At 52.0% G+C, this 57,671-nt stretch carries 60 protein-coding genes, 1 other RNA gene and 1 other annotated feature (1 of these 62 running past the window's edge); of the genes, 57 read left to right on the forward strand and 4 right to left on the reverse strand.

Going from position 1 to position 57,671, the window contains the following annotated elements; genetic code table 11:
* The 17 genes from NFS35_RS21905 to NFS35_RS21985 all read left to right on the forward strand — a co-directional run.
* Positions 1–1,859, forward strand: a 1,859-nt coding sequence (locus NFS35_RS21905; protein ID WP_251209194.1) for an ATP-binding protein, incomplete at its 5' end; no start/stop codon positions are given.
* Positions 1,859–2,533: a DNA/RNA non-specific endonuclease gene (locus NFS35_RS21910; RefSeq protein WP_251209195.1), complete on the forward strand. Its 675-nt coding sequence runs from the start codon at positions 1,859–1,861 to the stop codon at positions 2,531–2,533. The genes NFS35_RS21905 and NFS35_RS21910, both read left to right, overlap by 1 nt.
* A gap of 3 nt (positions 2,534–2,536) precedes the next feature.
* On the forward strand, positions 2,537–2,914 hold the full coding sequence (locus NFS35_RS21915) for an immunity protein YezG family protein (RefSeq protein ID WP_251209196.1): 378 nt from the start codon (positions 2,537–2,539) through the stop codon (positions 2,912–2,914).
* 159 nt (positions 2,915–3,073) lie between these two features.
* Positions 3,074–3,784, forward strand: coding sequence for a DUF4230 domain-containing protein (locus tag NFS35_RS21920; RefSeq protein ID WP_251209197.1), 711 nt, complete (start codon positions 3,074–3,076; stop codon positions 3,782–3,784).
* A 330-nt stretch (positions 3,785–4,114) separates the two neighbouring features.
* A complete protein-coding gene (locus tag NFS35_RS21925; protein ID WP_251209198.1) occupies positions 4,115–5,107 on the forward strand; it encodes a hypothetical protein in 993 nt (330 codons plus the stop codon).
* Between the two features lie 270 nt (positions 5,108–5,377).
* Complete coding sequence (locus NFS35_RS21930; protein WP_251209199.1) at positions 5,378–6,808, forward strand: acyl-CoA carboxylase subunit beta; 1,431 nt, start codon at positions 5,378–5,380, stop codon at positions 6,806–6,808.
* A 16-nt stretch (positions 6,809–6,824) separates the two neighbouring features.
* Positions 6,825–7,613 carry an OadG family protein gene (locus tag NFS35_RS21935; protein WP_251209200.1) on the forward strand — a complete coding sequence of 263 codons (789 nt, stop codon included), beginning with the start codon at positions 6,825–6,827 and terminating at the stop codon, positions 7,611–7,613.
* Between the two features lie 50 nt (positions 7,614–7,663).
* Complete coding sequence (locus NFS35_RS21940; protein WP_251209201.1) at positions 7,664–8,041, forward strand: acetyl-CoA carboxylase biotin carboxyl carrier protein subunit; 378 nt, start codon at positions 7,664–7,666, stop codon at positions 8,039–8,041.
* A gap of 90 nt (positions 8,042–8,131) precedes the next feature.
* Positions 8,132–9,283, forward strand: a complete 1,152-nt coding sequence (locus NFS35_RS21945; protein ID WP_251209202.1) for a sodium ion-translocating decarboxylase subunit beta — start codon at positions 8,132–8,134, stop codon at positions 9,281–9,283.
* 51 nt (positions 9,284–9,334) lie between these two features.
* Positions 9,335–10,762, forward strand: coding sequence for an oxaloacetate decarboxylase subunit alpha (locus tag NFS35_RS21950; RefSeq protein WP_251209203.1), 1,428 nt, complete (start codon positions 9,335–9,337; stop codon positions 10,760–10,762).
* Between the two features lie 151 nt (positions 10,763–10,913).
* The gene (locus NFS35_RS21955) at positions 10,914–11,345 is read left to right on the forward strand and encodes a GNAT family N-acetyltransferase (RefSeq protein WP_251209204.1); all 432 of its coding nucleotides are present in this window, start codon (positions 10,914–10,916) and stop codon (positions 11,343–11,345) included.
* Positions 11,346–11,473: 128 nt separating this feature from the next.
* Complete coding sequence (locus NFS35_RS21960) at positions 11,474–11,614, forward strand: hypothetical protein (protein ID WP_251209205.1); 141 nt, start codon at positions 11,474–11,476, stop codon at positions 11,612–11,614.
* Between the two features lie 193 nt (positions 11,615–11,807).
* Positions 11,808–13,235 (forward strand): BaiN/RdsA family NAD(P)/FAD-dependent oxidoreductase, encoded by a 1,428-nt coding sequence (locus tag NFS35_RS21965; protein WP_251209257.1) that lies wholly within the window; start codon positions 11,808–11,810, stop codon positions 13,233–13,235.
* Between the two features lie 26 nt (positions 13,236–13,261).
* Complete coding sequence (gene cmk / locus NFS35_RS21970; RefSeq protein ID WP_251209206.1) at positions 13,262–13,933, forward strand: (d)CMP kinase; 672 nt, start codon at positions 13,262–13,264, stop codon at positions 13,931–13,933.
* A 17-nt stretch (positions 13,934–13,950) separates the two neighbouring features.
* On the forward strand, positions 13,951–14,799 hold the full coding sequence (ispH, locus tag NFS35_RS21975; RefSeq protein WP_251209207.1) for a 4-hydroxy-3-methylbut-2-enyl diphosphate reductase: 849 nt from the start codon (positions 13,951–13,953) through the stop codon (positions 14,797–14,799).
* The gene (gene rpsA, locus NFS35_RS21980) at positions 14,780–15,922 is read left to right on the forward strand and encodes a 30S ribosomal protein S1 (protein ID WP_251209208.1); all 1,143 of its coding nucleotides are present in this window, start codon (positions 14,780–14,782) and stop codon (positions 15,920–15,922) included. The genes ispH and rpsA overlap by 20 nt, the downstream gene beginning before the upstream one ends.
* A gap of 19 nt (positions 15,923–15,941) precedes the next feature.
* Positions 15,942–16,718 (forward strand): CheR family methyltransferase, encoded by a 777-nt coding sequence (locus NFS35_RS21985; protein ID WP_251209209.1) that lies wholly within the window; start codon positions 15,942–15,944, stop codon positions 16,716–16,718.
* 93 nt (positions 16,719–16,811) lie between these two features.
* Here NFS35_RS21985 and NFS35_RS21990 read toward each other — a convergent pair whose 3' ends face one another.
* Positions 16,812–17,915, reverse strand: a complete 1,104-nt coding sequence (locus NFS35_RS21990; RefSeq protein WP_251209210.1) for a ribonuclease H-like domain-containing protein — start codon at positions 17,913–17,915, stop codon at positions 16,812–16,814.
* 315 nt (positions 17,916–18,230) lie between these two features.
* On the opposite strand from NFS35_RS21990, the gene rsxC reads away from it, so the two are divergent.
* The 21 genes from rsxC to queA all read left to right on the forward strand — a co-directional run bounded on the left by rsxC (position 18,231) and on the right by queA (position 43,948).
* A complete protein-coding gene (gene rsxC, locus NFS35_RS21995) occupies positions 18,231–19,547 on the forward strand; it encodes an electron transport complex subunit RsxC (protein WP_251209211.1) in 1,317 nt (438 codons plus the stop codon).
* 49 nt (positions 19,548–19,596) lie between these two features.
* A complete protein-coding gene (locus tag NFS35_RS22000) occupies positions 19,597–20,538 on the forward strand; it encodes an RnfABCDGE type electron transport complex subunit D (protein WP_251209212.1) in 942 nt (313 codons plus the stop codon).
* Complete coding sequence (locus NFS35_RS22005) at positions 20,528–21,151, forward strand: RnfABCDGE type electron transport complex subunit G (RefSeq protein WP_251209213.1); 624 nt, start codon at positions 20,528–20,530, stop codon at positions 21,149–21,151. Before NFS35_RS22000 ends, NFS35_RS22005 begins: the two co-directional genes overlap by 11 nt.
* A complete protein-coding gene (gene rsxE, locus NFS35_RS22010) occupies positions 21,144–21,878 on the forward strand; it encodes an electron transport complex subunit RsxE (protein ID WP_251209214.1) in 735 nt (244 codons plus the stop codon). Before NFS35_RS22005 ends, rsxE begins: the two co-directional genes overlap by 8 nt.
* Before the next feature lie 6 nt (positions 21,879–21,884).
* Positions 21,885–22,469: an electron transport complex protein RnfA gene (locus NFS35_RS22015; RefSeq protein WP_251209258.1), complete on the forward strand. Its 585-nt coding sequence runs from the start codon at positions 21,885–21,887 to the stop codon at positions 22,467–22,469.
* Between the two features lie 157 nt (positions 22,470–22,626).
* On the forward strand, positions 22,627–23,427 hold the full coding sequence (locus NFS35_RS22020; protein WP_251209215.1) for an RnfABCDGE type electron transport complex subunit B: 801 nt from the start codon (positions 22,627–22,629) through the stop codon (positions 23,425–23,427).
* Positions 23,428–23,475: 48 nt separating this feature from the next.
* Positions 23,476–24,582: a glycoside hydrolase family 25 protein gene (locus tag NFS35_RS22025; RefSeq protein ID WP_251209259.1), complete on the forward strand. Its 1,107-nt coding sequence runs from the start codon at positions 23,476–23,478 to the stop codon at positions 24,580–24,582.
* A gap of 164 nt (positions 24,583–24,746) precedes the next feature.
* Positions 24,747–25,421, forward strand: coding sequence for a cell wall hydrolase (locus tag NFS35_RS22030; protein ID WP_251209216.1), 675 nt, complete (start codon positions 24,747–24,749; stop codon positions 25,419–25,421).
* A 164-nt stretch (positions 25,422–25,585) separates the two neighbouring features.
* Positions 25,586–27,094 carry a threonine synthase gene (thrC, locus tag NFS35_RS22035; RefSeq protein WP_251209217.1) on the forward strand — a complete coding sequence of 503 codons (1,509 nt, stop codon included), beginning with the start codon at positions 25,586–25,588 and terminating at the stop codon, positions 27,092–27,094.
* Positions 27,095–27,203: 109 nt separating this feature from the next.
* A complete protein-coding gene (locus tag NFS35_RS22040) occupies positions 27,204–27,977 on the forward strand; it encodes a LysM peptidoglycan-binding domain-containing protein (protein WP_251209218.1) in 774 nt (257 codons plus the stop codon).
* Between the two features lie 27 nt (positions 27,978–28,004).
* Positions 28,005–28,670 carry a deoxyribose-phosphate aldolase gene (gene deoC, locus NFS35_RS22045; protein ID WP_251209219.1) on the forward strand — a complete coding sequence of 222 codons (666 nt, stop codon included), beginning with the start codon at positions 28,005–28,007 and terminating at the stop codon, positions 28,668–28,670.
* A 42-nt stretch (positions 28,671–28,712) separates the two neighbouring features.
* Positions 28,713–30,533: an aminopeptidase P family protein gene (locus NFS35_RS22050; protein ID WP_251209220.1), complete on the forward strand. Its 1,821-nt coding sequence runs from the start codon at positions 28,713–28,715 to the stop codon at positions 30,531–30,533.
* A 213-nt stretch (positions 30,534–30,746) separates the two neighbouring features.
* On the forward strand, positions 30,747–32,444 hold the full coding sequence (locus NFS35_RS22055; RefSeq protein WP_251209221.1) for a phosphoenolpyruvate carboxykinase (ATP): 1,698 nt from the start codon (positions 30,747–30,749) through the stop codon (positions 32,442–32,444).
* A 232-nt stretch (positions 32,445–32,676) separates the two neighbouring features.
* Positions 32,677–32,880, forward strand: a non-coding RNA gene (ssrS, locus tag NFS35_RS22060) — 6S RNA.
* A gap of 91 nt (positions 32,881–32,971) precedes the next feature.
* Complete coding sequence (locus NFS35_RS22065; protein ID WP_251209222.1) at positions 32,972–34,930, forward strand: SpoIID/LytB domain-containing protein; 1,959 nt, start codon at positions 32,972–32,974, stop codon at positions 34,928–34,930.
* Between the two features lie 9 nt (positions 34,931–34,939).
* Positions 34,940–35,776, forward strand: a complete 837-nt coding sequence (locus tag NFS35_RS22070; protein ID WP_251209223.1) for a YihY/virulence factor BrkB family protein — start codon at positions 34,940–34,942, stop codon at positions 35,774–35,776.
* A gap of 48 nt (positions 35,777–35,824) precedes the next feature.
* The gene (locus NFS35_RS22075; protein WP_330640409.1) at positions 35,825–37,195 is read left to right on the forward strand and encodes a hemerythrin domain-containing protein; all 1,371 of its coding nucleotides are present in this window, start codon (positions 35,825–35,827) and stop codon (positions 37,193–37,195) included.
* A gap of 230 nt (positions 37,196–37,425) precedes the next feature.
* Positions 37,426–37,697, forward strand: a binding site (T-box leader).
* A 123-nt stretch (positions 37,698–37,820) separates the two neighbouring features.
* Positions 37,821–38,849 carry a phenylalanine--tRNA ligase subunit alpha gene (pheS, locus tag NFS35_RS22080; protein ID WP_251209224.1) on the forward strand — a complete coding sequence of 343 codons (1,029 nt, stop codon included), beginning with the start codon at positions 37,821–37,823 and terminating at the stop codon, positions 38,847–38,849.
* An 83-nt stretch (positions 38,850–38,932) separates the two neighbouring features.
* Positions 38,933–41,362 carry a phenylalanine--tRNA ligase subunit beta gene (gene pheT / locus NFS35_RS22085; protein ID WP_251209225.1) on the forward strand — a complete coding sequence of 810 codons (2,430 nt, stop codon included), beginning with the start codon at positions 38,933–38,935 and terminating at the stop codon, positions 41,360–41,362.
* Between the two features lie 127 nt (positions 41,363–41,489).
* Positions 41,490–42,911 (forward strand): aminopeptidase, encoded by a 1,422-nt coding sequence (locus NFS35_RS22090; protein ID WP_251209226.1) that lies wholly within the window; start codon positions 41,490–41,492, stop codon positions 42,909–42,911.
* An 11-nt stretch (positions 42,912–42,922) separates the two neighbouring features.
* On the forward strand, positions 42,923–43,948 hold the full coding sequence (gene queA / locus NFS35_RS22095; protein ID WP_251209261.1) for a tRNA preQ1(34) S-adenosylmethionine ribosyltransferase-isomerase QueA: 1,026 nt from the start codon (positions 42,923–42,925) through the stop codon (positions 43,946–43,948).
* 115 nt (positions 43,949–44,063) lie between these two features.
* Here the strand turns inward: queA and NFS35_RS22100 are convergent, their stop codons facing one another.
* The 3 genes from NFS35_RS22100 to NFS35_RS22110 are packed head-to-tail and all read right to left on the reverse strand — an operon-like array spanning position 44,064 to position 46,749.
* Positions 44,064–45,800, reverse strand: coding sequence for a recombinase family protein (locus NFS35_RS22100; RefSeq protein ID WP_251209227.1), 1,737 nt, complete (start codon positions 45,798–45,800; stop codon positions 44,064–44,066).
* A gap of 37 nt (positions 45,801–45,837) precedes the next feature.
* Positions 45,838–46,380, reverse strand: a complete 543-nt coding sequence (locus tag NFS35_RS22105; protein ID WP_251209228.1) for a hypothetical protein — start codon at positions 46,378–46,380, stop codon at positions 45,838–45,840.
* 42 nt (positions 46,381–46,422) lie between these two features.
* A complete protein-coding gene (locus NFS35_RS22110) occupies positions 46,423–46,749 on the reverse strand; it encodes a hypothetical protein (protein WP_251209229.1) in 327 nt (108 codons plus the stop codon).
* Positions 46,750–47,024: 275 nt separating this feature from the next.
* Here NFS35_RS22110 and NFS35_RS22115 point away from each other — a divergent pair, with 275 nt between their 5' ends.
* The 19 genes from NFS35_RS22115 to NFS35_RS22205 all read left to right on the forward strand — a co-directional run.
* Positions 47,025–47,426 (forward strand): helix-turn-helix domain-containing protein, encoded by a 402-nt coding sequence (locus tag NFS35_RS22115; RefSeq protein ID WP_251209230.1) that lies wholly within the window; start codon positions 47,025–47,027, stop codon positions 47,424–47,426.
* A gap of 43 nt (positions 47,427–47,469) precedes the next feature.
* Positions 47,470–47,946, forward strand: coding sequence for a helix-turn-helix domain-containing protein (locus NFS35_RS22120; protein WP_251209231.1), 477 nt, complete (start codon positions 47,470–47,472; stop codon positions 47,944–47,946).
* Positions 47,947–48,093: 147 nt separating this feature from the next.
* Positions 48,094–48,720 carry a cell wall hydrolase gene (locus NFS35_RS22125; RefSeq protein WP_251209232.1) on the forward strand — a complete coding sequence of 209 codons (627 nt, stop codon included), beginning with the start codon at positions 48,094–48,096 and terminating at the stop codon, positions 48,718–48,720.
* Positions 48,721–48,939: 219 nt separating this feature from the next.
* Positions 48,940–49,179 (forward strand): hypothetical protein, encoded by a 240-nt coding sequence (locus tag NFS35_RS22130; protein WP_251209233.1) that lies wholly within the window; start codon positions 48,940–48,942, stop codon positions 49,177–49,179.
* A 224-nt stretch (positions 49,180–49,403) separates the two neighbouring features.
* A complete protein-coding gene (locus NFS35_RS22135; protein ID WP_251209234.1) occupies positions 49,404–50,438 on the forward strand; it encodes a recombinase RecT in 1,035 nt (344 codons plus the stop codon).
* 7 nt (positions 50,439–50,445) lie between these two features.
* Positions 50,446–51,255 carry a PD-(D/E)XK nuclease-like domain-containing protein gene (locus NFS35_RS22140; protein WP_334303564.1) on the forward strand — a complete coding sequence of 270 codons (810 nt, stop codon included), beginning with the start codon at positions 50,446–50,448 and terminating at the stop codon, positions 51,253–51,255.
* Between the two features lie 33 nt (positions 51,256–51,288).
* Positions 51,289–52,104: a hypothetical protein gene (locus tag NFS35_RS22145; protein WP_251209236.1), complete on the forward strand. Its 816-nt coding sequence runs from the start codon at positions 51,289–51,291 to the stop codon at positions 52,102–52,104.
* A gap of 12 nt (positions 52,105–52,116) precedes the next feature.
* A complete protein-coding gene (locus NFS35_RS22150; protein WP_251209237.1) occupies positions 52,117–53,001 on the forward strand; it encodes an ATP-binding protein in 885 nt (294 codons plus the stop codon).
* A gap of 1 nt (position 53,002) precedes the next feature.
* A complete protein-coding gene (locus NFS35_RS22155) occupies positions 53,003–53,185 on the forward strand; it encodes a hypothetical protein (RefSeq protein WP_251209238.1) in 183 nt (60 codons plus the stop codon).
* Positions 53,186–53,205: 20 nt separating this feature from the next.
* A complete protein-coding gene (locus tag NFS35_RS22160; RefSeq protein WP_330640411.1) occupies positions 53,206–53,628 on the forward strand; it encodes a RusA family crossover junction endodeoxyribonuclease in 423 nt (140 codons plus the stop codon).
* A 3-nt stretch (positions 53,629–53,631) separates the two neighbouring features.
* Entirely contained in the window at positions 53,632–53,781 is a 150-nt protein-coding gene (locus tag NFS35_RS22165; RefSeq protein WP_251209240.1) for a hypothetical protein, read from the forward strand.
* Positions 53,782–54,007: 226 nt separating this feature from the next.
* Positions 54,008–55,126, forward strand: coding sequence for a DUF1351 domain-containing protein (locus NFS35_RS22170; RefSeq protein ID WP_251209241.1), 1,119 nt, complete (start codon positions 54,008–54,010; stop codon positions 55,124–55,126).
* A complete protein-coding gene (locus NFS35_RS22175; RefSeq protein ID WP_251209242.1) occupies positions 55,127–55,858 on the forward strand; it encodes a hypothetical protein in 732 nt (243 codons plus the stop codon).
* A 2-nt stretch (positions 55,859–55,860) separates the two neighbouring features.
* Positions 55,861–56,073 (forward strand): hypothetical protein, encoded by a 213-nt coding sequence (locus NFS35_RS22180; protein ID WP_251209243.1) that lies wholly within the window; start codon positions 55,861–55,863, stop codon positions 56,071–56,073.
* 4 nt (positions 56,074–56,077) lie between these two features.
* Entirely contained in the window at positions 56,078–56,284 is a 207-nt protein-coding gene (locus NFS35_RS22185; protein WP_251209244.1) for a hypothetical protein, read from the forward strand.
* Between the two features lie 17 nt (positions 56,285–56,301).
* On the forward strand, positions 56,302–56,469 hold the full coding sequence (locus NFS35_RS22190) for a hypothetical protein (protein WP_251209245.1): 168 nt from the start codon (positions 56,302–56,304) through the stop codon (positions 56,467–56,469).
* A gap of 355 nt (positions 56,470–56,824) precedes the next feature.
* Positions 56,825–57,133 carry a hypothetical protein gene (locus tag NFS35_RS22195; RefSeq protein ID WP_251209246.1) on the forward strand — a complete coding sequence of 103 codons (309 nt, stop codon included), beginning with the start codon at positions 56,825–56,827 and terminating at the stop codon, positions 57,131–57,133.
* 1 nt (position 57,134) lies between these two features.
* Positions 57,135–57,395: a hypothetical protein gene (locus tag NFS35_RS22200; RefSeq protein WP_251209247.1), complete on the forward strand. Its 261-nt coding sequence runs from the start codon at positions 57,135–57,137 to the stop codon at positions 57,393–57,395.
* A gap of 109 nt (positions 57,396–57,504) precedes the next feature.
* Positions 57,505–57,671 carry the 5' end (the start) of a hypothetical protein gene (locus NFS35_RS22205; protein WP_251209248.1) on the forward strand. 409 nt of this gene lie beyond the right edge of the window, so the window shows 167 of its 576 coding nt (coding positions 1–167); its start codon is at positions 57,505–57,507; its stop codon lies beyond the right edge, outside the window.

The raw sequence follows: 57,671 nt of genomic DNA on the forward strand, positions 1-57,671 counted from the left end.
CTTATTTTACTCTGAGGTATCTTTTTATCAACCACCTTTCTTGGAATTCCCTATGTTTGTATTATACAGGAAGCTCCATTGTTACGGCAACAACGAGCCTGTCGGGGAAAGAATTGGCATATTCCTTGAACTTCCCGCAAAAGTCTATAGCCGGGCTGCCGATTTTGGAATGTGCAGAGTTCGGAAGAAACGTTATTTCTTATGATTATATGGAAGAAAGGGGACAAGAGATTCGGCTTGGAAATATTTTCCATATGAATCATATGGAAAATAACAAGGTCATGTTAGGGCAAAAATCGCTTGCATCACATACATTTGTTACAGGAAGTACAGGTTCCGGAAAAAGTAATACCATTTATCAAATTTTAAGAAATGCCAGAAAAAATGGTGCTAAATTTCTGGTTATCGAACCTGCAAAGGGCGAATATAAGAATGTGTTCGGCAACATTAAGGGCATATCCGTATATGGAACTAATCTGGCGGTATCCCGCTTGCTGAGGATTAACCCCTTTAGTTTTCCAAAAGAAGTGCATATCCTGGAGCATCTTGACCGCCTGATTGAGATATTCAATGTGTGCTGGCCTATGTATGCGGCAATGCCGGCAGTGCTGAAGCATGCTGTGGAAAAATCATACATAGACTGTGGATGGGATTTGTTGCGTTCCTCAAATAAATATGGGAATGATTTCTATCCTGCATTTTCGGACGTGGCAGATAACATAAAGGATATTATCGATTCCAGCGAATATGACAATGAGAATAAGGGCGCTTACAAAGGATCCCTGCTCACAAGGCTACAGTCCCTTACTAATGGAATCAATGGGTTGATTTTTTCTCAGAATGAAATTCCGGATGTAGAATTATTTGATGAAAATGCGATAATAGATTTGAGCAGAGTCGGATCATCAGAAACAAAGGCTCTCATTATGGGAATGCTGGTACTTAAGCTGCAGGAATACCGTATGTCGAAAGCGAATGAAATGAATTCAGAATTGAAACATATTACAGTATTGGAAGAAGCGCATAATATCTTAAGGAGAACATCCACTGAGCAGTCAGCAGGAGGAGCAAATCTTCAGGGAAAGAGTGTGGAGATGCTTGCCAATGCGATAGCGGAAATGCGTACATATGGAGAAGGATTCATCATTGCGGATCAGGCACCGGGGCTTATGGACATGTCTGTAATCCGGAATACAAATACAAAAATAATTATGCGTCTGCCAGATCAATCGGACAGGGAACTGGTAGGAAAAGCGGCCAACCTGAATGATGACCAGATTACAGAGCTGGCAAAACTTCCATGTGGAGTTGCGGCGGTATATCAAAATGAATGGGTTCAGCCGGTGCTGTGCAAGGTGGACAGGTATGACGGATTATATAATTCATATTCGTATATTCCCCAAAACGACGATTATGGGGAAACAGAACTAAAAGGAGTAGAAGAATCCTTGCTGAGATGCATTATGGACAAAGAGCTTCTTGGAAAAGGCAATCACAGAGAGATTTGCAGACTGGAAAGCATGGTGATAAAATCAAGGCTAGATACATCTGTGAAACGTGATTTTATGGAATATATATTGGAAGAGAAAGAAGATGGGATAGAGGCATTAAGGATATTGATATATGATTTTTTGGCCGCAGAAGAAGCTATTAAGGCATCGCGGTATGCCCAAGATTTCTCTGAGTGGGTACAGTCAGTAGTACATAAGCTAAAGCCGTCCATTCAGGGTTATTCGAAGAAGCAAATTGATTTGGCAATGGCTCTGATCCTGTATGAACAGTCTCTCAGAGATAATGCATATGACGGCTTGTTTTGCCATTTTACAGAAATTTATAAGGAGAGAGGTGGTGTTTTTTAATGAATGAATTCAAAATAACAGATGTACCGGAAATCAAGAGTCCTGATTCAGAGATTTTTAGCATGAAAAAACCAGAAAGCAGTATGTCCGTGAAAGATGCGAGAGAATTTTGGGATAATAGGTTTAAGGGAGGGGAGGAGTCGGATGTAGGAGACAAAGGGAATTTAGAACAAGAAGTCGTGGATGGCAAAGTGCAATACTATGACGATAATGGTAATTTGTATCGAATAGATAAGGACTTGCTTCCCAATTGTGAATACGTGGTCAACAATTATGAATATAAGACTGATGAAATGGGACGGATTATATCTGCAGGAGGAAAGCTTCGCTTGAAAGAAGAGCAGAAATATGAACCTATAAAGGACTCGATACAAGATATAGGAAAGGGCAGTGAGCGTATGACAGATGACCGAGGCCATTTAATCGGAAGTCGCTTTGATGGAGGAGATGGACTTGAAAATGCAGTGCCCCAAGATGCGAAAATAAATAGGGGTGACTACAATGCGTTTGAAGGTACGCTTGCAAAAGCAGTTGAGGAGGGAAAAGATGTAAAAATAAAAGTAATACCTATTTATGAAGGGGATAGCAGAAGACCAACAACTATAGGTGTCACATATAGTATAAACGGTGAATTGAATATTCGGATTTTTCCGAATTCACGTGGAAAGGAGTAGTCTATGAACGAAAATATGTTTCAGAATATATTTGATAAGCTGCAAGAGGTTCTTCCACAAAAATGGGATAAGATAGTTTTTTATGCCAGCTATTTTCAAGGAAGTTATAATATGAAATACTTTATTGATTTAGGAGATGGGGAATATAAAGATTGCTTCAGCCTGGGAAATATACCTAACATGCAGTTAATGAAACTATTTATGGATATCAATAAAATTATATCACCAATCAGGGATTACTTGGAAGAGGCGTCAAAATGGAATGTAATAACAATGATTATTGAGGCAGATGGAAATTTCAAAACTCATTTTGACTACAGTGCCAAGAATGATAATTTTATATCATATGAGAAAGAATGGAAAAAATATTATTTAGGATGATTGGTCTGGATGCTGTACCATGGCAGACGGTGAATCGGGTCGGAAAACGGTTAGAGCTTATAAGTGATTGATAGTTATATAAGATAGTTGAAATATGCTTTTGGCATACCTGATTTTGAAATCTTTTATGCTTTGCGAAATAAGAAGGAGGAATCCCAAATGACATCATTCATTCAAGTGAAAGCGAAAAAGCTTACAGTACTAATAGTCACTGTTGCTGTTATTATCATCATTGTGGGAATATTTTATAAAGGATACTTAAGCGCCACAGAAAAATATGAAGCAACAATCCAAAGACTGGAGGAAGAGGTTGAGAGGCTTTCAGAACCGGTGGCTGTGTATGAGGAGGCCTCCAAGGAAATAGATATCCGTGTCATAAATGCGGAAATCCAGGATATCGGCGAACTTGCCACGATAGAATATCTATATACGGATGCTGGGAAGTTTGAAGACCCTGCGGAGCTGTTCGGAAAAGAGATTCCCTTTTCTTTCACCACGAAATCATTCATCGTAAAATGGGATGGTACTATCAAGGCCGGGGTGGATATCAGCAAAGTGACGGCAGAGGTAAATAAGGAAAAGAAAGAAATAGTCGTACATATCCCGGAGGCGGAAATCCTTTCCCATGAGATAGAAGATGACAGCATAGAGACCCTCGATGAAAAAGACGGCCTGTTCAATAAAATCAAAGTGGAGGATATCAGGGAGTTCGACATCAACAGCAAGGCTGCCATGGAGCAAAGAGCGATTGAAAATGGTCTTTTGGACAAGGCCTTTGAAAACGCGAAATCGATTATATATAAATTGCTGGATACAGATATGGTCGAGGAACTGGAATATAGCATTACATTCGAGACGATTAATGAATAAGCTAAAGAGGGGCATTATCTGGATTTATAGGGTAATGCCCCGTTCTTAATGTTAACGAATGTTAACGAATCCTTTTTTCAGCTTGACAAAATCCCATTCCCATATTATCCTAAATCTATGGACAACAAGTCCAAAGTCTCAATTTCAGGAATTTCTAAGGTTTAATAGCGTTTCTGCTGTTTTTCACTGGAAAGTACTACTTAAGATTCATCAAAAAATGGAAAAGGCAGGAGCGGTATCGCCTCAGGCGGCTCCTGCCGAAAGAAAGCAGGCTCTATGGAATGCATCATCCGAAATAAGCATCCATGGAAAGTCAAAAAGGAGGAGTCTATGGGGATAGAAAATGATGCGATATTGTCATATCTGGAAAACAACGGACGCTTCGCCGATTTGTTCAACCAGTGTTTCTTTGGAGGAAAGCAGTGGGTGAAGCCACAAGAATTGAAAGAGGGTTCAGAGGTTTACACGCCGTCCCCGAAGAGTAATCGCAGGCCAAGAATCCGCGACATCAAAAGACGATTAGAGTCGGGAGCCTGCCTGAAAGTCCTGGCGGTGGAGGCGCAAAGCGATGTAAGCTACATCATGCCCTGGCGCATCATGGAATACGATTGCAGGGAATACGAGAAGCAGATTCGGAAGATTCAGAGCGCCAACCAGAGTGCGGAGGAATCCGGCAGGAAAGGAATCTACGCCAGCACGGGGGAGCGCCTGTGGCGATACAGGCGGGAAGACCGCATCGCACCGATCTATACCATATGCCTCTATCATGGCCAGGAGAAATGGGATGGGCCCAAAGGACTGAAGGACATGGTGGATTTTGCCGCGGGCTGTTCCGAGGCTGAGAAGAGGGACTGGGAGAGCCGCTTCATAGATTACCCCATGCGCCTCATATGCGCCAACGAGCCCATGGACTGTTCCGGATTCCGGACATCTTTGGGCGCAGTGTTCGCCCTGCTTCCTTTCCGGAGCGACAGAGCGGGCCTGAAGCAGATGCTTGATAAAAATCCGTCATACGGCCGACTGGATGAAGAGACGGCAGAGACAATCGGCATCCTGATGGGAGTGGAAGGCTTTATGGAGCATAAAGAAGAATATAAGAAAGGGGAGACATATAATTTGTGCCAGGCAATTCGGGAAATGATAGAAGATGGTAGGATGGAAGGGCTGAAAGAGGGTATGAAAGAGGAAAAAACCAACGGCCTCCGCATTTTCATCCGGTCCAACCGTGATGACGGTGTGGCGGATGAGACGATTGCTGAAAAGCTGCAGAAATATTATTCCCTCAACAAAGAGGAGGCGTGGGAGGCGCTGTCCCATAACTGATGGGAGAAGTCCATGAAACAGCTGTGAAGGCCATATGAGATAAAATTGAATTACGACAACCTGTTCAAGGCTGCGCTTCGGCAAGGATGGCCGGAGACAATATCCAAAACTTTCACAAAAAATTAACAAAAAAATGCAATTCGTCCTATGCGAGTTGCGTTTTTTATGTTATACTGTTTAGGACAATAATCATGGGGGTATTTGCGGTTTTCCGATATACCCCGGTTAAGTCGTTAGTATTTATCTAATTATAAATGGAGGACTGAGAGCATGAGTACTACTTCAAAAGCGAGCCAAAGAATAACAGCTTTGCTCGATGACAACAGTTTCGTTGAAATCGGCGCACTTGTGACGGCAAGAGCCACTGATTTCAATATGAAACCCAACGAGACTCCTTCTGACGGTTGTATTACCGGCTATGGAGTGATCGGCGGGAAGCCTGTGTATGTGTACAGCCAGGATGCTTCCGTGATGAACGGGACTATCGGCGAGATGCATGCCAAGAAGATTGCGGGTCTCTATGATCTGGCGATGAAGACCGGCTCCCCTGTAATCGGACTGATTGATTCCGCAGGGCTGAGGCTGCAGGAGGCAACGGATGCGCTGAACGCTTTCGGCGCGATTTATATGAAGCAGACGTATGTATCTGGCATCATCCCCCAGATTACTGCCATTCTGGGAACCTGCGGAGGAGGGCTTGCCCTGTTCCCCACCCTGACTGACTTCACTTTCATGGAGGAGAAGAACGCGAAGCTTTTCGTCAATGCGCCCAATGCGCTGGACGGAAATGTGATAAGCAAATGCGATTCCTCCACAGCTGCGTTCCAGTCTGAGGAAAGCGGCATTGTGGATGTGGTGGCCGATGAAGCTACAGTCCTTTCCAAAATCAGGGATTTGATCGGTTTCCTGCCTTCCAACAGCAATGAGGGCAGCGATATCGTGGAGTGCACGGATGATCTGAACCGTGTGAACGAGGAGCTGGCAGGCTGCGCGGGAGACACTTCCATAGCGCTTTCCATCCTGGCTGACAGCAATGATTTCTTCGAGGTAAAGGCAGGCTATGCCAAGGATATGGTGGTAGGCTTCATAAAGCTGGACGGTGTGACCGTAGGCGCAGTGGCCAACCGCAGCGAGATATGCGACGAGGAAGGAAAGGTGGCTGAGAAGCTGGATGCTGTCCTGTCCAGGGAGGGATGCGAGAAAGCTGCTGATTTCGTGAACTTCTGCGACGCATTCGAGATTCCCGTGCTGACGCTGACGAATGTAAAGGGCTACAAGGCGACTATGTGCTCCGAAAAAGGAATCGCAAAGGCAGCCGCAAAGTTGACCTATGCTTTCGCGAACGCCACCGTTCCCAAGGTGAATGTGATCGTGGGCAAGGCTCTCGGCACTGCTGCCATCGCCATGAACTCCAAGGCTCTCGGCGCGGATATTACTTTTGCGTGGCCGGACGCTCAGGTTGGCGCCATGGAAGGAAAGCTTGCGGCGAAGATTATGTATGACGGTCAGGGCGCGGATGTGATTAATGAGAAAGCCTCTGAGTACGATGCGCTTAACTGCAGCGCCGGAAGCGCCGCCAGAAGAGGGTATGTCGACAGCATTGTAGAGCCCGCTGACACCAGAAAATACGTTATCGGCGCTTTTGAGATGCTCTTCACCAAGAGCGAGGACCGTCCCGCAAAAAAGCACGGAACTGTATAGAAAGGGTGATATAAAGATGAAGAAATTTATAGCCATACTGTGTATGATTACCTGTCTCTTCGGACTGACGGCCTGCGGAAGCGAAGCGGCGCTGTCAGAGTACGAACAGCGCAAGGTGGAGAACGCACAGCAGCTTGCGGACGAGATGGTCCTCTATCTCTTCGCCCAGTATATGGACGACGCGGCAGCGGAGTCTTTCGATGGATATACTGCAGGCGAAGTGGAGTATATACTGGAGAATCAGTATAATATCCGGGTGGATGGGAACGCATTCTTGACGGCAATCGATTCATTCCATTCCGCAAAGGCTTCCATAGGGACCATTACCGGAACCAATGGAAGCACGGCGACGATTGACGGCAGTCAGATCACCGTGGAGGTAGAGGTTACCGGCGAGCAGAAGAATGCCACGGCGGAAATCATTTTCTCCAATGACATGTTCCTGAAGCTGGAAGCCGCTGCCCTGAACCCCAAAGCATCCACAAGCGATTTGATGGGCAATGCGGCGCTGAATACGCTGATTGGTATGGGCACCGTGTTCGCGGTACTGATTCTGATCAGTCTGATTATCTCCGCGTTCAAGGTGATTCCGAAGATTCAGGCGAACATGGCAAAGAAGAAATCCGCTCCGGCGGAGGGCTCCGGCGTTGACAATGCGGTGACACAGATTGCGGAGCAGGAGGCAATCGTGGAAGAAGAGACGGACGACTGTGAGCTGGTGGCCGTCATAGCGGCAGCGATTGCAGCCAGCGAGGGCGCTGTCACCACAGACGGATTCGTAGTGCGCTCCATCAGGAGAAGATAGGTTAGGAAAAATAATAAATAAAAGCATTCTATTTTAGGAGGAAATAAAAAATGAAGAATTATACAATTACCGTGAACGGAAATGTATATGATGTAGTAGTAGAGGAAAACACGTCCGGCGCTCCCGTAGCGGCAAAGGCTCCCGCTGCTCCCAAGGCAGCACCGAAAGCTGCTCCTGCAGCCGCTCCCAAGGCAGCTCCCGCAGGCGGCGCAGGCAGCATCAAGATAGAGGCAGGTGCGGCAGGCAAGGTATTCAAGCTGGAGAAGAAAGTGGGCGATGCGGTAAAGAAAGGTGACGCAGTCGTCATTATCGAAGCGATGAAGATGGAAATCCCTGTTGTGGCTCCTGAAGACGGAACCGTTGCAAGCGTTGACGTGGCGGTAGGCGATGCCGTAGAGGCAGGCGCTGTACTGGCTACCATGAACTGACGCGGCGCAAGCGTTCATTCAAGGCAGTGATATACGGTAGAAAGCACTTTAACGGACTTTTTACCGTCAACAACAACAGGAGGTCAACAAATGGATTATATAGCTTCAACGCTAAACAATCTCGTTCATCAGACGGCATTCTTCAATCTGACCTGGGGAAACTATCTGATGATTGCGGTTGCATGCTTTTTCCTTTATCTGGCTATCCGGCATGAGTTCGAACCCTTGCTCCTGGTTCCGATAGCCTTCGGTATGCTGTTGGTGAACATCTATCCCGACATCATGCTTCACGCAGAAGACGCCTCCAACGGTGTGGGCGGTCTGCTGTACTATTTCTATGTACTGGACGAATGGGCCATCCTGCCTTCCCTGATTTTCATGGGTGTGGGTGCTATGACGGACTTCGGTCCCCTGATTGCCAACCCCAAGAGCTTCCTTCTGGGCGCGGCGGCGCAGTTCGGCATTTTCGCGGCATATTTCGGGGCCATCTTCATGGGCTTCAACGATATGGCGGCGGCAGCCATCTCCATCATCGGCGGTGCAGACGGACCTACATCCATCTTCCTGGCCAGCAAGCTGGGGCAGACGGCAATCATGGGGCCTATCGCAGTGGCGGCGTATTCCTACATGTCGCTGGTGCCCATCATCCAGCCGCCTATCATGAAGCTGCTGACTACGAAAGAAGAGCGGAAAATCAAGATGGGCCAGCTTCGTCCGGTTTCCAAGCTGGAGAAGATACTGTTCCCTATCGTCGTTACGATTGTGGTATGTCTGATTCTTCCTACCACGGCTCCTCTGGTAGGCATGCTGATGCTGGGCAACCTGTTCAGGGAATCCGGCGTGGTACGTCAGCTGACAGAGACGGCTTCCAATGCCCTGATGTATATCGTGGTCATATTGCTGGGCACTTCTGTAGGTGCTACCACCAGCGCGGAGGCCTTCCTGAACTGGGATACGCTTAAGATTGTGGCACTGGGCCTGATTGCGTTCATGTTCGGCACGGCAGCAGGTGTGCTGTTCGGCAAGATTATGTGTAAGGCTACCCATGGCAAGATTAACCCGCTGATTGGTTCTGCTGGTGTGTCTGCCGTTCCCATGGCAGCCCGTGTATCCCAGAAAGTAGGTGCGGAGTCGGATCCTACCAACTTCCTGCTGATGCATGCAATGGGACCTAACGTGGCAGGCGTTATCGGAACAGCTGTCGCTGCCGGTACCTTTATGGCTATCTTTGGGGTATTCTAAGTCGAAATAAGATTCTTTCAAAGAATAAAATAATATGGAGGAAATTCGTAAATGTCAGAACAAGGAAAAACACCGATTAAAATTACGGAAACGATACTGCGTGACGCGCATCAGTCTCTGATTGCCACCAGAATGCCCACGGATTTCATGCTTCCCATCGTGGAGAAGATGGATAAGGTAGGATATCATTCCGTGGAGTGCTGGGGCGGCGCTACCTTTGACGCTTCCCTTCGTTTCCTGAAGGAGGATCCCTGGGACAGGTTGAGAAAGCTGCGCGACGGCTTCAAGAACACGAAGCTGCAGATGCTGTTCCGCGGACAGAATATCTTAGGCTACAGACCTTACGCTGACGATGTGGTGGATGCCTTCGTGCAGAAATCCATCGCCAACGGCATCGATATCATCCGTATCTTCGACTGCCTGAACGACCTGCGCAACCTGCAGGAGGCTGTAAACGCCACCAACCGCATGAAGCAGCAGGAGGGCAGAGGACATGCGCAGATAGCCCTGTCCTATACGCTGGGCGATGCCTACACCCTGGAGTACTGGGCAAGCACTGCCAAGAAGATTGAGGAGATGGGGGCGGATTCCATCTGTATCAAGGACATGGCAGGCCTGCTGGTGCCTTACAAGGCTTCCGAGCTGATCAAGGCCATGAAGGAGAACACCAAGCTGCCCATCCAGCTGCACACGCACTATACTTCCGGCGTGGCCAGCATGACTTACCTTAAGGCAGTAGAGGCAGGCGTGGACGTCATCGATACGGCTATGAGTCCTTTCGCTCTGGGAACCTCCCAGCCCGCCACCGAGGTCATGGTAGAGACCTTCCGCGGCACGCCTTACGACACGGGCTTCGACCAGAACCTGCTGGCGGAGATTGCGGACTACTTCCGTCCTTACCGTGACGAGTGCCTGAAGAGCGGCCTGCTCAATCCCAAGGTCATGGGCGTGGACATCAAGACTTTGCTGTACCAGGTGCCCGGCGGCATGCTCTCCAACATGGTGAGCCAGCTGAAGGAGCAGAACGCGGAAGACAGATATTACGATGTGCTCAGGGAGATTCCCGAGGTCCGCAAAGACCTGGGCGAGCCCCCTCTGGTCACGCCTTCTTCCCAGATCGTGGGCACACAGGCCGTGTTCAACGTACTGATGGGCGAGCGCTACAAGATGGCCACCAAGGAGACCAAGGCAGTGCTGCGCGGCGAGTATGGCCAGACCATTAAGCCCATGAACCAGGAAATCATCGACAAGGTCATCCCCGGCGAGGAGCGGATTACCTGCCGCTATGCGGATATGATTGAGAACGAGATGGATAAGCTGGAAAGCGAGATGAGCGAGTGGAAGCAGCAGGACGAGGACGTGCTCTCCTATGCCCTATTCCCTCAGGTAGCCACCGACTTCTTCAAGTACCGCCAGGCTCAGCAGGACAAGGTGGATATGACCCAGGCGGATACCAAGAATGGAGCGTATCCTGTGTAAAGTTTTCTGATATTTGAAAAGCATAAAGAAAACGACGGAAAGTGCCGATACATGGTAAGCGGCAGGCATACTGTATCGGCGCTTTCTGCCTTTTTATATTTTTTGGAGATTCTATATGTATTCTATCTCATTTGTTAAGACGGAACCGCAATTGAAACAGGTTTTGGATTTTTGCTACGGCATCTTGGGGCAGCATCTTCGGGGTATTTCGCCCTACAGATATGAGGATTGGAAAGAACGGATTGAGAGAGACAGTAAATTACTGGTGTACGCACATGAAGACGGCAATGTGGTATCTGCCGTCCTGGGAAGGCGGGAAAATGCGGAAAGCCTGGTATGTGGCTTTGTGGCCTGTGAAATCGGCCACAGACGGCAGGGCATTACCCAAAAATTGATGGATATATTTGAGGCAGAGGCGGTCCAGGCGGGATTCCGGTATATCACGCTGGGTTCTGAGGAGGACGGCTTCTATGAAAAATGTGGCTTTCACGTAATAAATGAAATGCATGGACAGAAAATCTATCAGAAATTATTACGGAGGGATAGCCCAAATGACATTTTTGTCAAAAAGAGAGATTGTTGATCTGATAGAACAGATAACAAATTGCCAGGATAAAAGTGAGGAAGAAATCGACAGATTGATAGATATATAAACGGCATTTAATTCTTGCCAGTCACATAGCACAGCCGGTCATGCCGTTTATCCGGTTTTTGGCAAGATTTAATTGCTGCAGATATAGATTGGAGCGGGGCGTTCTCGACCCACAGATTTCGGATTATGTCTTCTGGAGCGACATGACAGCGGAAGAGATAGCGGACAAGGCATTGGGGTACAAGCCCATAGAATTGTGAGCCTGTGTCTGTATCATCAGGGACTCCTTGGGGAGGAGACATGGGGCAGGGATTGGAAAGAGAATAATTATTGGAAAGAGAATAATCATAAGTAGAGAATAGATCAGAGGGGAACCGGAAAGGGCACCGACAGGAGAAGTACGGATAAATAAAAGATTTGGATGAGAAGAATCGGAACAGGAGCAAGCGGGCTTTGGGCAGAGTAATCGTCATAGGCGGCGGAGCCGCGGGCATGATGGCTGCTGTGGCGGCGGCAGAAAGCGGCGGCAGCGTATGTCTCATAGAGAAAAATGAAAAACTGGGGAAAAAGCTGTTCATCACCGGCAAGGGGCGCTGCAATGTCACCAATGCCGGGGATATGGAGACGCTTCTGGCCAATGTGTGCACCAACAGCAAGTTCCTGTACAGCGCCTTTTATGGTTACGACAACCGGGAGGTGATGGCGTTCCTGGAGCGGGAGGGCTGTCCGCTGAAGACAGAGCGGGGAGACAGGGTCTTTCCGGTTTCGGATCATTCCTCGGATGTGATCGGGGCCTTTCAGAGGGCGCTGAAGCGGCTTGGGGTGAAGGTGATGCTGAATACGCGGGTCAAGGGCCTGATGCTGGAGGAGGAATCCGAAGGGGAGAGAGCCATTGGAGCGGAAGGGATTGCTGGAAGAAAAAGAGTTGCCGGAGAGGAGAGAGCCGTCAGAGCGGAAGGGACTGCGGGAAGGGAGAGAACTGTCGGAGCCGGGAGAGTCATCGGTGTGGAGCTGGCGGACGGAAGGAAGCTTTTGGCGGACTGCTGCATTGTCTGCACCGGCGGGATTTCCTACCCTTCCACAGGATCCACCGGGGACGGCTACCGCTTCGCGGAGGAGACCGGCCATACGCTGACGCAGCGCCGCCCTTCGCTGGTGCCTTTCAATATCCGGGAGGAATGGTGCGGGCAGCTGATGGGACTGACGCTGAAGAACGTGTCCGTACGGCTGTACTGTCAGGGGATGGAAAAAGGGCATTCCATGGAAAAAGGGCATTCCAGGGAGGTCTATCGGGGCTTCGGGGAGATGCTGTTCACCCATTTCGGCGTCAGCGGCCCGCTGATTCTCTCCGCCAGCAGCTTTATCGGGCAGAAAGGAAAGAAATCCGGGAAAAAGGGGCCGGAGGAAGAGGGAGCAAGGCTTACCATCGACCTAAAGCCCGCCCTGAGCGAGGAGCAGCTGGACAGGCGTCTGCTGCGGGATTTCGAGGAGAACAAGAATAAACGGTTCGGGAACGCGCTGGGAGGGCTTTTCCCCCAGAAGCTGATTCCGGTGATGCGGGACTTGTCGGGCATCCACCCGGACAAGAAGGTCAATGAAATCACCAGGGAGGAGCGCAGGGCTTTTGTGGGCCTGATCAAGAACTTGCCCCTGACGGTGACAGGGCTGCGGGGCTATGAGGAAGCCGTCATCACAAAGGGCGGCGTATCGGTGAAGGATATCAATCCCTCCACCATGGAATCCAAAAAGGTGAAGGGGCTGTATTTTGCCGGGGAAGTGCTGGACCTGGACGCGCTGACGGGAGGCTTCAATCTGCAGATAGCCTGGTCTACAGGGCATCTGGCGGGGAAATGCGCGGGAGCGCCTGCAACTGATAGTTGAGAAGGGAGAACAGGAGAAGAGGACAGATGGGATTTAACGTGGCGGTTGACGGGCCTGCGGGAGCGGGAAAGAGTACCATCGCGAAAGCGGCGGCCAAGGAATTGAATCTGATTTACGTGGACACAGGGGCCATGTACCGGGCCATTGCACTGTTCATGCTGCGGGAGGGGGTGGATTTGTCGGACAGACAGGCAATCATTGAGAAATGTCCCCGGGCCGATGTCACTATACGGTATGAGGACGGCGTACAGGTGGTGTTCCTGAACGGAGAGAATGTGAATGCGTTTCTGCGCACGGAAGAGGTGGGGGAGACAGCGTCTGTCATCAGCCCCATCCCGGAGGTGCGGAAAAATATGGTGGCGCTTCAAAAAGAATTGGCCGCCCACAGCGACTGTATCATGGACGGCAGAGACATCGGCACCTGTGTGCTGCCCGATGCCCGGCTGAAAATCTATCTCACTGCCAGCAGCGAGGTGCGGGCAAAGAGAAGATATGACGAGCTGGCCGCAAAAGGGGTAGAAAGCGATTTTCAGAAAATCAAAGCGGATATTGAAGAGCGCGACTACCGGGACATGCACAGAGAAATCTCGCCGTTGAAAAAGGCGGAAGACGCTGTCATAGTGGATACTTCGGACATGACTGTGGATGAGGTCATAGCCTCCATCCTCAAACTGTGCAGAGACGCACGGCAGAGGTAGGCCGGAGGGATTCTTATATGGAAGTGAAGCTGGCTGAGTGCATGGGATTCTGCTTCGGCGTGAAGCGCGCGGTGGATACCGTGTATGAACAGATAAAAAAAGGGAAAACTATATATACCTACGGCCCTGTCGTGAACAACGAAGAAGTGGTAAAGGAGCTGGCGGAAAAGGGAGTCAGGGTGCTTTGGTCGAAAGAGGAGCTCATGGGGCTTTCCTCGGGCAGCGTCATCATCCGTGCCCATGGCGTACCTGAGGAAATCTACCATATCCTGAAAGAGAGGAATCTGGAGTGTATTGATGCTACCTGTCCGTTCGTAAAAAGAATTCACAATATCGTGGAGAAAGAGAGCGGGGAGGGGCGGCATATCGTCATCGTCGGGAATGCGGGCCATCCGGAAGTGGAGGGTATCATAGGATGGTGCAGAGGCCCTGTCACAGTGCTGAAAGACCTGTCTGAAGCGGAGGATTTTCGGCCTCCGGAAAGGGAAAAACTGTGCGTGGTCTCGCAAACGACATATAACTACAATAAATTTCATAATATAGTTGAAATTTTGGAAAAAAAAGGTTATAATAGTAGTGTTGTGAATACTATCTGTAATGCGACGGAGGAGCGCCAATGCGCGGCGAAAGCCCTTGCAGCGGAGGCTGACGTTATGATTATAATAGGGGGAAAGCATAGCTCCAATACCAGAAAACTCTATGAGATATGCGCGGAGGAATGTACCCACACCTATTTTATACAGACACTGGATGACTTGCATTTAGAACTGCCTAAATCGGTCCGCCTGGTGGGTATCACCGCGGGGGCTTCCACCCCAAATAAATTAATCGAGGAGGTTCAAAGATATGTCAGAATTAACTTTTGAACAAATGCTGGAAGATCCGAATTCTATTAGGACAATACATTCAGGGGAGGTAGTCGAAGGCACAGTTATTGACGTGAAGCCGGAGGAAATCGTCTTGAACATCGGGTACAAGTCGGACGGTATCCTCTCAAAGAACGAGTATACCAATGATTCCGGTGTGGATTTGTCTACAGTTGTGAAGCCCGGCGATACCATGGAAGTGAAGGTGCTGAAGGTAAATGACGGTGAGGGCCAGGTGGTTCTGACTTACAAGCGTCTTGCCGCCGACAGAGGCAACAAGAGAATCGAGGAGGCTTATAACAGCGGCGAAGTGCTCAGGGCGACTGTGGCGCAGGTGTTAGAGGGCGGATTGAGCGTTGTATATGAAGAGGTGAGAGTATTCATCCCTGCCAGCTTGGTGTCCGATACTTATGAGAGGGATCTGGGCAAGTATCTGGGACAGGAGATAGAGTTCGTCATCAGCGAGTACAATCCCAAGAGGAGAAGATATATCGGTGACCGCAGGCAGCTGATTGCGGCCAGGAAAGCCGAGATGCAGAGAGAACTGTTTGAGAGAATCCATGAGGGCGATGTGGTGGAAGGCGTTGTCAAGAACGTCACGGACTTCGGCGCATTTGTTGATTTGGGCGGCGCTGACGGCCTGCTCCACATTTCGGAGATGTCCTGGGGGCGCGTAGAGCATCCCAAGAAGGTCTTCAAGGTAGGCGACAAGCTGACTGTCCTGATTAAAGAGATTAATGGCAGCAAGGTTGCCCTGTCCTTAAAGTTCGAGGATCAGAATCCCTGGAGGGACGCGGCAGACAAGTACGCCATTGGCAATATCGTGACCGGCAAGGTCGCCAGAATGACCGACTTCGGCGCATTCGTTGAACTGGAGCCCGGCGTGGATGCACTGCTCCATGTATCCCAGATTTCCAAGGAGCATGTGGAGAAGCCTGCGGACGTGCTGAGCGTAGGCCAGGAAGTTACGGCGAAAATCGTTGATTTCAACGAAGCCGACAGAAAGATTTCCCTGAGTATCAAGGCGATAGCAGCGTCTGGCGCTGCACAGGCCGATCAGGATGTGGTTCCCGTTGACATCGAAGCGGTAATCACGGCGCAGGCGGAGGAAGATGCCCAGTAAATAAAAGATGGTAACTGCCATGATATTTGATTATGAGTATTTCAAAAGAGAAGTACTGACATTGACAGGAATCAACCTGAGCTGTTACAAGGAAAGCCAGATGAAGCGCCGGATCGACAATCTGATTTCCAAGAACAGGGTAGTGGGCTATGAAAAATATATAGCCTGTCTTAAGACGGACAGGAGAATGTTTGAGGAATTTGTCAACCATATCACTATCAATGTGTCGGAATTTTACAGAGATTCCAATCAATGGAAAGTGATGGAAGAGAAAGCGATTCCCGAACTGATTCAGAGATTCGGCAAGAATCTGAAAGTGTGGAGCGCTGCCTGTTCCACGGGAGATGAGCCTTATTCGCTGGTGATGGCCATGTCCAGGCATCTGCCCCTGAACAATATCAGGATAAATGCTACGGATTTGGACAAACAGGTTATCGAAATAGCGAAGAGGGGGATATATCCCGAGAAGAGCATCGCGGCTGTACCGGCGGATTTGAAGCGGAGATTTTTCAGACAGACAGGCACCGAGTACAAGATTTCGGATGAAATCAAGTCAAGAGTGGAGTTCAGGGAGCATAATCTTTTGAAAGATGCTTATCCCACTGGCTGCCATTTGATTGTGTGCCGCAATGTGTTGATATATTTTACCGAGGAGGTCAAGAATCAGATATTCCAAAAGTATCACAGTTCTCTGGTGACAGGGGGCCTGTTGTTCATCGGTGCTTCGGAGCAGATTATCAACCATAAAGAGATTGGCTTTTTCAGAAAAAGTGCCTTCTTTTATCAGAAAGCATAATTGATTACAACTAGAGGGAAACGGCGGCAAGAGAAGAAATTTTCTTGCTGCCGTTTCTCATTTCAACATTTGTATCTGACTGAAAGCAAAGAATCAATAGCTGGAGGCTATCATGTTCAGCACATGGCTGGCATAGGTGGAGAATGCCTGCCGGTCCTTTTTCAGCTCGTCCGTCAGCTCAAAGAAGAGTTCCCGGCTCTTGTAATCGCGCTTGAAAAAGGGTGAGAACACGAAATCCCACTGGGGCAGATAACTGGACACCTTGCGGGTGTAGCAGCTGGCGGCAGAGGCGGGCAACCGGTATGCCTTATCCACGAAGCCGGCCACGGACTTGTGGAGCGCCACGTCCTCCGTGGGGAGATAGTAGTAATCGTGGTAATTGGAATAGAAGTACTTCAGTTCCTCCTCAAAGATGGGAATCTTCAGGGAGCAGTCCGCACCGTCCCCTCTGAAATAACAGCTGTTGGCGTTCGCGGAAACCGGTTTCGGCAAGGGAGTGCCCAGCTGGAACAGGATGAGCAGTTCCTTGCGCCTGTTTCCGTTTGAATCTTTGTAGGAGTTGGCCTGTACCCGTTTAGCTTTCAGCGGCTGGTTGAACAGGTCGTAATAGGAAAGTATGTTCAGGGTCTCCAGCATTCCTTTCAAATCGTCCGCGTTGTGCAGGAGCAGCGCGTTCTCGGAGTATTCTGAGGGGTTCTTGATATAGTCGTGGTAAATGCCGATTAGTTCACCGCCGGAGAATACATCCCTTCGCTCCACTTCCAGAAACTGCTCCAGAGTTCTCTGCTTGCAGTTGGGGAGTTTCAGGAAATATTTGTAGGGGGCTATTCTGCGGTAGATGTCGATGCCCTGGAAGTTATCGAAATGGTAAGGCAGAGAGTGCTGCGCACATTTCTGCGTGATGAAAGGCAGATCGAAGTTGTTGCCGTTAAAATGGATCAGATAGCGGTAGGGCCTGGCGAAAGCGAAGAAAGCTTCCAGGATCTCCAGCTCCTGCTCGTAGGACTGTGCCATCCACTGTATGGTGTTCCATTTCCCATCTGAAAAATAGGCACATCCGATCAGGTACAGATAGGAGGATTTGGCGGTGAAGCCTGTGGTCTCAATGTCGAGAAATAGGACACGCTCCAAGGGCGCGATCCTGTCCAGCGGATAAGTTATCGAAAAGTTCTCCAATGTTTCCTCAGATATTCTCATGACAGCCTCCGTTTCGGTTTACATTTACAGTGTTAACTTAGAACTTCTTAGTCATGGTGCTTTGCTGACTTAGGAGTTCTTTACACAGTGTGTAACTTAGAAGTTCTTAGTCAGCGTACTTTGCTGACTTAGGAGTTCTTTACACAGTGTGTAACTTAGAAGTTCTTAGTCAGCGTACTTTGCTGACTTAGAACTTCTTTACACACTATGATAACACATTTTTAAAATTTCCAGTAGTATTTTCCGAAAAAAAATAGTATATTTAAAGTATCTGTGAAGAGCAGGCAAAGACTTTGAGAAAGGACTTAAGATAACATGGCAAAGTTGACATTTGTGGGGGGCATACACCCCTATGATGGAAAGGATTTGTCCAAGGACAAGCCGATTGCGGACATCCTGCCGGGCGGCGAGCTGGTATATCCCCTGTCCCAGCACATCGGAGCGCCGGCCAAGCCCGTGGTGGCAAAGGGGGACAGAGTGCTGGCGGGACAGAAAATCGCCGAGAGCGGCGGATTCGTCTCGGCGCCCATCTACGCGTCCGTGTCCGGCACGGTGAAGGCTATCGAGGTCAGGCGGGTGGTCACCGGCGACATGGTCATGAGCATCGTGGTGGAGAATGACGGACAGTACGAGGACGTGGGCTTTGAACCCAGGGAGAGCGCGGAGAAACTGTCCAGAGAGGAGATCATCGGCATCATAAGGGAAGCCGGAATCGTAGGCATGGGAGGAGCGGGGTTCCCCACCCATGTAAAGCTGTCTCCCAAAGAGCCGGAAAAGATTGATTTTGTGATTGCGAACTGCGCGGAGTGCGAGCCCTATCTGACCTCGGACTACCGCAGGATGCTGGAGGAGCCGGAGAAGCTGGTGGGAGGGCTTCGAATCATCCTGCAGCTGTTCCCGGGTGCGTCAGGCATCCTGGCGGTGGAGGACAACAAGCCGGACTGCATCACGAAGCTGAGATCCCTGGTCAGGGACGACCCGAAAATCTGCGTCAAGGCCTTAAAGACAAAATATCCTCAGGGCGGTGAGCGGCAGCTGATTTACGCCACCACCGGCAGAAAGATAAATTCCACCATGCTCCCGGCGGATGTGGGATGCGTGGTGAACAATGTGGACACCGTGGTGGCGGTCTGGCGGGCGGTGATGGAGGGGAGGCCCCTGATAGAGCGCATCGTCACGGTTACGGGGGATGCCGTCGCAAGTCCTCAGAATTTCCGGGTGCGGATAGGCACCAGCTACGGCGAGGTGCTGGAGGCAGCTGGCGGATTTAAAGGTAAGCCGGAGAAAGTCATCTGCGGAGGCCCTATGATGGGATTTGGTATGTTTGATTTGAATGTGCCCACTACCAAAACCTCCACGGCGCTGCTGGCGCTGTCGAAAGACGATGTGTCGGCTATGGAGCCGGGGCCCTGCATCAACTGCGGGCGCTGCGTGGAGGTCTGCCCGGGGAGGGTTATCCCCAGCAGGCTGGCGGACTATGCGGAGCGCTTCGACGAGGAGGCGTTCCTGGAGAACCATGGCATGGAATGCTGCGAGTGCGGCTGCTGCAGCTTCATCTGTCCGGCGAAGAGGCCTCTGACCCAGCAGATCAAGTCCATGCGCAAGATACAGCTGGCCAAAAAGAAAAAATAAATGAAATCGATAGAAACCATAGAAGAAAAGCATTCTAGGAGAAAAAGACATGAGCGAATTGTTCAAAGTATCATCTAATCCTCATATTCGTTCCAGAGTGGCCACCAACGGGCTGATGATGGCAGTCATCATAGCGCTGATGCCGGCCACAGGATTTGGGATTTATAATTTCGGCCCAAGGGCGCTGGCGGTCATCACGGTGACCATCGCCAGCACGATTCTGACGGAATATTTCTTTGGGCTTTATAAAAAGAAACTGACGATTACGGATTTGTCCGCGGTGGTGACAGGGCTGCTGCTGGCGCTGAACCTGCCGGTGAACATCCCGCTGTGGATGGCGGCGCTGGGCGGCGTCTTCGCCATCCTTGTGGTGAAGATGCTCTTCGGAGGCCTGGGACAGAATTTCATGAATCCGGCGCTGGCGGCAAGGTGCTTTATGCTGATATCTTTCCCCACAGCCATGACAGCCTTTGAATGCGATGCCTACACGGGCGCTACGCCCCTGGCGGCGCTGAAAGCGGGAGAGGCCGTGGACGTGCTGGACATGGTGATAGGGCGCACTTCCGGCACCATCGGCGAGACTTCCGTGATTGCCATTTTGACAGGGGCCTGCATATTGATTTTGACCGGGGTCATCGACTTGCGGATTCCCGGCAGCTACATAGTGACTTTTGTTCTTTTTGCGGGCATTTTCGGCGGACATGGATTCCATCCGGCCTACCTTGCGGCGCAGCTGTCCGGCGGCGGCCTGATGCTGGGCGCGTTCTTCATGGCCACTGATTATGTGACCAGGCCGATTACGATAAAGGGACAATATGTATACGGAATTCTGCTCGGACTGCTGACGGGAATCTTCCGTATCTTCGGGCCCGGCGCGGAGGGCGTCTCCTATGCCATCATTCTGGGCAATCTTCTGGTGCCGCTGATTGAGAAGTATACGAAGCCCACTGCTTTCGGATACCAGAAAGGAGGGAAGCGCCGTGAAAAATAAAAGTGATTTCAGCGTGATGCTGAAAGAGGCAGGAATCCTTTTTGCCATTACCCTGATTGCGGGCCTGGTCTTAGGCGTGGTCAATGAACTGACCAAGGACCGCATACGCATCCAGCAGGAGAAAGCGGTGCAGGAGGCCTGTGCGGCGGTATTCCAGGAGGCTGCGTCCTTTGAAGAGACGGAATATGAGCCGGACGAGGCGCTGGCGCAGGAACTTGGGAGCACCGGCGTGAAAATCGGCAGCGTTTATCAGGCCCTTGGCAGCGATGGAAATCAGCTGGGGGTGGTGGTGGAGTCCGTCTCCACTGAAGGATACGGCGGCAATATCGTGCTGTACCTGGGCGTGACCAACGAGGGGATGCTGAATGACATCTCCATCCTGGAGATATCGGAGACGCCGGGGCTGGGAATGCTGGCGCCGGAGGAGCTGGTGCCCCAGTTCCATGAAAAGAATGTGGACAGCTTTGCGTACACCAAGACAGGCGCTGCCGCCGAGAATGAAATCGACGCGATTTCCGGCGCCACCATAACCACCAGAGCGGTCACCAATGCGGTGAACGGCGGCCTGAAAGCGGCGCAGGAGTTGACGGAGGGAGGTGCCTCGAATGAATAAAGCGGGAGAAAGGCTTTTCAACGGCCTGGTAAAAGAAAATCCCACCTTTGTGCTGATGCTGGGCATGTGCCCCACATTGGCTGTGACTACATCGGCCATGAACGGCCTTGGCATGGGCCTTACTACTATGGTAGTACTGGCTCTGAGCAACCTGATCATATCCCTGCTGCGGAATATTATCCCCAACCGGGTGCGCATTCCGGCGTTCATCGTCATAATCGCATCTTTCGTCACGGCGGTGCAGCTGCTCTTAGAGGCTTTTATCCCGGCGCTGAACAAGTCGCTGGGCGTGTATATTCCTTTGATCGTGGTAAACTGTATCATCCTTGGGCGTGCGGAGAGCTACGCCTACTCCAACCCCGTGATTCCGTCTCTGTTTGACGGTATCGGCATGGGGCTGGGATTCACCTTTGCCCTGACCTGCATCGGCGCGGTGAGGGAGCTTCTGGGGGCCGGCGAGCTGTTCGGCCTGGAGCTGATGCCGGATTCCTTTGTACCTATCCGTATCTTCGGTCAGGCGCCGGGGGCGTTCTTCGTGCTGGCGGCGCTGGTGGCCCTGCAGAACTATATCAAGAATGTCCGGAAAAAGGCCGGGAAGAGCTATGAAAAGATTGGTTCCGGGTGCAGCGAGGATTGTATGAACTGTTCGGAAAAAGGCTGCACGAAGCGCTTCTACGACGAGAACAGGGCGCAGAAAGCCACGAATACGGATAAGGAGGACAGATAAATGGGAATGGAGAATGTAAAAGAGCTGCTTGTCATTTTGATTGGATCCTCTTTGGTGAGCAATGTGGTTCTCAGCCAGTTTTTGGGGCTGTGCCCTTTCCTGGGCGTGTCCCGCAAGACCAACACGGCGGCGGGCATGGGAGCGGCGGTCATCTTCGTCATCACCCTTGCCAGCGCGGTGGCGGGCGTAATCTACCGCGCCGTGCTGGTCAGGTTCCATGTGGAGTATCTGGAGACGATTGTATTCATTCTGGTAATTGCCGCGCTGGTGCAGTTCGTGGAGATGTTCCTGCGCAAGGCCATGCCGGCGCTCTACGAGGCCCTGGGCGTGTATCTGCCCCTGATTACAACGAACTGCGCCGTGCTGGGCGTGGCGATTACCAACGTGCAGAAAGAGTACGGCATCCTGGCCGGTATCGTGAACGGATTTGCCACGGCGGTGGGCTTCACCATTGCCATCGTGATTCTGGCCGGAATCCGCGAGAAGCTGGAGTACAACGATATTCCCGAATCTTTCAGGGGCATGCCTGTGGTGCTGCTGACGGCAGGACTGATGGCGATTGCTTTCTGCGGATTTTCAGGCTTATTGTAGGCATCAGTCCTCTGCCGCACCCGGGGGCAGGATGGACGGATGCGGAATTGGATGATACTACATAACGCCAGTTGGCTAAAAGTATATGACTGGCGTTATGCAGTCGGGTTACTCGGAAATTTAAACTGTTAAACAGTATAAAATAAGGAGATAGACCATGAGCATAACTGGAGTATTGACTGCCACCGCCGTAGTGGGCGTGGTAGGAATCTTCGTAGGACTCTTTTTGGGAGTCGCGGGTATCAAGTTCAGAGTAGAAGTTGACGAGAAAGAGGAGGCGGTGCTGGCCGCGCTGCCGGGCAACAACTGCGGCGGCTGCGGCTACGCGGGCTGCAGCGGCCTGGCCTCCGCCATAGCGAAAGGGGAGGCCCCTGTGAACGCCTGTCCCGTAGGCGGAGCCCCGGTGGGAGAGAAGATTGCGGCCATCATGGGAGTGGAAGCGGGCGCCTCGGAGAGAAAGACGGCGTTCGTGGCCTGCATGGGAGACTGTGAGAAAGCGAAGCAGGACTATGACTATTACGGTGCCCAGGACTGCCGGATGGCGGGCTTCGTGCCAGGCGGCGGGCCGAAAGCCTGCAACAGCGGCTGCCTTGGCTTCGGCTCCTGCGTAAAGGCCTGCCCGTTTGACGCCATTCATGTAGTAAACGGCGTGGCAGTGGTGGACAAAGAGGCCTGCAAGGCCTGTGGGAAGTGCGTGGAGGCCTGTCCCAAGCATCTGATTTCTCTGGTTCCCTATGACGCGAAATACGCAGTGGCCTGCAGCTCCTCGGACAAGGGGCCCGTGACCATGAAAGTCTGTCAGGCGGGCTGCATCGGCTGCGGACTCTGCGCCAGGAACTGTCCTGCCCAGGCTGTGGAGGTAAAGGACTTCCATGCCGCCATCGATCAGGAGAAATGTACGGGCTGCGGAACCTGTGTGGAGAAGTGCCCGAAGAAATGTATCATAGCGAGACGGTAGAACGTATGATATTGATTTGTTTTCAGAAAGGAGGCGAGGCCAGTGAAGATGCCGGAAGATTTTGACGATCATTCCAGTCTGGCTCCTACGGTGGTCATGTCCATACTGGCGGTGACGCTGTTCGTGGCGCTGATTCTGGTGATGGTATTGTTTTTGAATCATAAGCCGAAGAGCACCCAGACCGCAAAGGGCTCACAGCAGGCGGATTCCGCCCAGGCCATACAGGAGGCCGCGTCCCCTGTCATTTTATATCCGGAGACAGACGAGCTGGTGAGCGGAAGTGGGCTGCACCCGGATGACTTCGATTTCTGGGATATGTATCCCGAGGAGACAGCGACGCCTGAACCTACGGAGGAGCCTGAGGAGACGGCTGCTCCGGAGGACGACCCGTCCACGGACGGAAAGCATACGCTGGTACAGTACGCGGACGGAAAGGAGGAGTGGGTCCTGATCAGTCCTTATCTGCCCAAGCATGAATATGACTTTACGAAGCTGGTCTGCCAGTCGGATCTGATGAAATATTATGAGAACGGCAAACAGGTCTCCTATGTGGGAGTGGATATCTCGAAATTTCAGGATTATGTGGATTTCGTGAAGGTGAAAAAGGCCGGAATCGATTTTGTCATGATTCGTCTGGGCGCAAGGGGCTATGGAACAGGACAGCTGATTCTGGACGAATATTTTCATGACAATATCAAGCGGGCCACGGACGCGGGGCTGGCTGTTGGCGTCTACTTTTACTCTCAGGCCATCTCCGAGGCGGAGGCCGTAGAGGAGGCGAATATGGTCATCGAGAACCTGAGGGATTACGCGATCAGCTACCCGGTGGCCTTTGACATGGAACTGGTGGACAATGACGCAGCCAGAACGGAAATCCTGACCCGGGATGAGAAGACCACCATCGCCAAGACTTTCATGGACACGATTACCGCCGCGGGCTATAAGACGCTGCTGTACGGCAACAAGGAGTGGCTGATCAAGGAGATTGACATGTCCAAGCTGACGGCGTACGACGTGTGGCTCTCCCAGGCGGCTGACATCCCGGATTATCCCTATAAGTTCTCCATGTGGCAGTACAGCTATGAGGGCTTTGTGGACGGTATTACGGGATATGTGGATATGAATATCAGCTTTGTCAATTATTCGGAGAAGTAGCCTTTTATGTAAGGATTACCCGGATTTTTCCCAATATTCGCAAGATTTTGCCGGACAACAGATCTATTTTGAAAAGTTGTCTCATATATTGATATATCGGACAGGCATTTTTGAGACGAAGCAGGGAACCAGATGGTTCCTGAGATGGGAAAGGACTTGAGGGTATGTATAAGAAAGCGTTGAGTCTGCTGGTGGCGGGAAGCTTCCTGTTCATGGCCAGCTTCCTGTGCGTAAAGAGCATGGACAGAATACGGCTGGATTCCGAGCCGGTGATGATGCTGAAGCTGGAACTGGCTGAGCTGGAGGAAAAGGCGAAAGCCATGGAAGAGCGGGCTGCCACGGATGCGAAACAGGATCCGGGGAATCCGGAGAAAGGCCTTGGAATCGTTGATGTGGCGGTGTCCGGACAACGGGTGGTGGACTATGGTGTGATAGAACATACACTGGTCTACGATTTACCGGACGAGGAGCTGGACGCGCTGCTCAGAATCGTGGAGGCGGAGGCGGGAAACGAGGACGAGGATGGAAAGCTGCTGGTGGCCAATGTGGTGCTGAACCGGATGAACGCGGATATATTCCCGGATACAGTGACCGGGGTGGTGCTGCAGAAGGAGAAAGGGGTATCGCAGTTTTCTCCGGTGGCGAACGGCAGCTATTACCGGGTGAAAGTCAGCGAGGAGACGGTCAGCGCCGTGGGACGCGCACTGATGGGAGAGGACATTTCCCAGGGGGCGCTGTATTTCGTGGCGCGGAAGTATGCGGACAGCAGCAAGCTGAAATGGTTTGACGAGAAGCTGACTTATCTGTTCGTACATGGGGGACATGAATTTTTTAAGTAGAAATTATGAACAGGAATGTGTGGGGACAGCCGCGGCAGATATTTGATGCGGCTGTCCCAAATTTTATGCAGATAAGGCTGGAAATGCACAGCAAAAAATGCTATATTAGGTTAGGAAGAGACAAGGATTCAGAAGAAGAGGAAAGGATAAAACAGGTAGCATACATGGAAGTATTATATAACAGCACAAGAACCGGAGGCATCTCGCTAAAGGCCTCCCGGGCGATTCTGAAAGGCCTTTCAGAGGACGGAGGGCTCTTTGTGCCGGACCATATCCCGTCCCTGGACAAAAGTCTGAAAGAACTGGCTCAGATGGACTACAGGCAGACAGCCTATGAAGTGATGAAGCTTTATCTGACGGATTTTACGGAGGAGGAGCTGAAAGACTGCATCGAGCGGGCTTATGACGCGAAATTTGATACGGAGGAAATCGTGCCTCTGAAAAAAGCGGGGGAGGCATACTATCTGGAGCTGTTCCACGGCCCCACCATCGCTTTCAAGGATATGGCGTTGTCCATCCTGCCCCATCTGATGATTACAGCGGCCCGCAAGAATGACGTGAAAAATGAGATTGTCATCCTGACCGCCACTTCCGGCGACACCGGCAAGGCGGCATTGGCCGGCTTTGCGGGCGTGGAGGGGACGAGGATTGTAGTGTTCTATCCAAAGGACGGCGTCAGCGTCATCCAGGAGAAGCAGATGGTGACCCAGAAAGGGGACAACACGCTGGTAGTGGGCATCCGCGGCAACTTTGACGACGCCCAGAGCGGTGTGAAGCAGATTTTCGCGGACAGGGAACTGGCTCAGGAGATGGCGGAGAAAGGGTTCCAGTTCTCCTCGGCGAACTCCATCAATATCGGCAGACTGGTACCCCAGATCTGTTATTACGTTTATGCCTATGGAAAGCTTCTCCGGGACGGTGAAATCGCGGAGGGCGAGACCGTCAATGTGGCAGTGCCTACCGGCAATTTCGGCAATATCCTTGCGGCGTTCTATGCAAAGAACATGGGACTGCCCATCGGGAAGCTGATCTGCGCCTCCAACGAAAACAAAGTGCTCTACGATTTCTTCCGGACAGGGGCCTATGACAGGAACAGGGAGTTCCGGTTGACCACTTCGCCCTCCATGGACATCCTGATTTCCAGCAATCTGGAGCGGCTGATCTACCGCGCCGCCGGGAATGACGCGGACAGGAACCGCGAACTGATGGCGGCGCTTGGGGGCCAGGGAAGATATGAAGTCACGGAGGAGATGAAAGAGGCGCTTTCCGACTTTTACGGGAATTATGCCACAGAGGAGGAAACGGCGGCAGAAATCCGCAGGCTTTACGAAGATTACGGATACGTAATCGATACCCATACGGCCGTGGCCTCCGCAGTGTACGGGAAATACGCCCAGGAGACGGGAGACAAGGCGAAGACAGTCATTGCGTCCACCGCCAGCCCCTATAAGTTCACCAGGAGCGTCATGGATGCCCTGGGCACTGCCACAGGCCGGGGAGATGAGGCAAAGGAGGACTTCGCGTTGGCGGATGAGCTTTCCGCGCTGTCCGGCGTGAAAGTGCCCCGGGCTGTGGAGGAAATCCGCACTGCGGCGGTGCTCCATAAAAAGGTGTGCGAGGCCTGGCAGATGAAGGACGCGGTGAAGGAGTTCCTGGGGATTTATACTGCTTAACAGATAAATTTTCCCAGTAATCTGACTACATAACGCCAGCCCGATACGTTTAACCAGTGCAGTACGGTAAATTCCGGCGTTATGTAGGATAGCCGGAGGTCAGGAGGAAATGGTGAAGAAAAGGTGCCTGTTTTTAGGCTGTGCGCTTCTGCTTGGCCTGACGGTCCCCGGCCAGTCCGCTTTGGCGCAGGATCGGCATGGACAGGAGCGGACGGAAGTGGAAAATCTGCTCAGAGAATATTATGAGGCGTGCTCGGAGGGGGACTGGGAGCGGGCCGGGACTCTGATTGCCATGGAAAACCCTTATGCGGAAAAGACATTGGGGAAATGGGCAAAGGAATGCGGCCTGGAGCGGTATGATATCATCCGGACGGACGCTTATCATCTTGAGACAGGCGACTGCTGGCTGGTCTGGGTGGAATACGATTTGGTCGTGGAAGACATGGAGGCCGCCATACCGGGGGCCACGACCTATGTGCTCTGCAAGGGAAAAAACGGATGGGAGGATTGCACCGGCTCGGAATCCGCGGCTCTGGAGGATGAGGTCACGCAGGTCGCCTGGACGGATGAGTACATGGGCAGGATGGTGGACGTGGAGGGACGGTATCTTGAAGTTCTTGAAAACCATCCTGAACTGGCGGAATGGGCCGATGCGCTGGCGGATTTGCTGAAACGCCGCAGGATGGAAGAGGCGGAGCAGGGAGAGGCTGACCCACCGGAGCGCTATATCGTGCAGGGAGGAGACTGTCTGTGGGACATTGCCGAAGAGAAGCTTGGCAGGGGAGCGGACTGGATAATTCTCTATGAGGAAAACAGGGATGTCATAGGGGACGATCCGAATCTGATTCTGACAGGGACAGAACTGCGGATTACATATCAATAATACAGAGGCTAATTTTGGAGGAATGAAATGACAATAGAAGAAATGCTGGGTAAAGTAGACCATACACAGCTGAAAGCTTTCGCTACATGGGAGGATATCCGCAGACTCTGCGACGAGGCCATTGCCTGTCATACGGCCAGCGTATGCGTCCCGCCGTCTTATGTGAAGCGGATTCACGATACTTACGGAGAGAGGATAAACATCTGCACAGTGGTGGGGTTCCCGCTGGGCTACAGCGCCACGGAGGCCAAGCTGGCCGAGGTGCGGCAGGCGCTTTCGGAGGGCTGCAATGAAATCGACATGGTGGTCAATATCGGGGATGTGAAGAATGGAGATTTCGACAAGGTAGAGACGGAAATCCGCACTCTGAAGGAAGCCTGCGGGGAGCATGTCCTGAAGGTCATCATAGAGACCTGCTACCTTACGGAAGAAGAGAAGATTGCCATGTGCAGGGCCGTCACAGGCGCGGGGGCGGACTACATCAAGACATCCACTGGCTTCGGCACAGGCGGGGCCACCAGAGAGGACGTGGAGCTTTTCCGAAAACATATCGGGCCGGATGTAAAAATCAAGGCCGCAGGAGGCGTGTCCACTTTGGCGGATCTGGAGATGTTCATCAATCTGGGGTGTGACAGAATCGGCACCTCCAGGGCGGTTGGACTGTGCAGGGGGCAGGCTGTAGAAGGATATTGATAAAATTTCAATAGATAATCATGGATACAGGAGGATGGAAAAATGGAGAATCAAGTGATTCAGAATCGTTTGCAGGCGCTCAGAGAAGCGATGAGGGCCGCGGGCATCGATTATTATATGATACCCACGGCGGACTTCCACAATTCTGAGTATGTGAGCGATTACTTTAAGGTGAGGGAGTATTTCTGTAATTTTTCAGGATCCAACGGCACCCTGGTGATATGGCAGGAGGGCGCGGGCCTGTGGACGGACGGCAGATACTTTATCCAGGCGGAGAAGGAGCTGGAGGGTACCTCGGTCACCCTGTACCGCATGCGGGAGGAGGGCGTTCCGACAATCACGGAATTCCTGGAGCAGAATATGAAGCAGGGCCAGACCCTGGGCTTTGACGGCAGGGTGATTCCTGCCCAGTCCGGAAAAGAGTATGAGAAAAAATTCGCCGACAAGCAGATTTCCATCGTATATGACAAGGATCTGGCAGAGGGGATCTGGACGGACAGACCGGCGTTCCCGGCGGGGAAGGTGACCGTGCTGGACGAGCAGATCGCCGGAAAGAGTTTTGAAGAGAAGCGGGGCCAGGTCCTGGAGAAGCTGGAGAAAGAGGGCGCGGACGCATTCCTCCTGACAAAGCTGGACGATCTGATGTGGCTCTTCAATATCAGGGGCTGCGACGTGGAGTGCAATCCCGTGGCCATGTCCTACGGATATCTGACGAAAGACCGCACAGTCCTGTTCATCCGGAAGAGCGCGCTGGACGAGGGGGTCACCGCTTATCTGGCCGCCAAGGGCATAGAGGTGGAAGAATACGGGGATGTAGTGGAATATCTGAAGGCCCTTTCCGGGGAGGGGAAGGTTCTGGTGGACGAGCGCCACTGCAGTTATGGCCTGTACAAGACGGTGGCGGAAAAGCAGACTCTGGTAGAGAAAAAGAACCCCACAGAGCTCCTGAAGGCCATCAAGAATCCCGTAGAGCTGGCCAATATGGAGAAGATGTACTTAAAGGACAGCCTGGCCCTGACGAAGTTCATCCACTGGCTGAAGAAGAACATCGGGAAGACGGAGATTACCGAGATTACGGCGGCGGACAAGCTGGAGGAATTCCGCAGGGAGATACCGGAATTCCTGGGGCTGTCCTTCCCCACCATCGGCGGCTATAAAGCCAACGCGGCCATGATGCATTACGAGGCCACACCGGAGAGCCACGCGGTGCTTGCGCCGGAGGGGCTGTTCCTGGTGGATTCCGGCGGGCAGTATCTGGGCGCTACCACGGACGTGACCAGGACGATCGTGCTGGGACCCGTTTCCGATGAAATCAAGAGGCATTACACGGCAGTGGCGGCGGGCATGCTGCAGATGACCAATGCCAGATGGCTCCACGGATGCACGGGGCGGAATCTGGACATCCTGGCAAGGCAGCCCGTCTGGAATATGGGGTTGGACTATAAATGCGGCACCGGGCACGGCGTGGGCTATATCCTGAACGTACATGAGGGCCCCCAGGGGCTGTCCTGGCAGTATGTGGAGGGACGTCCGGAGGCTGTGATCGAGGAAGGCATGGATGTCACCAATGAGCCGGGCATCTATGTGGAGGGCAGCCACGGCATCAGGATTGAGAACGTGATGGTGGCGAAGAACGACGTGAAGAACGAGTACGGCCAGTTCATGCACTTCGAGACCCTGACCTGGGTGCCGATCGACATGGAGGCCATCGACGAGAAGTATATGACCGAGACCCAGAGGGCTTTCCTGTACAAGTACCAGAGGGAAGTGTACGAGAAGCTGTCTCCTTACCTGGACGATGAGGAGAAGGCATGGCTGCTGAAGGAGACCCGGGCGGACGGGACGGTCATTTTGAAGAACTAGGCTGAGGGCGGAAGCCCTGGCGGGACTGGTTTATTAAATCGTTATAAAATCTGTTATCGGTTTCTTGACTTTTGGAAACAGTTTTGAGATAATGAATCCGATAGGGTGATTTGCCTCCGGGAGCCGGAGGGGAATCGCCCATAAGGAAACCGATCACCTCCCGGCACTTCCGGCGGGAGAGTAGGAAATACAATTTCAAGGAGGACGATACCAATGTCAACAAAAGCGTATTACCCCATTTCTGAGATCGGGGCAGGCAAGCCCGGTTTCAGCAAGACACGTTCCATCATCGAGGGCGCTTTCTACGGCAACAACGTAGTAAAGGTGAACACCCTGAAGGAAGCATATGAGATGGCCAAGAATTCTCCCGGAACCATCGTTACCGATATGCCGGTTTACCGTGCGGAAGAAATCGGCCTGGAGAGAGACGCGAAAGTTCTGCTGTTCAATGACGGCGCAGTGACCGGACGTTATGCTCAGGCGCGCCGCATCAAGGGCGAGCCCGGCGTGGACGAAGGGAAGCTTGACAAGGTGGTCATGGACGCTATCTACAAGACCCGCTTTAAGACTCTGTACCATGCGGAGTGCTATATCGGCCTGGATCCCGAGTTCATGGCAAAGGCTCATCTGCTGATTCCCGAAGGAGAGGAGAACCTCCTGTACAACTGGATGCTGAACTTCCAGTACATGTCCGACAAGTATGTGGCTATGTACAAGGAGTCCCAGCCCATCGGCGGCGGCAAGGAGCCGGATATCTATATCTTCTCCGATCCCCAGTGGGCACCTACCCCCAGCCCCGACGTGGACTACAGCTGCTTGAGCGACGACCTGACCCTGTGCTACTTCGACACCAACCAGAACTGTGCCGCTATCCTGGGCATGAAGTACTTCGGCGAGCACAAGAAGGGCACATTGACCATGGCCTGGGCCCTGGCCAACAGGAACGGCTACGCTTCCTGCCACGGCGGACAGAAGGAGTATCTGCTGGCTGACGGCAGCAAGTTCGTTGCTTCCGTATACGGCCTGTCAGGATCCGGCAAGTCCACCCTGACCCATGCGAAGCACGGCGGCAAGTACGAGATTAAGGTGCTGCATGACGATGCTTTCATCATCAACACCGACACCTGCTCTTCCGTAGCCCTGGAGCCTACCTACTTCGACAAGACGGCCGATTATCCCACAGGCTGCCCTGACAACACCTTCCTGCTCACCGCCCAGAACTGCTCCGCTACCCTGGACGAGGACGGCAAGGTGCAGCTGGTCACCGAGGACATTAGGAACGGCAACGGCCGCGCCATCAAGTCCAAGCTGTGGAGCCCTAACCGCGTGGACAAGATTGACGCTCCCGTGAACGCGATTTTCTGGATTATGAAGGATCCCACCATCCCGCCTGTAGTGAAGCTGAAGGGCGCCGCGCTGGCATCCGTCATGGGCGCTACCCTGGCTACCAAGACATCCACCGCAGAGCGCGTGGCAGCAGGTACCGATATGAACGCGCTTCGTATCGTTCCTTACGCTAACCCGTTCAGGACCTATCCTCTGGTAAATGACTATGAGAAGTTCAAGAAGCTGGTTGCCGAGAAGAACGTTGACTGCTACATCATCAACACCGGCGACTTCATGGGCAAGAAGGTAAAGCCTGCAGATACCCTTGGCATCCTGGAGACCATCGTGGAGAAGAAAGCAACCTTCAGGCAGTGGGGACCTTTCGAGGACATCGAGATCATGGATTGGGAAGGCTTTGCGCCTGACCTTAAGGACGGCGACTATATAAAGGCTCTGCAGAACGCGATGCAGAACCGTGTGGACGCTGTGGAAGGCTTCGCTACCAAGAAGGAAGGCTACGACAAGCTGCCTGAGGAGGCTCTAGAGGCCCTTAAGAAGATTGTGAACGAGGCTGCAAGCTTATAAGAATGTGAAGTGTATTAAAAGTATTGTACGGGGCGGTGGGCTTTTGCCTGCCGTCCTTTTTGTGCTTTTGTCGAAGGTTGGTGAATCTGCAATTAATTTTCAAGATTTTGGCAAAAGTTTTAGTTGTATTTCACAGAGGTTTTTGTTATAATACCTTTTAGATAACAGAATCTGCTTTGGGTTTTATCATAGCACTTGGATAATGGAATCTGTATTAGATTCTTTGATGGGAACTTGCCTGAGATGTGCGATAACTTCTGTTTATTTTGAACCTACATTACTTTAAACGGGATTCCTATATTGCCGAGTGGCTGTCAAGCCCTCACTGTCTGGATTTTCCAGGGAGGATTGGAAGGGAAGGCAAAAGCTCTGGTTGCGGTTACCCACCTAGCATTGCTAGGAGTCAGAGAGCAGGAGGCGGCATTTTGGGCATCCGTTACAGAAGAAGAGGGCAGTCCTTCGCGGGGCTGCTCTTTTGAGTGCCTGAGTTACGATACAAAAAATTGCGGAGACGTTTGGGAGGGAATTTGGACAGAGACAGACAGAACTGGAACAGATCACAGAGGCTGCAGCTGAAAGCCATGATCTGCCTGCTGGGCTTTTTGCTGTTGGTGTTATTGCTGGTTGGCAGATTGGTGACGATGCTGTTGCATGGAGGGGGAGAAGAAAAGGAGACGGAACCTGCGCCCATGCCCCATGTACCCGTAGTGCAGACATTTGCGAATGTGTGGATCATGGAGGCAGACGAAGAGGGAATCCTGGTTTTCAGGGACGGCGTCTCCGAGAGCTATCCATGGGGGACAGAGGAAGACGGCGGGGCGATGCGGCCCGATTTGTCCCTGCGGGAGCAGGTGGCGGATGTGGTGCTGACGGACGGCGCGGTGACCTCGGTGAGCGCCAAGAGGGAGAAAATCAACGGAAAAGTGCTAAGCGCGGATGACGGCTGGATAGAGGTAGAGGGCTACGGCAGGCTGCCTCTGGCAGAGGATTACAAGGGCTATCGACTGTTCGACAGTCTGGAGATGTGTACGGCGAGTGATTTGTATTTCGGCTATGATTATACGGATTTCTGTGTGGAAGAGGGAGAGATCTGCGGCATTCTCATGGTGAAGGAGGAGGTCATGGAGTACATACGGGTCCTTCTGGAAAATGCTGACTATCAGGGCATTTTCCACGAGGAACCGGCAATTACCTGCGATGTGGACTATACCGTGATTTACGGGGATTACGGCAGTATGCGGCAGGAGAGCCATTCGGCATGGGAGACGCTTAACTTCGGGGATGAAAGCCCCTATTTTGTCTCTGAACGCGTCCGGATCGTGCCGGATGTGCTGACGGGGAAGATTGTCCTGGAGAGCTGCAGCCGCAGCCAGGGCACTCCTGCCTACAGGGGGCAGATAGAGCTCCTGCGGACGAAAGACGGTATTGTAGTGATAAATGAAGTGCTGCTGGAGGAATATCTCTACAGCGTGGTGCCCAGCGAGATGCCGGGCGGGTATCCGGCGGAGGCTCTGAAAGCCCAGGCAATCTGTGCCAGGACCTATGCCTATGGGCGCATGGAGCATGCGGGATACCCGCAGTATGGCGCACATGTGGACGACAGCACCTCTTATCAGGTGTACAATAATATCCTGGAGCAGGAGAGCACCACTACTGCCGTGAAAGAGACCTATGGACAGCTTTTGTATTCAGGGGACGGCGAACTGGCGGAGACATTCTATTACTCCACCTCCTGCGGCGTGGGAAGCGACGCGAATGTATGGAAGACCGCCGGCGCGCCGACGCTTGAATATCTGAAGGCCAAGCCTTTAAGTAAAACGGCCATGACGGCAGCGGTGGAGGCCATGAGCGGCGGCGCTGCGCTGCCTGTGGAGACTTTGGGGGAGGAGCTGCGGGATGAGGAGGCTTTTGCCGCGTTCATCACCGGTAAGAATCCGGATGATTTCGAGGCGGCGGAGAACTGGTACCGATGGAGCTGCCAGGTGGAGGAAATCGACAGGGAGCACATGCTGGAGGTTCTGCAGCAGCGCTACGCGGCAGGCAGCAGCCTTATCCTCACCTGGAAAGACGGGGCATATGTCAGCGAACCCATAGAATCCCTTTCCGAGATTACTGACATATATATTGAAAAGCGGGGCAGCGGCGGGGTGGCCGATGAGCTTGTGATAGAAGCCGGTTCGCAGAAGATAAAGGTCATATCCGAGCATTACATACGGGCCGTGCTGAACGACAGCTCTTCGAAAGTGGTTCTGCAGGACGGCAGCGAGGTTGCGGGCATGAATTTGCTGCCCAGCGGTTTTTTTGTGATTATGACTAGCATAAAGGACGAAAATGTGGTAGGATATAATCTGTATGGCGGTGGGTTCGGCCACGGAGTGGGCATGAGCCAGAACGGCGCCAGGGACATGGCGGAGAGCGGATACTCTGCGATGGATATTTTGCTGTATTTTTACGAAAACTGTGACATCAAAAATGTATATGAGTAGGAGTGCGCCATGACCTGCCAGCTTTTTAATATCCTGTTGGATTTTTCCGCAAAGATGAAGAAACAGAATATCAGCACTTTTGCTGCCAGCACGGCCTTTTTCTTCTTCCTTTCCATCGTGCCCATGCTGATTATGGTGTGCACGATCATCCCCTACACGCCCCTGACAGAGGAGAACCTGGTGGAGGCGGTGACGGATCTGACGCCGGATCAGGTGGACGGACTGGCAGAAAGTCTGATTTCGGACATTTATAAAAATTCGGCGGGAGTGCTGTCCATTGCGCTGATTGCCACCTTGTGGTCAGCTTCCAAGGGCGTCATGGCGCTGATGCGGGGCCTGAATGCCATCAATGGCGTGGAGGAAAACAGAAATTATTTCGTGGTGCGGGTGATTGCGTCCTTTTATACCATAGTGATGCTGATTGTGATGGTGCTCTCCCTGTTCCTCATGGTGTTCGGCGACCAGCTGGTGAACCTGATGCTGCACCGCATTCCCCAGCTGAAACAGCTGGTATCCTTTATCATGAATTTCAGATTTATTTTTGTGTGGGCAGTGCTTTCCGTGCTGTTTGCCGCTGTATACGCGTATGTGCCGGACAAGAAGCTGGCTTTCCGGGAACAGATTCCGGGAGCGGTCTTTTCCGCCGTGGTATGGAGTGTCTTTTCTTGGGCCTTTTCCTACTATGTGACCTATGGCAACTCTTACGGCATTTATGGCAGCCTGTCCATCATCATCATCGTGTTGCTGTGGATGTATTTCTGTATGTATATTATAATGATTGGCGCTTATCTGAACAGGTATTTCGCGCCGGTGAACAAAGCGTTGGTAAACAGAGACCGCGATTGATTCTTTCCCGAAGGGGGGTTGACGATATAAAAATCAAGGAGGCATAAGATGATACATAATCGAGTGGAGTGGCAGGACAGATTCAATATTGGCGTGGATTTCATTGACAGAGAGCACAGGAAACTTTTCAGCATTGTGAATAAGCTGTTTGCTTACGATGGCAATGACAGCAAGAGCCAATGGGCCTACCAGGAGGGCATTAAGTTCTTCAAGGGGCATGCTATGAAGCATTTTGCGGAAGAGGAAGTCTATATGGCGTCCATCAATTATGAGGGATACGACAGGCACAGGCATCTCCATGACACATTCCGGCGTAAGACGCTTCCCGAGATAGAGAAAGAACTCGCGGAGTCCTACTATTCTGAGGAAGCGGTGAAGCATTTCCTGGGAGTATGCGCCGGATGGCTCATCGGCCATACATTGACGGAGGACCGTGCAATCGTAGGGCAGGTGGAGAGCAAATGGGAGAATCTGCTTCCCTTTGAAAAGCAGGAAGCCATGAAGAAATTCATTATCGGGCAGCTCCGGGAAATGTTCGAGCTGGATGCCAGGGTCATCAGTGAAAGCTATGGGGGGGAGAAGTTCGGGAAAGGATTCTACTACAGGCTGATGTATGGGACGGAGAAAGGGGAGCGGTGGGAGTTTTTCCTGGTGTTCGAGGAGCAGCTGATTGTCAATACAATCGGCAAGATGATAGGCTCCGAGACCAGGGGCGTAGATGTCATGATGATGAATGCCACCCGGTATACGGCAAGGCAGTTCGTGGACCGCGTCAAGGAGCATTTCCCGTTCGCGAGTCAGTTCGATGTTTTGGATGAGAATCTGCTGAACTATGATCAGTTTGAGCGGGCATTTGCAAAAAGGGATTCCCAGTGCAGCCTGCTGTTCAATACAGGAGAGGGATATTTCGCTTTTTGCGTGTCGGCGCCCCATCTGCTCACCGAAGAAGTGACGCTGCCTGTAGAGGGGACCGGCGCGGCATCCATCAGGGCGGAGAATGCTATGGAGGAGATCAAAAAGTATCTTGAGACCCAGGATATGGCGGAGAAAAAGAAGATTCTCGTGGTAGACGATTCCCTTGTCATGCAGCAGGCCATGAAAGAGCTGCTGGGTAAGGACTATGCAGTTGCGCTGGCTAAGTCCGGCGTGGCGGCAATCAGGAGCATGACGCTGGATAAGCCGGATCTGGTCCTGTTAGATTATGAGATGCCAGTCTGCGATGGAAAGCAGGTGCTGGAGATGATTCGGGCAGAGGAGGAGCTGGCTGACACGCCTGTCATTTTCCTCACCAGCAGAACGGACAGGGAGAGCGTCAGAAAGGTAGTGGACCTGAAGCCCGCAGGCTATCTGCCCAAATCCCTGAAGTCGGAAGAAATCAAGCAGAATATCAAGGCCTATTTCGAGAAGGCCGCGAGGTGATTTGTCAAACTTGTAAGGATTTCCGCTCCGGGTTATTATGTGTCCTATATCGGATGGGAAGAGGCGCCGGACGGGCAGAGCTTACGTTCCCGGGGGCATTCCCGGCTTCGAAAGAGCGCTGAAAGAGTAAGACCATGCAGTATAATGTAAAAATGTCTTCCCAAAAAAGTGCCGGATTTCCCTTGACATTTTGGCGGGAAGACAGTATGATTAAGAACTAATAAGGCATTTGAAAGGCATAGATGGTGCCAAGTAGCGGTTGCTTTTCTTACAGAGAGAGGAAGTCATCGGGTGGAAACTTCCTTAAGTTCAGAGGAATCGTGAATTTCCCGCCGGAGCTGCCTGACAGAACGCGGATTGCGGATATATCGTCAATATATCCGCGATAAGCCAGTAAGCCAGGACGTGGGGCGCTCGTTACGCGCAAATGAGAGCCGGTGTTCTGTACAGGACAGGATGCCGGAAGCAGGGTGGTACCGCGGAAATATATTTCGTCCCTTGCAGTTTTGTATTCGGAAACTGCAGGGGATTTTTTGTGGAAATCCGCAGTTTCCGGCAGGAGCACTGACTGCCATAGACGGCGTGGATTGCCGGACAGTTACGGAAACAGGAACAGGAGGAAAAGATGAAAGAAAAACTGGAACAAATCAGGGAAAGGGCGCTCTCACAGATAAAAAACTGTGATTCCGCCGACAAATTGAATGAACTCAAGGTAAGTATCCTGGGCAAGAAAGGCGAGCTTACCGACCTGCTTAAAGCTATGCGGGACGTGGCGCCGGAGGAGCGCCCCAAAGTAGGCCAGATGGTGAATGAGGCCAGGGCCGAAATCGAAAAGGTTCTGGAGGAGAGCAGGGCAAGGATTGAAAAGGCCGTCAGGGAAGCCAAAATGAAGGCCGAGGTCATCGATGTGACGCTTCCCGCCAGCAGGGCGGAACTGGGCCACAGACATCCCAATACCATCGCTCTGGAGGAAGTGGAGCGAATCTTCGTCGGCATGGGATATGAGGTGGTGGAAGGCCCGGAGGTGGAAAAGGATTACTATAACTTCGAGGCGCTGAACATTCCCGCGGACCATCCGGCCAAGGATGAGCAGGACACCTTTTATGTGGCAAGCGCTACAGGAGATATCCTGTTGCGCACCCAGACATCCGGCGTGCAGGTTCATGAGATGGAAAAGGGCAGGCTGCCCATCCGCATGATTGCGCCGGGCAGAGTGTTCCGCTCGGACGAAGTGGATGCCACCCATTCCCCGTCTTTCCACCAGATTGAGGGGCTGGTCATTGATAAGCATATCACTTTCGCGGATCTGAAAGGGACGCTGGCGGAATTCGCGAAAGCGCTGTTCGGGGAGGAGACGAAAGTAAAATTCCGGCCCCACCATTTCCCGTTCACGGAGCCCAGCGCGGAGATGGACGTGACCTGCTTCAAATGCGGAGGCAAGGGCTGCCGGTTCTGCAAGGGCAGCGGCTGGATTGAGATTTTGGGCTGCGGCATGGTGCATCCCCATGTGCTGGAGATGAGCAATATCGATCCTGAGGAGTATACAGGCTTTGCATTTGGCATGGGACTGGAGCGCATCGCTCTGCTGAAGTACGAGATTGACGACATGCGTCTGCTCTACGAGAACGATATCCGATTCCTGAGGCAGTTCTAGGGCGAAAACAGGATGTCCCGGATAAATATTAAAACGCATAAAATAAAACGAAATACTGAATATATTGAGAAAGGGAAAAAGACATGAATACAGCATTGTCATGGATTAAGGCATATGTGCCCGAACTGGAATGCACGGATCAGGAGTACTGCGACGCGATGACCCTGTCCGGCACGAAAGTGGAGGGCTTCGAGAGGAGAGATAAGAACCTGGAGAAAATCGTGGTGGGGCAGATTCTGTCCATTGAGCGCCATCCCGACGCGGATAAGCTCATTGTCTGCCAGGTGGACATCGGCGGGGAGACCATCCAGATTGTCACCGGCGCCCCCAACGTAAAGACAGGCGACAAGGTGCCCGTGGTCTTAGACGGCGGAAAGGTGGCGGGAGGCCACGACGGCGGTCCGCTGCCGGAGGAGGGCATCAGGATTAAGGCCGGCAAGCTGCGGGGCGTGCCCTCCAACGGCATGATGTGCTCCATCGAGGAGCTGGGCTCCGACCGGAACATGTACCCGGAAGCGCCGGAGAACGGAATCTATATCTTCGGAGAGGACGCCCGGGTGGGCGCTGATGCCGTGGAGCTTTTGGGGCTGCACGATACCGTTTTTGAATATGAAATCACCAGCAACCGGGTAGACTGCTACAGCGTGCTGGGCGTGGCCAGGGAGGCGGCGGCTACTTTCAGGAAGCCTTTCCTTCCGCCCGCGGTGAAGGAGACCGGCAACGGAGAGGATGTGCATGACTACATCAGCGTAGAAGTACGCGATCCCGACCTCTGCCCCAGATATTGCGCAAGAGTATGCAAGAACATCAAAATCGGCCCCTCCCCCAAGTGGATGCAGAGGCGCCTTGCAGCCAGCGGCATCCGCCCCATCAACAATCTGGTGGATATCACCAATTACGTGATGGAGGAATACGGCCAGCCCATGCACGCCTTTGACCTGGACACCATCGCAGGGCACAAAATCATTGTCCGCCGGGCTAAGGACGGAGATGAGTTCCAGACCCTGGACGGCCAGATGCGGAAGCTGGACAGCGAAGTGCTGATGATCTGCGACGCGGAAAAGGAAGTGGCCATCGGCGGCATCATGGGCGGCGAGAACAGCAAGATTACCGACAAGGTGCAGACCGTCCTGTTCGAGGCAGCCATCTTCAACGGCCCCAATATCAGAAAGTCTGCCAAGAGAATCGGTCTGCGCACGGATTCTTCCGGCAAATTCGAGAAAGGTCTGGAGACCCACAACGCGTTGGACGCCATCAACCGCGCCTGCCAGTTGATTGAGGAGCTGGGCTGCGGGGAAGTGGTAGGCGGCGTGGTGGACGTGGCCCAGCCCATGGCAGGAAAAAAGGTGCTGCCTTTCCGCCCTGAGAAATATAATGCGCTTCTGGGGACGGACATTGAGGAGACGGATATGCTGGAGATGTTCGCCCGCCTGGAAATCGAGGCCGTGAAGAACCAGGAGGGCGCCACCGAGCTGGTGATACCGTATTTCCGTCAGGATTTGAACTGCGATGCGGATATGGCGGAGGAAGCGGCCAGGTTCTATGGCTACGACAAGATTCCCACCACGCTGCCCTCCGGGGAGGCCACCGCCGGCAAGCTATCCTACAAGCTGCGCATTGAGCAGAAGGCAAGGGACATCGCGGAGTACTGCGGCTTCTCCCAGGGGATGAACTATTCTTTCGAGAGTCCCAAAGTCTTCGACAAGCTGTTGATTCCCGCAGAGGATAAGCTGCGCCGGACCGTGACAATCTCCAATCCGCTGGGAGAGGATTTCTCCGTCATGCGGACGATTTCCCTGCATGGGATGCTGACCAGCCTGGCCACCAATTACAACCGCAGGAATAAAAATGTCAGGCTCTATGAGCTGGGCAATATCTATCTGCCGGGGGGTCTGCCCCTTGAGGAGCTGCCCGAGGAGCGGATGCAGCTGACATTGGGCTTTTATGGGGAAGGGGATTTCTTCACCATGAAAGGCGTGGTGGAAGAGTTCTTCATCAGCACAGGCATGAAGAAAAAGCCGGCATACGATCCGAACGCCGGGAAGCCGTTCCTGCACCCGGGCCGCCAGGCGCTGATTCAGTATGAGGGCACCACCGTAGGCTATCTGGGCGAAGTCCATCCCGAGGTGCTGGACAACTATGAGATTGGCGCAAAGGCCTATGTGGCGGTGCTGGATATGCCGGAGGTGATTCCTTTTACTACTTTCGACAGGAAGTACGAGGGGATAGCCAAGTATCCTGCTGTGACCCGCGACATCAGCATGGTGGTGCCGAAAGAGATTCTGGCAGGCGACATTGAGAAAGTGATTGCCCAGAGGGGCGGGAAGCTTCTGGAGTCCTATCAGCTCTTCGATATCTACGAGGGAGCGCAGATTAAGGCCGGATATAAATCGGTGGCCTATTCCATCACTTTCCGGGCTAAAGACAGGACTTTGGAGGACAATGACGTCAATGCCGTCATGAAGAAGATTCTGAACGGTTTAGAGCAGATGGGAATCGAACTGCGGCAGTAAAGCCTGCCCGCGGGACAATCTTTTGCCCTGCGGGGAGTTCCCATAAATCGGAAAGTATGCTACAATATAAGTATCTTGTGGGAAGAGATTTGCCACAAAATCGGAAAAGCGAGAAAGGAATAAAGAAATGGAAAGAAAAGTGACGTGGGAGACCTATGACGCGGCGCAGCTTGAGAAGCTGGAAAAGCTGAATCAGGAGTACAGGGAGTTCCTGGACAACGGCAAGACCGAGCGTGAGTGCATCGACACCATCGTGAACACCATCGAGGCGGAGGGCTATCAGGAGCTGGAGAGTCTGGTTCAGGAAGGCAGGAAGCTGCAGAAAGGGGACAAGGTCTACAGCGTATGCATGAATAAGTCCATCGCCATGTTCCAGATCGGCGAGAAGCCCATGACCGGGGGCATGAACATCCTGGGCGCCCATATCGACAGCCCCAGAATCGACGTCAAGCAGAATCCCCTGTATGAGGAGGGCGGCTTCGCGTATCTGGACACTCACTATTACGGCGGCGTAAAGAAGTATCAGTGGGTCGCGCTGCCCCTGGCGCTGCACGGCGTGGTGGTAAAGAAAGACGGCACCACCATCGAGATGAGCATCGGCGAGAATGATGATGACCCCGTCTTCTTCATATCGGATCTGCTGGTTCATCTGGCGGGAGAGCAAATGGAGAAAAAGGCCTCCAAGGTCATCGAAGGGGAAGCCCTTGACCTGATCATCGGCAGCAAGCCCATCGTGCTTTCAGGGGAAGAGAAGGAGAAGGACGGGAACAAGGAAAAAGCCAAGGAAGCCATCAAGGCCGGCATCCTTGACATCCTGAAAGCGTCCTATGACATGGAAGAGGAGGATTTCCTCTCCGCGGAGCTGGAAATCGTGCCCGCGGGCAAGACAAGGGAAGTGGGCTTCGACCGCAGCATGATTCTGGGCTATGGACAGGACGACAGAGTCTGCGCGTTCACTTCCATGCGCGCCATGCTGGACGTAGGGAAAATTGAAAAGACCCTGTGCTGCATTCTGGTGGACAAGGAGGAAATCGGTTCCGTAGGCGCTACGGGCATGCAGTCCAGATTTTTCGAGAACGCGGTGGCGGAGCTGATGAACCTCACCGGCGAGTACAGCGAGCTGAACCTGAGGAGATGCCTGGCACGCAGCTGCATGCTTTCCTCCGATGTCAGCGCAGGCTTCGACCCCGCCTACGCGTCCTGCTTTGAGAAGAAGAATTCCGCTTTTGTAGGCCAGGGAATGGTCTTCAATAAGTTCACAGGTTCCAGAGGAAAGGGCGGCTCCAATGACGCCAACGCGGAATACATCGCGTATCTGCGCAGGATTCTGGATGAAAAGGGCATCGTCTACCAGACCGCGGAGCTGGGCAAGGTAGATGTAGGCGGCGGCGGGACCATCGCATACATCCTGGCCGAGTACGGCATGAACGTAATCGACAGCGGCGTGCCGGTGCTGAACATGCATGCGCCCTGGGAGGCCACCAGCAAGGCTGACGTATATGAGACATACCGCGGCTACATCGTGTTCGCGGAGGGGGCAGGGATGTAATGAGCGGCGGAATGCTGAAATCTGACTTCTATTTTGAACTGCCTGAGGAGCTGATCGCACAGGACCCTCTGGAGGAGAGAACCTCCTCCAGACTCCTGGTGCTGGACAGACGCTCCGGGGCAGTTTCCCATCATGTGTTCCGGGAAATCGCGGACTTCCTGCGCCCGGGAGACTGCCTTGTGCTGAACAATACCAAGGTCATCCCGGCAAGGCTTTTGGGCGAGAGGGAGGGCACCGGCGCCCATGTGGAGCTGCTTCTGCTAAAGCGAAAGAGCGGCGATGTGTGGGAGACGCTGGCGCGGCCCGGAAAGAAATGCCGCCCGGGCACGAAGCTTTCCTTTGGGGACGGCCTGCTGAAAGCCGAAATCCTGGAGACAGTGGAGGAGGGCAACCGCCTGGTGCGCTTTACCTATGAGGGGATATTCGAGGAGGTGCTGGACAGGCTGGGGGAGATGCCGCTGCCGCCATACATCACCCGCAAGCTTCAGGATAAAAACCGCTATCAGACAGTTTATGCAAAGCATGAGGGCTCTGCAGCCGCGCCTACGGCGGGGCTGCATTTTACAGAGGCGCTTTTAGGCCAGCTGGAGGCGAAAGGCGTAAAGCTTGCCTATGTGACGCTGCATGTGGGACTTGGCACATTTCGCCCCGTGAAAGAGGAGAATGTGCTGGAACATCACATGCACTCGGAGCATTATCAGATATCCCGGGAGACAGCGGACCTGATCAACCGTACCAAAGCGGAGGGCAGCAGGATTGTCTGTGTGGGGACCACCAGCTGCCGGACCATCGAGAGCGCGGCGGATGAGGAAGGAATCGTGCACCCGGGCAGCGGGGATACGGACATTTTCATCTACCCGGGATACCGGTTCAAGGCGCTGGACGCGCTGATCACCAATTTCCATCTGCCGGAGTCCACGCTGATTATGCTGGTGTCCGCGCTGGCGGGGCGGGAGCATGTGCTGGCGGCTTATGAGGAGGCTGTCAGGGAGCGGTATCGGTTCTTCAGTTTCGGGGATGCTATGCTCGTGTTGTAGCATTGAAATCGCGCTTTTGTAAACTAAGGGAAATCCCAGAAGAAAATAGATTTTGAATTTTGGGACAGAGGAAACCCCAGGAGTTTAGCGGCTCCTGGGGTATTTTGTCCCATCATCACCGGTAGATGAAAGAATGGGACAGACCATTTTTGAAAACAATAGAGCAGATGCGTCCATCCATAACGGAGATGCTGTCAATGATTCCCAGAAGGAATGTTTTCAAGACATCCGCATCCACGGACGATGCCAGGCGCTTGTAATTGACATAATTCCTGCCGGATAGGTTCTGCGATATGATGAACTCGCTGGCACGCTGCACAAAGATTTCATCGGATACGGACTGGTTCCAGGCATCCGGGTTTGCCATCCCTATCCGCTCATTGATGCCCTCCAGAGCCTCAATAAGTTTTTCTTTTTCGATGATATATTCTTTTTCCGACATCGCGTCATCGGAATAAAGGTATAAGTTTGTCAGACGTTCCAGAGCGCGTTCTGCCCTCTGCTTTTCCTTCCGGAGTTTTGAAAGCTCCGACTGCGCTTGCCTCTTTTCGTCTTTTTTGATTTTAACTCCCTTCCCATACACATCTCCAGACACTTTTCCGGATGCAAGGACGGAGTATAGGTCATTCAGCCCATCCGGTTCAATCCCCTTTACCTGGAGGAAAGTATCGCCGCGAAGGAGACGCTCCTGCAATTCCTCTGGAGAAGATATTTCCGCAAAGCCACGCTGTGCGTTAAGCATATTCAGTATATAGTTAAATACAAACTCTCCAACGACCGGATCAGAGATAGTAGGACAGTTGCAGGCGGTAGGAGATTTCCGGCGTGTGGAGCAGGAGTATTTTGAATACTTCCAGCCGTCCCTTGTAATATTACCAGGAGTGCTGTTCATGGGCTTTTTACAGGCACCACAATACATAAGGCCACCGAACACATGAACGTGTTTTGTCTCATGTTTCCTCTGATGGATTTTATACTGCTCTGCCTGGGAATCCAGAATGGCGATAATGCGCTCTTTTTGTTCACGACTTATCATCGCCGGGTGATGGTCTTGAATCGTTATCCATTCGGATTCTTTTTTCTTTTTACTCCGGTTTCCTTCCTTTGAGCGGTTGTACTGGTAATCTCCGCAGTAGAATACGTTCCGCAGGATGATTAAGAGTGTGGCGGCAGACCATTGATTTCCGGCGCGAGAGAACAGCTGCCGGTCATTAAGGATTCTGGCTACATGGATAAGGGAGCGGTGTTCCTCATAAAGGTTGTGCATCATCTCCACAACGGATTTTTCCGATTCATTGAAAGAAAACTCCCCGGTCTGGATGTCGTAATTATAGCCATACGGAACGCGCCCGCCGTTCCATAGGCCATTGTTCGCCCTGGAAATCATGGTAGCGGTCACGCGCTCTGATGTCATGTTGCGCTCCAGCTCCGCAAATACCAGGATGATTTTAAGCATGGCCTCTCCCATAGCAGTAGAGGTATCAAACTGCTCATTCTTGCTTACAAAGATGACCCCCAGCTCTTTCAGCTCATTGTACATGGATGCGAAGTCCAGGAGATTCCGGGAGATGCGGTCTATCTTCCAGACAAGCAGGTGCGTGAAAACGCCCTGGCGAATCTGGGACATCATCTCCTGGAATTTTGGCCGGTCAGTATTCTTCCCGGAGTAGCCTGCGTCCTCAAATATCACATAATCATCCGTACCCAAGATAAGGGACGCATACGCAATCAAGTCTTTTTTCTGCATTGGTAGGGAGTCTTTGTCTATCTGGTACAAGGTAGAGACGCGGACATATATTGCCACACGCGCCTTGCCATGCTCTATCAATGCCTTTACTTTCTTATAAGCCATGAAATACCTCCCAAAAAGAAAAGCCCCTAAATGGGGGCTATATTGCAGCCTGCCGCTGGCAAGCGAACTGTGAAAGGAACCGGTCCTCCGCCTGGCTTATCCTGGAGTTAATTTCCCCGATCTTCCCATCCCTGGACATAAGCAGCAGCTCACGGCACTCTTTTGTTGTGAATAGGTGGCATTGGTAAATGCCAGGTATGAAAGCCTTGCGGCAGATGGTGAGCAGTTCTTTTTCTGATATACCGCACCTGCAGCAAAGGTCAAAGATTTTGTTCACGATTCCAACATCCACAGATGCAGTCGATTTCCAGCCGCGGAAATTGTCCTGCTGATAATATAGCAGGCGTTCTATGCTGTCAAAGCCGTTTAAGTCGGAGTAGAAAGCCATGCAGTAATAGGCAAGCGCTATACGGAGATTCCCTTCCAGTTCTACAAACCGGCCCTGGCGCACACGGGCATCCCGGAGCAGGCGGTAATTCCCGGTTCTCAAATATAACTCTACTTCCAGGGTGAGGCTATCCCACCGCATATCATTCCCGGTACCGTCTCCAGAAATAGGACGCATATAATCTGGCAACATAATCCACCTCCATTGTTTATTTCCGCCGCTTGCGGATGCTGTCTATCCTAATAACCTTTTTTCCTCCTCTTGCATAGCGCGGTAAGTATCACACGCGCTTTTCATATATGCAAAACACATATCCTGGAGATTTCCGGGCAAAGAACGAAACATGGCAAGTATGTCTGATTCATCTTGTGATAACGGTTGCGGTTCTCCAGGCTTTACATATTCACTCCCAGTAAGAAGGAGGTCTGTGGAACAATTAAGATATTCTGCTAAAGCAATTACAGCATCGGAGTTTGGAGCGCTACCAGCTTGCCATCTTCCGATGCTACCGGTACTTATTTTACATTCTTTCAATACTGGAGTGGGTTTCAAACCCTTCATGTCGCATATTTCCTTAAAATTATCCCAAAACAAATAAGCCACCTCCAAAAGCAACTCACAAATCGGCGTAAAAATATTGACAAACGCCTTTCAGTGAGTTATGATATATATGCAAGATACATTTGTGCGTTTTATTTTCCTTAACGAATAACACATGCACAAAAACGCTCTTTTATGCGTTACAAGACAAAGAGCGCACATATTCATTTTAACAATGTATCGTCAAAATGTAAAGTCAAAATGTAACGCACATCATAGCAAAGGAGGTAAGAGAGATGGAAAAAAAGCTAACTCCCTGGTGTGAGAACGTAAAAATCGCCATGATTGAGCGCGAATTGAGTGTACAAGATTTAGCGGATGCTATCGGGATGTCGCGTGTGTATACATCGGCGGTCATCAACGGCAGAGTCCAGTCTGAACCAGCCATGCGGCTCATAAGCGATACGTTGAACATCGAAAGCCCAGAAAAGAGAAAATCTGATTCCTGGTGCAAGAGCGTGAGGATAGCGATGGTAAAGCGCGGATGGAGTGTGCTGGATTTGGCAAAGGCAGCGCACATGAGCAAAGGCCACACATCGGCAGTCATCAATGGCAGGGTGCAATCCTCTCCAGCGGTCAGAGCCATAAGCGATGTACTGAACATTGATGCAGCTGCTCTTTCCTCAGATGCTAATTGAATTATACATCGAAAGGACGGTGGATGACATGGGGAATGGCTCTATGAAAGACAATGATAATGTGTACTTTCTGGCGAGGAAAAAGGCGGCAATATACAACGAGAGGCTATACAGCAGGGAAGGGGCGGCGGAACTGCTGGGAGTGTCCGTATCAACACTGGCTGATTATGAGCTGGGGAATACAAAGGTGGTTCCGGTGGATAAAGTGGTGCTTATGGCAGACCTCTATAACTGCCCGGAGCTGAAATACAGCTATTGCAAGCATGAGTGTCCGATTGGAAAGTCAATGCCGGTGGCAACGCAGGCAAAGAACCTGGAGGGGATCGCGCTCCGGCTTATCCGGGAGTTTGATGTCGACAATCTAAAAGGAATCCAGAAGGATTTAATCGAGATTACAGAGGATGGCGTCATAGACGATGCGGAGAAACCGGCGCTGAAATCAATCATGGAGCGGCTGGACCAGATGGCGGTTGCCATTAGTGAATTAAAGATAGCAGGTGAAAAGGCACTGAAAGGGTAGGGATGGTTATGGATGCTGCCAAGTTGAGAGAGATTCTGAAAACACAATATGGGATAAAAGATGATAATGAGTTTGACGCGGCAGTTGAGAAGTCATCTGGAGTAAACCTGGGGCTGTTCACTGTGCCGCTGGTGGAAAGGAGCAGGAATGGACACAAGAAAACGGAGACAGCTATTGCATAGCGCAAAGCTGGCGGCTATTACGGTAGCTGCCGTCTATACATTTATCGGGATAAGGCCGTTTATAGCGGATGCAGGGGAAGAAATGGAGCCGGAGCCGGTGGTGGATGCAGTAGCGGTAGCCATAGCGGACATCCAGGAGCCTTCTGGGAGCGATACGAGCGTGGGAGCAAAAATCCTGGTACCGGAACCGCAAGCTACACAATCCCCTGGCCGGGATGCGGAAGATTCCTATTTGCTGGCAAAGCTGGCGATGGCGGAGGCGGAAGGAGAGGACACCGAAGGGAAAGCATTGGTTATCCTGGTGGCACTGAACCGGGTGCGGAGCGAAGGGTTCCCGGACACGGTAGAGGATGTCATCCTGGAGGAGCATAACGGAGTTTGCCAGTTCAGCGTCACCCAGGAGGGAGGCCGCTGGTACACGGTAGAGCCGGACGAAGATTGTTATAAGGCTCTGGAGATGGTAACGCAGGAGAATTGGGATGAATCCGAAGGGGCGCTGTATTTTGAAAGCAGGAGTGATTCCACATGGCACCAGAATAATTTGCAGTTCCTTTTCAAACACGGAAAACATTATTTCTACAAGGAGGGATGATATTGCGGAAAGTAACGCGGTTCATCTACCGCGAATGGATATGGATAACGCTGGGGATTATTCTCACGCGGTTTGCCGTTCAATGCGCATACCGGGAGCGTGGATACATGGCATACGGAGGGGAATGGCTTGTGCTGCCGGTTCTGCTGATGACGGTAAGCATGGCAAGAAACGCCTCCGGTGTCGTGATGATGATATTTGAAGGAGAGGAGGATGCGGATGTCAGAAGAATTAAAACGGATCACCGCAGAGTTCCAGGGAACCGCAGGTGGCGTGACGGACGGTGAGGCAGATAGGGTATTCCAGTATTGCCTCCGGAAAATGGAGGTATGCGGTATCGAGAACCGGGAGGAATATCTGCCGCTTTTATTCCGGGATGAAGTGAAGAATTTCATTGTACGCAGAGGGATAAATGCAATCACCGCATTAAGAAGAATGGGGGTGGCGGTCAGTGTGTGAGATATGCAGACAGAATCCGTGCCATCCGAGATGCCCGAATGCAGGGGAACCGAAGGGCAAATACACTTGTATCAAGTGCGGATATGGAATCATGGAGGATGAAGAATACCTGGAGTCAGAGGAAGGGCCGGTTTGTGTGGAGTGTCTGAATGACATGTGTTCCAGGGAAGTAGTAGAAATATGCGGCGGACAGCTGCAAAGAGCATAGAAGGAGGATAAACAGTATGGCAGGACAGCAACAGAGGCAGGTACCGGCGCAGCAGATCCAGCAGGGGGAGATTCAGAAACCTAAGAGTTCAGCAGTCCTTGTGAAGGAGATTATCTCCAGGGACACTTGCAAGAAGAAATTTGCGGAAATCCTGGGGCAGAAAGCGCCGCAGTTCCTTGCGTCACTAACGAATGTAGTATCTGGGAGCGCACAGCTGAAAAGGGCAGAACCTAATTCCATCGTATCAGCGGCTTTTGTGGCGGCTACATACGATCTGCCGATTGACAGCAACCTGGGATTCGCGGCTATCGTTCCGTACAACAACAGCAAGAAGAATCCGCAGACCGGGAAGTGGGAAGACCACATGGAGGCCCAATTCCAGATGATGTATAAGGGCTTTATCCAGCTGGCAATCCGCTCCGGATATTACGAGAAGATGAATTATGCCGTGGTGTATGAGGATGAACTTGTTTCCTATAATCCGATCACCGGCGAGATTGTTTTCGTGACGGACTTCTCACAATGTACCCAGAGAGACGAGGGGCAGACAGATAAAGTTGTTGGATATTATGCGTGGTTCAGACTAAAGACTGGTTACAGCCATGAATTGTATATGTCAACAAAGGCGGTAGAGAATCACGCAAAGAAGTATTCCCAGGCATACCGGAGTGACTTGAACAAAGGGAAGAAAAACAGCAAGTGGACTACTGATTTTGAGGCTATGGCTCTGAAAACGGTAATCAAGCTCCTGCTCTCCAAATGGGGTATCTTATCTGTGGATATGCAGAGAGCCATCCAGGACGACCAAAAGACATTTGACGAGGAAGGGGAGGCATCATACGGAGATAACCAGCCGGACGCAATCGAGGCGGAGAATGTGTTCGAGCTGCCGGGGCCGGGTGATGAACAGGCGAAGGATGAACAGCCGGAGAATGGAGAGAGTTCAGACGGAACCGGAACGGATGCGGCGGATGCCGGAGAGTATGTAAGCCCGGAGGAAATAGATGATTTCATGGAAAGCATGGGCTTAGAGGAATTACCGTTTAAGTAAGGAGGGAATGACATTGGAATTATCGGCAAGTAATTATTACAGCGCGGAGGCGAACCGGGAATACATGAGTGTATCGCAGTACAAGGATTTCGCTGGCACATACGGAAAGCTGGGATGCGAATACTGCGCGATGGAAAAGCTGGAGGGGCGCTGGCAGGAAAAGAAAACGACTGCCCTTCTGGTGGGGAGCTATGTGGATTCTTATTTTGAAGGGAGCCTGGATACGTTCAAGGCAGAGAATCCGGAGATTTTCAAAAAGACCGGAGATAAAGGGCTGAGAGCGGAATACATCAAAGCGGAGGACATTATTCGTAGAATAGAAAGTGACAATTTTTTTATGATGTGTCTTTCTGGGTATAAGCAGGTCATTATGACCGGTGAATTGTTCGGAGCGAAGTGGAAGATAAAGATAGATTCCTACATCGCAGATAAAGTCATCGTTGATTTGAAAGTCATGTCATCCATCACAAAGCATGAATACGTCCGGGATGTGGGCTACCTGGATTTTGTCCGGTATTGGGGCTATGACATCCAGGGAGCAATCTACCAGGAGATTGTCCGCCAGAATACCGGAAAGCGCCTGCCCTTCTATATAGCGGCAGCAAGCAAGGAGGAGGAAACCAACATTGAGGTTATCCATGTGACGGACAATTTCCTCAAAGATGCTATGTCGATGGTAGAGGCGGCTATGCCCAGGATTCTCCGGGTGAAGAATGGAGAGGTAAAGCCAGACCGGTGTGAGAGTTGCGATTGCTGCAGGTACACGAAGGTTTTGCGGAATCCGATCACGATTTTAGACCTGGTAAAGGATATTTGAAACCAAGAACGGCAGATTGGCGGTGATGCAAGTATGGCATGGATAAGTGTCCACGAACAAATCTTAAGCGGAAAGCTGCGTGAGTTAGCAAAGAGCATGGGGTGTTCGCAAAATGAATCAATAGGAATCCTTATCCGGCTATGGTTGTGGGGTATCAACAACGCCGACAAGGAAGGGAGAATAGTAGGAGCAGATAAAGACGATGTTGCGGAAGTTTTGGCAATAGGGAGGGATAAAAAGATTGCGGCAATAAATATCGTGGATGCTCTGATAGAATCTGGCTGGCTGGATGAAAATGGTGGTACTCTATTCATTCACGATTGGGAAGAATGGCAAGAGCCTCTTTATACTTTCAAAGAACGGAGGGAGAGGGACGCTGCCAGAAAGCGTGAGGAGAGGAAACGGTCAAGGCTCCAGAACGAGGCAGGCAGAAAAGAGGATGCTATCTCCCAGGAACCGGCGCCGGAGATGATACCATCACCGGCAGTCAAGGATTCCCCTACACCGGAACCGGAAAAACCGAAAAAGACGGCAGCGGAAGAACGTACTCCTGCATTTGAGGAGTTCTGGAAGGTGTATCCGCGCAAGGAGGGCAAGGGCGAGGCGTACAAGAAGTACAAGGCGCGGCTCAAAGATGGATACAGCGAAGAGGAACTTCTGGAGGCGGCTACGAATTATGCCGGCAGATGCGCAAGGGAGCGGACGGAAAAGAAGTATATCAAGATGGCTAAGACCTTCCTGAGTGATTCCTTACCGTTCGTGGACTATATAAAAAAGCAATCGCAAAATGAAGCAAGACAAGAGCAGGCGGATGGAGTGAATCCATTCGGGCAATTCCTTAGAAGTTAGGAGGCGGATAACGTGGAGGGATTGGAAGGGATCGCCGCCGGAGTATTCATGGAGACGGCGGAGAAAGCAGGCGAGGCGGAAAGCGGCGCCGGTGATTATACCGGCGGTGATGGTCTCCTGCATTGTGGCAAGTGCCACAAGCCGAAGGAGAAGATACTGGAGTTCCCTGGCTCCCTGGATAGAAATGGAACCGGGCGCAGGATGAAGGTACGCTGCATGTGCGAATGCGAGACAGCGGCCAGGGACAAGATGCTCCGGCAGGAAAAGGAAAGGGAAGAGCTGCAGCAGCTCCAGAGGCTCCGGGATTCCAGCCTCATTGAAAGCAGGCTCCGGGCGGCAAAGCTGTCCTCTTTCATCAAAACCAGGGATAACCAGAAATTGTACACGATGGCGCAGCGGTATGTGGAGAATTTTGAGGATATGTACCGCAGGAGCCAGGGGATTCTTTTCTGGGGAACGGTAGGAACCGGCAAGAGCTATACTGCCGCCTGCATCGCGAATGAGCTGTTAGACCGGAGGGTTCCGGTCATAATGACTTCTTTCGTGAAGATTCTCCAGAATATCCAGGGCGGCAACGTGGACGAGGCACAGTACATAGCGCAGCTGAACCGGGCGAGGCTCTTAATCATTGATGACCTGGGGACGGAGCGCAACACGGACTATGCCCTGGAGAAGGTCTACAACGTGATAGACAGCCGGTATTTATCCGGAAAGCCCCTGATTCTCACAACGAATCTGACGCTCACGGAGATGCAGGAGGCGCAGGATACCAGGTTTAAGAGGATATATGACCGTATCTTTGAAATGTGCTATCCGTTCCGGGTGTATGGAGATTCCTGGAGGATGGGGCAGGCGGCGCAGAGGTTCGAGGACATGAGGAGCATACTGGAGGGATGATATGGCAAATGCGGTGGAATTGAAGATTTATAACCAGGAGGACCGGCTTTCGGTGGCGGCAATTCTGATTAAGAACGGTTACACGGTGAGCCAGGGGAAAAGGCAGAGGACAGCCACCGGCAAGACGATGGACTATTTCCTCAAAGTATCAGAGGATGGAGACAATGCTGATACATCGAAGTAGGAGGTAATGATTTGGACAAAGTGAAATTTACAGTCCTGGGAGAGCCGAAGGGGAAAGGCCGGCCGCGCTTCAGCACACAGACCGGGAGGGCCTTTACTCCGAAGCAGACGGTCAACTATGAAACGCTGGTACATACAGAGTACATGGTACAGTGCAAGGGGTTCCGGTTCCCGGATGATGCGATGCTGGACATGAGGATTCTGGCATACTATTCCGTACCGAAAAGCGGTAGCAAGGCGGAGAAGGCCAAAAAGCTGGCAAACGCCATCCGACCGACCAAAAAACCGGATATGGATAATGTGGTGAAGATGGTGGCGGATGCACTCAACCAGGTAGCATACAAGGATGATACGCAGATTGTAGACTGCCAGGTCCGGAAATTCTATTCCGAACAGCCCCGGATCGAGGTTATCATCCAGGAAGTGAAGAAGGGAGGCGATTGAGGCATGGTGGCAACAAGAGTGACATTGATAGTGCTGACTGCAATTTTCAGTATCGGGGTAATGGCAGAAAAGAACGGAAAGGTCGCAAACCGGATGCTGGCCGGTACCGCAATATGTGTCGCAGGGCTTGTGGTTCTGCAAGTGTTCGGTTAGGAGGGGTGGAGAATGGCGTATTGTCAAAGGTGTGGTGGGTACTGCGCTGACCATTACACATATTGCAGGGAGTGTTATTTTAAATTAGGCCAGCCAGCAGGCATGGCTATAAGCCGGGGGCATAAGTGCAGAGGGTGCGGCGCGACTATATACGGAAGGTATAACTACTGCATGAGCTGTGCTAAAAGAAAAGGCTTTATCAAAAAATAGACAAGGAGGATGGCACATGGAACAGAATGAGATTCAGAAGGTAGAAGGAGAAGTTGTGGCAGAGGGCGCAGAGCTGGCTCCGGTCAAGGCGGAGATGGAGTTCCGGCTGATAAATCCCACGGAGGGCGGATTCTTAAAACGTATCGAATGGAACCGCGCCGAGCTGGAGGCGGCAGTCAAGGCAAAGGTGGCACAGTACGAGGGCGTCACATACACAGATGATACCATCCAGGCAGCAAAGGCAGACCGCGCCGAGCTGAATAAGCTGAAAGCAGCTATCGAGGACCGGCGGAAGATTGTGAAAAAGGTAATCAATGAGCCGTACACGGTATTTGAGAAGGAGCTGAAAGGCATCCTGGCACTCATTGATACGCCGGTCGGCATCATCGACACCCAGATCAAGGACTACGAGAACCAGAAGAAGGAGGAGAAAAAGGAGCAAATCCGGGAGGCGTATTCTGCAGCAATCGGAGAACTGGAGAAGGTCATCACGTTTGAGAGGCTGTTCGACCCCAGGTACCTCAATGCCACATACTCCCTGCCAAAAGCCATAGCGGACATCCAGGGCAAGATTGAGAAGGTCAAGACAGACCTCCAGACCATTGATGAAATGTGTTCTGACTATAAGACCAACGCCCAGGACATTTATCTGAAAACCCTGGACTTGTCTAAGGCGATGGCAGAGGAAAAGCGCCTGCACGATCTGAAAGAGAAGATGGAGGCGGATAAGAGGGCCAGGGAGGAGGCAGAGCGCCGGAGGATTGAGCAGGAGGAGGCCAGACGCCAGGAGCTTGCTAGGAGGCAGGCAGAGGAGGCGAAGCGCCGGGAGGCAGAGAGGCAGGCCGCACAGGAGAGAGCAGCAGCCCAGGTACCCCAGGCGGAACCGGAGTCTGATAACGGAAATACCCAGGCTGTGAACGTTTTTGGCACTTATGATAACGGAAACGGCCAGAATGTTCCGGAAAATGCCCTAAATAATACGGGAAATACCAAAAGCGTTCCGGAAAGCGCCCCGGATGCTCCGGCAAAGAGATACCGCGCTACCTTCTGGTGCGAGGGTACCCTGGAGGAGATAAAAGCCCTGGGGGCATACATGAGGGAACACAATATCAAGTACGGAAAGGCGGGAAAGTAGATGGAAAGAGGTTTTGACGAGAAGCTGACGCTGGACAGCGAAACATTCAGCGGAATGAGCCGGGATTACAATTTTGTACTCCAGAGGCTTTTGGAGACAATGAGGGATAGGGACTGTGACGAAGGTTCCATCACTCTGAATCTGAAAATCTCTCTCAAATCAGAGTATATCCCGAACTATGACCCGAACGTCCAGGGAGAGAGCCGGGAGGTCAAGAAGCCGAAGTTCGAGCATAAGATTTCATCCTCTGTGAAAATCACGGACGAGAAGAAAGGCACCCTGGACACGGAGATGGAGCTTGTCATGGATGATGATACCGGCATGTATGTACTCCGGCCCATCGTGAACACACAGCAGAGAAGTTTCTTTGATGATGACATGAGAGGGCAGTTCTCCGGATCAGATGAACCGGGTGCAGAGGCAGAGGGGGACGGCGGAGCGCCTGCCCTTCCTGGGAGGAAAGTCCTGGGACTTCCGGGGCCGGATGTGATAGATGGGGATTTTAAGGAAGTGGCCGCAGAAGGCCCGGAAAGCCCGGATTCGGGCGGTTCCGGAGAGAATGATATTTCTTCCGTGGACGGTGAAGAAAACGCTCCATTGGACGCTACCGACGCCCTATTCGAGGATGAAGAGGGCATGGAGGACGGCGAGGGACATATTCCGTTCAGTGATGATGACGGAGATGATTATGAAGATGATGGATACGGCTATGAGGAGCCGGAGGAGGACTAAGCATGGATAATGATAAAAGGGTTGATGAATGGCTGGAGAATCACGACGGTGACGATTACTGTCTTTACTGCAAGTGCAGCGCGGAATGTGACGGTAGAGGGGTAAGAGGCGGCCCGGATGGTCCTATCTATCCCCCGTGTTGCGATTCAGATTACAAGGAGGATCTGCTGGATGAAGATGCTCTCCTGGAGGATCTGAAAGAGGAGGAGGGTTAGAATCATGCCGGGAGCACTGGAAATTGATAAGGCGGCACATAAACTTATGAATTTTATTCCGGTCAAGCAAGTGGAAAAAGATGGTTACAGTGTGTTTTATCACGAGGAGCGGCTGTATTCTGTAAGGCACATCAAAAGCGGCATAATATCTCTGGTATATGCTGCAAGCCCACATGAAGCAGTTGAAATCATAGAAGCAGGCAAAAATTGAGATAGGAGGATTGAATCATGGGATTGAGAAGTTTGGCCAGAACAGTAGCAGCAAACAAGAGCTATCGGCAGAGCGGTACTACGGACATGTTCGATTATTTCTTCACTAAGGTGTGGAGGGAGAAAGGGCATCCGGCATCCGGAGCGGACCGGCCTACCAAAAAGCGGAGACGCGGCAGAAAGTAGATCAGTGGGCAGCGCGGTTTCTTCCGGGAGCTGCGCTGCATGAAAGGAGAAAAGATGGATAAGAGCAGGAACAAAGGCCAGGACACAAGGAACATTCCGGACGGACCGGCAGACGGCATCAGCCTGGATGTGCAGAGTACACATACGAGGTTCCGGGGGAAAGGCAATCAGCGGAGGATGGCAAAGCAGATGGTTGTCCCCGGGAACATCAAGGCCAGCGTGGAGCTGGGGGTTGTGTCCATATCGGACCGGGTGCATGACATCATGCTTACCGTGAGGATTGAGGATATGTCTGCGGTGATGGCCGGTGCATACGAGATGGCGAGAAGGGCAGAGGCGGAAGGGAGTGCGGACGGTGAAAAAGAGGACCAGGTACATAAAGGTCTACGAGAGGATTCTCCTGGAGGAGAAGAAACTCCTGGAGGAGCTTGCGAAAATACCGGTGGACGGCAGGAGGACGGCTCCGGTCAATGCCAGGAAAGCATTTAAGCTCATATCGGATATGTGCTACCAGCTGGCCCAGGAGTGCAACGTACTGGTGAGCTATCCACAGAAAGCAATCGCAGGGAAGAAAGTTGACCTGGGGGGGATGCTCATATTGCTGCCAAACTGTAAGCTGGTGACGATTGAAGAGCTGAAAGAGATTGAGGATAGGAGGTACTGATATGCCAAGAGGGAATTTTGGAAGGTGTGCCGGATGCGGCGCACAGATCATCTGGATAAAGACAAAGGCCGGGAAGAACATGCCGTGCAATACGTTGCTGGTGGACTACAAGGCGGATGGAGGCAAGGATAAAATCGTTCTCCAGACCGGGGAAGTGGTCTCCGGTACCATCGTTTCATCCCAGGATGACCCGGACGGTTCCGGTTATACGTCACATTTTGCCACCTGCAGCAACGCGAAGAATTTCAGACGCAGGAAGTAGGGCAAAGAAAAAGGCCATACCGCATGTAGCAGTACCGCCCATTCCTCTATAACACCGACTACCCCTATTATAGGGGGTTATCAGAGGAATGTCAAGGAGGTAAATGCACATGGGTAAATCACAAGGCAGGCCGGTACGATATGAGTTCACCGAGGAGAATATAAATGTCATAGCGGCGATTGCTGCCGAAAAAGGGATTGAAGCGTACAAAGAGGAGCATAGGAAAGAGGAGGCGGAGCGCCAGAGCAGGGTACAGAACAATGCCAAAGCCCTGCT

Origin of the sequence: Acetatifactor aquisgranensis (genome assembly GCF_943193215.1) — a bacterium.
GTDB classification, from domain to species: Bacteria; Bacillota; Clostridia; order Lachnospirales; family Lachnospiraceae; genus Acetatifactor; species Acetatifactor aquisgranensis.

Coding starts and splice junctions, on each gene's coding strand:
- NFS35_RS21910 (WP_251209195.1), top strand. CDS start 1,859: ATGAATGAATTCAAAATAACAGATGTACCGGAAATCAAGAGTCCTGAT.
- NFS35_RS21915 (WP_251209196.1), top strand. CDS start 2,537: ATGAACGAAAATATGTTTCAGAATATATTTGATAAGCTGCAAGAGGTT.
- NFS35_RS21920 (WP_251209197.1), top strand. CDS start 3,074: ATGACATCATTCATTCAAGTGAAAGCGAAAAAGCTTACAGTACTAATA.
- NFS35_RS21925 (WP_251209198.1), top strand. CDS start 4,115: ATGGGGATAGAAAATGATGCGATATTGTCATATCTGGAAAACAACGGA.
- NFS35_RS21930 (WP_251209199.1), top strand. CDS start 5,378: ATGAGTACTACTTCAAAAGCGAGCCAAAGAATAACAGCTTTGCTCGAT.
- NFS35_RS21935 (WP_251209200.1), top strand. CDS start 6,825: ATGAAGAAATTTATAGCCATACTGTGTATGATTACCTGTCTCTTCGGA.
- NFS35_RS21940 (WP_251209201.1), top strand. CDS start 7,664: ATGAAGAATTATACAATTACCGTGAACGGAAATGTATATGATGTAGTA.
- NFS35_RS21945 (WP_251209202.1), top strand. CDS start 8,132: ATGGATTATATAGCTTCAACGCTAAACAATCTCGTTCATCAGACGGCA.
- NFS35_RS21950 (WP_251209203.1), top strand. CDS start 9,335: ATGTCAGAACAAGGAAAAACACCGATTAAAATTACGGAAACGATACTG.
- cmk (WP_251209206.1), top strand. CDS start 13,262: ATGGGATTTAACGTGGCGGTTGACGGGCCTGCGGGAGCGGGAAAGAGT.
- ispH (WP_251209207.1), top strand. CDS start 13,951: ATGGAAGTGAAGCTGGCTGAGTGCATGGGATTCTGCTTCGGCGTGAAG.
- rpsA (WP_251209208.1), top strand. CDS start 14,780: ATGTCAGAATTAACTTTTGAACAAATGCTGGAAGATCCGAATTCTATT.
- NFS35_RS21985 (WP_251209209.1), top strand. CDS start 15,942: ATGATATTTGATTATGAGTATTTCAAAAGAGAAGTACTGACATTGACA.
- NFS35_RS21990 (WP_251209210.1), bottom strand. CDS start 17,915: ATGAGAATATCTGAGGAAACATTGGAGAACTTTTCGATAACTTATCCG.
- rsxC (WP_251209211.1), top strand. CDS start 18,231: ATGGCAAAGTTGACATTTGTGGGGGGCATACACCCCTATGATGGAAAG.
- NFS35_RS22000 (WP_251209212.1), top strand. CDS start 19,597: ATGAGCGAATTGTTCAAAGTATCATCTAATCCTCATATTCGTTCCAGA.
- rsxE (WP_251209214.1), top strand. CDS start 21,144: ATGAATAAAGCGGGAGAAAGGCTTTTCAACGGCCTGGTAAAAGAAAAT.
- NFS35_RS22015 (WP_251209258.1), top strand. CDS start 21,885: ATGGAGAATGTAAAAGAGCTGCTTGTCATTTTGATTGGATCCTCTTTG.
- NFS35_RS22020 (WP_251209215.1), top strand. CDS start 22,627: ATGAGCATAACTGGAGTATTGACTGCCACCGCCGTAGTGGGCGTGGTA.
- NFS35_RS22025 (WP_251209259.1), top strand. CDS start 23,476: ATGCCGGAAGATTTTGACGATCATTCCAGTCTGGCTCCTACGGTGGTC.
- NFS35_RS22030 (WP_251209216.1), top strand. CDS start 24,747: ATGTATAAGAAAGCGTTGAGTCTGCTGGTGGCGGGAAGCTTCCTGTTC.
- thrC (WP_251209217.1), top strand. CDS start 25,586: ATGGAAGTATTATATAACAGCACAAGAACCGGAGGCATCTCGCTAAAG.
- NFS35_RS22040 (WP_251209218.1), top strand. CDS start 27,204: ATGGTGAAGAAAAGGTGCCTGTTTTTAGGCTGTGCGCTTCTGCTTGGC.
- deoC (WP_251209219.1), top strand. CDS start 28,005: ATGACAATAGAAGAAATGCTGGGTAAAGTAGACCATACACAGCTGAAA.
- NFS35_RS22050 (WP_251209220.1), top strand. CDS start 28,713: ATGGAGAATCAAGTGATTCAGAATCGTTTGCAGGCGCTCAGAGAAGCG.
- NFS35_RS22055 (WP_251209221.1), top strand. CDS start 30,747: ATGTCAACAAAAGCGTATTACCCCATTTCTGAGATCGGGGCAGGCAAG.
- NFS35_RS22070 (WP_251209223.1), top strand. CDS start 34,940: ATGACCTGCCAGCTTTTTAATATCCTGTTGGATTTTTCCGCAAAGATG.
- NFS35_RS22075 (WP_330640409.1), top strand. CDS start 35,825: ATGATACATAATCGAGTGGAGTGGCAGGACAGATTCAATATTGGCGTG.
- pheS (WP_251209224.1), top strand. CDS start 37,821: ATGAAAGAAAAACTGGAACAAATCAGGGAAAGGGCGCTCTCACAGATA.
- pheT (WP_251209225.1), top strand. CDS start 38,933: ATGAATACAGCATTGTCATGGATTAAGGCATATGTGCCCGAACTGGAA.
- NFS35_RS22090 (WP_251209226.1), top strand. CDS start 41,490: ATGGAAAGAAAAGTGACGTGGGAGACCTATGACGCGGCGCAGCTTGAG.
- queA (WP_251209261.1), top strand. CDS start 42,923: ATGCTGAAATCTGACTTCTATTTTGAACTGCCTGAGGAGCTGATCGCA.
- NFS35_RS22100 (WP_251209227.1), bottom strand. CDS start 45,800: ATGGCTTATAAGAAAGTAAAGGCATTGATAGAGCATGGCAAGGCGCGT.
- NFS35_RS22105 (WP_251209228.1), bottom strand. CDS start 46,380: ATGTTGCCAGATTATATGCGTCCTATTTCTGGAGACGGTACCGGGAAT.
- NFS35_RS22110 (WP_251209229.1), bottom strand. CDS start 46,749: ATGAAGGGTTTGAAACCCACTCCAGTATTGAAAGAATGTAAAATAAGT.
- NFS35_RS22115 (WP_251209230.1), top strand. CDS start 47,025: ATGGAAAAAAAGCTAACTCCCTGGTGTGAGAACGTAAAAATCGCCATG.
- NFS35_RS22120 (WP_251209231.1), top strand. CDS start 47,470: ATGAAAGACAATGATAATGTGTACTTTCTGGCGAGGAAAAAGGCGGCA.
- NFS35_RS22125 (WP_251209232.1), top strand. CDS start 48,094: ATGGACACAAGAAAACGGAGACAGCTATTGCATAGCGCAAAGCTGGCG.
- NFS35_RS22130 (WP_251209233.1), top strand. CDS start 48,940: ATGTCAGAAGAATTAAAACGGATCACCGCAGAGTTCCAGGGAACCGCA.
- NFS35_RS22135 (WP_251209234.1), top strand. CDS start 49,404: ATGGCAGGACAGCAACAGAGGCAGGTACCGGCGCAGCAGATCCAGCAG.
- NFS35_RS22140 (WP_334303564.1), top strand. CDS start 50,446: ATGACATTGGAATTATCGGCAAGTAATTATTACAGCGCGGAGGCGAAC.
- NFS35_RS22145 (WP_251209236.1), top strand. CDS start 51,289: ATGGCATGGATAAGTGTCCACGAACAAATCTTAAGCGGAAAGCTGCGT.
- NFS35_RS22155 (WP_251209238.1), top strand. CDS start 53,003: ATGGCAAATGCGGTGGAATTGAAGATTTATAACCAGGAGGACCGGCTT.
- NFS35_RS22165 (WP_251209240.1), top strand. CDS start 53,632: ATGGTGGCAACAAGAGTGACATTGATAGTGCTGACTGCAATTTTCAGT.
- NFS35_RS22170 (WP_251209241.1), top strand. CDS start 54,008: ATGGAACAGAATGAGATTCAGAAGGTAGAAGGAGAAGTTGTGGCAGAG.
- NFS35_RS22175 (WP_251209242.1), top strand. CDS start 55,127: ATGGAAAGAGGTTTTGACGAGAAGCTGACGCTGGACAGCGAAACATTC.
- NFS35_RS22180 (WP_251209243.1), top strand. CDS start 55,861: ATGGATAATGATAAAAGGGTTGATGAATGGCTGGAGAATCACGACGGT.
- NFS35_RS22185 (WP_251209244.1), top strand. CDS start 56,078: ATGCCGGGAGCACTGGAAATTGATAAGGCGGCACATAAACTTATGAAT.
- NFS35_RS22190 (WP_251209245.1), top strand. CDS start 56,302: ATGGGATTGAGAAGTTTGGCCAGAACAGTAGCAGCAAACAAGAGCTAT.
- NFS35_RS22200 (WP_251209247.1), top strand. CDS start 57,135: ATGCCAAGAGGGAATTTTGGAAGGTGTGCCGGATGCGGCGCACAGATC.